This window comes from Duganella caerulea (assembly GCF_040362985.1).
Classification (GTDB): Bacteria; Pseudomonadota; Gammaproteobacteria; order Burkholderiales; family Burkholderiaceae_D; genus Rugamonas; species Rugamonas vulcania.
Window position 1 is genome coordinate 1 of record NZ_BPWJ01000003.1, and the last position, 55,824, is coordinate 55,824.

51 protein-coding genes and 2 rRNA genes (1 of these 53 only partly in view) are annotated in these 55,824 nt (G+C 64.3%); 34 read left to right on the forward strand and 19 right to left on the reverse strand.

The genetic code is table 11. The features are described 5' to 3' along the window. From ACUJB0_RS09185 to ACUJB0_RS09195, 3 genes are all read left to right on the forward strand, one after another. Window positions 1-78, forward strand: a 23S ribosomal RNA gene (locus ACUJB0_RS09185); the annotation flags it as partial. Window positions 79-206: 128 nt separating this feature from the next. Next, window positions 207-319: ribosomal RNA gene (gene rrf / locus ACUJB0_RS09190) — 5S ribosomal RNA — on the forward strand. A gap of 188 nt (window positions 320-507) precedes the next feature. Beyond that, on the forward strand, window positions 508-4,410 hold the full coding sequence (locus tag ACUJB0_RS09195) for a two-component regulator propeller domain-containing protein (protein WP_444844967.1): 3,903 nt from the start codon (window positions 508-510) through the stop codon (window positions 4,408-4,410). Between the two features lie 9 nt (window positions 4,411-4,419). On the opposite strand, the gene ACUJB0_RS09200 is transcribed toward ACUJB0_RS09195, so the two are convergent. From ACUJB0_RS09200 to ACUJB0_RS09220, 5 genes are all read right to left on the reverse strand, one after another. Next, window positions 4,420-4,761 (reverse strand): DUF1840 domain-containing protein, encoded by a 342-nt coding sequence (locus tag ACUJB0_RS09200; protein ID WP_161087478.1) that lies wholly within the window; start codon window positions 4,759-4,761, stop codon window positions 4,420-4,422. Window positions 4,762-4,932: 171 nt separating this feature from the next. Beyond that, window positions 4,933-5,439 (reverse strand): hypothetical protein, encoded by a 507-nt coding sequence (locus ACUJB0_RS09205; RefSeq protein ID WP_444844968.1) that lies wholly within the window; start codon window positions 5,437-5,439, stop codon window positions 4,933-4,935. Then, window positions 5,439-7,145 (reverse strand): M1 family metallopeptidase, encoded by a 1,707-nt coding sequence (locus ACUJB0_RS09210; RefSeq protein ID WP_444844969.1) that lies wholly within the window; start codon window positions 7,143-7,145, stop codon window positions 5,439-5,441. Before ACUJB0_RS09210 ends, ACUJB0_RS09205 begins: the two co-directional genes overlap by 1 nt. Window positions 7,146-7,221: 76 nt before the next feature. Continuing rightward, window positions 7,222-7,527: an SDR family NAD(P)-dependent oxidoreductase gene (locus tag ACUJB0_RS09215; protein WP_444844970.1), complete on the reverse strand. Its 306-nt coding sequence runs from the start codon at window positions 7,525-7,527 to the stop codon at window positions 7,222-7,224. 78 nt (window positions 7,528-7,605) lie between these two features. Continuing rightward, window positions 7,606-9,117: a YifB family Mg chelatase-like AAA ATPase gene (locus ACUJB0_RS09220; RefSeq protein ID WP_444844971.1), complete on the reverse strand. Its 1,512-nt coding sequence runs from the start codon at window positions 9,115-9,117 to the stop codon at window positions 7,606-7,608. Window positions 9,118-9,337: 220 nt separating this feature from the next. Here ACUJB0_RS09220 and ACUJB0_RS09225 point away from each other — a divergent pair, with 220 nt between their 5' ends. Continuing rightward, a complete protein-coding gene (locus ACUJB0_RS09225) occupies window positions 9,338-10,564 on the forward strand; it encodes a hypothetical protein (RefSeq protein WP_444844972.1) in 1,227 nt (408 codons plus the stop codon). Between the two features lie 15 nt (window positions 10,565-10,579). On the opposite strand, the gene ACUJB0_RS09230 is transcribed toward ACUJB0_RS09225, so the two are convergent. Then, window positions 10,580-11,446 carry a MurR/RpiR family transcriptional regulator gene (locus ACUJB0_RS09230; protein WP_444844973.1) on the reverse strand — a complete coding sequence of 289 codons (867 nt, stop codon included), beginning with the start codon at window positions 11,444-11,446 and terminating at the stop codon, window positions 10,580-10,582. 154 nt (window positions 11,447-11,600) lie between these two features. On the opposite strand from ACUJB0_RS09230, the gene ACUJB0_RS09235 reads away from it, so the two are divergent. From ACUJB0_RS09235 to ACUJB0_RS09250, 4 genes are read left to right on the forward strand one after another with little or no spacing between them, the layout of a single operon-like run. After that, window positions 11,601-12,893: an allantoate amidohydrolase gene (locus tag ACUJB0_RS09235; protein ID WP_444844974.1), complete on the forward strand. Its 1,293-nt coding sequence runs from the start codon at window positions 11,601-11,603 to the stop codon at window positions 12,891-12,893. Beyond that, complete coding sequence (locus tag ACUJB0_RS09240) at window positions 12,890-14,140, forward strand: M20/M25/M40 family metallo-hydrolase (RefSeq protein WP_444844975.1); 1,251 nt, start codon at window positions 12,890-12,892, stop codon at window positions 14,138-14,140. The genes ACUJB0_RS09235 and ACUJB0_RS09240 overlap by 4 nt, the downstream gene beginning before the upstream one ends. A gap of 58 nt (window positions 14,141-14,198) precedes the next feature. Further along, the gene (locus ACUJB0_RS09245) at window positions 14,199-15,521 is read left to right on the forward strand and encodes a C4-dicarboxylate transporter DctA (protein WP_444844976.1); all 1,323 of its coding nucleotides are present in this window, start codon (window positions 14,199-14,201) and stop codon (window positions 15,519-15,521) included. 43 nt (window positions 15,522-15,564) lie between these two features. Next, the gene (locus ACUJB0_RS09250) at window positions 15,565-16,599 is read left to right on the forward strand and encodes a porin (RefSeq protein WP_444844977.1); all 1,035 of its coding nucleotides are present in this window, start codon (window positions 15,565-15,567) and stop codon (window positions 16,597-16,599) included. Between the two features lie 55 nt (window positions 16,600-16,654). Here the strand turns inward: ACUJB0_RS09250 and ACUJB0_RS09255 are convergent, their stop codons facing one another. After that, window positions 16,655-16,897: an accessory factor UbiK family protein gene (locus ACUJB0_RS09255; RefSeq protein ID WP_161088022.1), complete on the reverse strand. Its 243-nt coding sequence runs from the start codon at window positions 16,895-16,897 to the stop codon at window positions 16,655-16,657. A gap of 278 nt (window positions 16,898-17,175) precedes the next feature. Here ACUJB0_RS09255 and ACUJB0_RS09260 point away from each other — a divergent pair, with 278 nt between their 5' ends. From ACUJB0_RS09260 to ACUJB0_RS09320, 13 genes are all read left to right on the forward strand, one after another. Continuing rightward, window positions 17,176-17,940, forward strand: a complete 765-nt coding sequence (locus tag ACUJB0_RS09260; RefSeq protein WP_161088023.1) for a TorF family putative porin — start codon at window positions 17,176-17,178, stop codon at window positions 17,938-17,940. Window positions 17,941-17,951: 11 nt separating this feature from the next. Then, window positions 17,952-18,290 (forward strand): P-II family nitrogen regulator, encoded by a 339-nt coding sequence (locus ACUJB0_RS09265; protein ID WP_092279474.1) that lies wholly within the window; start codon window positions 17,952-17,954, stop codon window positions 18,288-18,290. 11 nt (window positions 18,291-18,301) lie between these two features. Beyond that, the gene (locus ACUJB0_RS09270) at window positions 18,302-19,837 is read left to right on the forward strand and encodes an ammonium transporter (RefSeq protein ID WP_444844978.1); all 1,536 of its coding nucleotides are present in this window, start codon (window positions 18,302-18,304) and stop codon (window positions 19,835-19,837) included. A 192-nt stretch (window positions 19,838-20,029) separates the two neighbouring features. Then, a complete protein-coding gene (gene gshA / locus ACUJB0_RS09275) occupies window positions 20,030-21,331 on the forward strand; it encodes a glutamate--cysteine ligase (protein ID WP_444844979.1) in 1,302 nt (433 codons plus the stop codon). A gap of 85 nt (window positions 21,332-21,416) precedes the next feature. After that, on the forward strand, window positions 21,417-22,379 hold the full coding sequence (gene gshB / locus ACUJB0_RS09280) for a glutathione synthase (RefSeq protein WP_444844980.1): 963 nt from the start codon (window positions 21,417-21,419) through the stop codon (window positions 22,377-22,379). A 54-nt stretch (window positions 22,380-22,433) separates the two neighbouring features. Then, entirely contained in the window at window positions 22,434-22,841 is a 408-nt protein-coding gene (locus tag ACUJB0_RS09285; RefSeq protein ID WP_444844981.1) for a PTS sugar transporter subunit IIA, read from the forward strand. Between the two features lie 80 nt (window positions 22,842-22,921). After that, window positions 22,922-23,191 (forward strand): HPr family phosphocarrier protein, encoded by a 270-nt coding sequence (locus ACUJB0_RS09290; RefSeq protein ID WP_117012806.1) that lies wholly within the window; start codon window positions 22,922-22,924, stop codon window positions 23,189-23,191. A 44-nt stretch (window positions 23,192-23,235) separates the two neighbouring features. Next, window positions 23,236-24,978: a phosphoenolpyruvate--protein phosphotransferase gene (gene ptsP / locus ACUJB0_RS09295; protein ID WP_444844982.1), complete on the forward strand. Its 1,743-nt coding sequence runs from the start codon at window positions 23,236-23,238 to the stop codon at window positions 24,976-24,978. A gap of 77 nt (window positions 24,979-25,055) precedes the next feature. Continuing rightward, complete coding sequence (gene metX, locus ACUJB0_RS09300) at window positions 25,056-26,210, forward strand: homoserine O-succinyltransferase MetX (RefSeq protein ID WP_444844983.1); 1,155 nt, start codon at window positions 25,056-25,058, stop codon at window positions 26,208-26,210. After that, on the forward strand, window positions 26,207-26,818 hold the full coding sequence (gene metW / locus ACUJB0_RS09305) for a methionine biosynthesis protein MetW (RefSeq protein WP_161098331.1): 612 nt from the start codon (window positions 26,207-26,209) through the stop codon (window positions 26,816-26,818). The genes metX and metW overlap by 4 nt, the downstream gene beginning before the upstream one ends. A gap of 2 nt (window positions 26,819-26,820) precedes the next feature. Then, complete coding sequence (locus ACUJB0_RS09310; RefSeq protein ID WP_444845553.1) at window positions 26,821-28,074, forward strand: AmpG family muropeptide MFS transporter; 1,254 nt, start codon at window positions 26,821-26,823, stop codon at window positions 28,072-28,074. Beyond that, window positions 28,061-28,951, forward strand: coding sequence for a M48 family metallopeptidase (locus tag ACUJB0_RS09315; RefSeq protein ID WP_444844984.1), 891 nt, complete (start codon window positions 28,061-28,063; stop codon window positions 28,949-28,951). The genes ACUJB0_RS09310 and ACUJB0_RS09315 overlap by 14 nt, the downstream gene beginning before the upstream one ends. After that, window positions 28,951-29,838, forward strand: a complete 888-nt coding sequence (locus ACUJB0_RS09320) for a pseudouridine synthase (protein WP_444844985.1) — start codon at window positions 28,951-28,953, stop codon at window positions 29,836-29,838. The genes ACUJB0_RS09315 and ACUJB0_RS09320 overlap by 1 nt, the downstream gene beginning before the upstream one ends. A 106-nt stretch (window positions 29,839-29,944) precedes the next feature. Here the strand turns inward: ACUJB0_RS09320 and ACUJB0_RS09325 are convergent, their stop codons facing one another. Continuing rightward, window positions 29,945-30,712: an exodeoxyribonuclease III gene (locus tag ACUJB0_RS09325; RefSeq protein ID WP_117012813.1), complete on the reverse strand. Its 768-nt coding sequence runs from the start codon at window positions 30,710-30,712 to the stop codon at window positions 29,945-29,947. 76 nt (window positions 30,713-30,788) lie between these two features. Between ACUJB0_RS09325 and pyrE the strand changes: the two genes are divergently transcribed. The 3 genes from pyrE to ACUJB0_RS09340 all read left to right on the forward strand — a co-directional run bounded on the left by pyrE (window position 30,789) and on the right by ACUJB0_RS09340 (window position 32,765). Further along, window positions 30,789-31,454: an orotate phosphoribosyltransferase gene (gene pyrE / locus ACUJB0_RS09330; protein WP_444844986.1), complete on the forward strand. Its 666-nt coding sequence runs from the start codon at window positions 30,789-30,791 to the stop codon at window positions 31,452-31,454. 76 nt (window positions 31,455-31,530) lie between these two features. Further along, window positions 31,531-31,902 carry a DUF4279 domain-containing protein gene (locus ACUJB0_RS09335; protein WP_444844987.1) on the forward strand — a complete coding sequence of 124 codons (372 nt, stop codon included), beginning with the start codon at window positions 31,531-31,533 and terminating at the stop codon, window positions 31,900-31,902. Beyond that, window positions 31,902-32,765 carry an alpha/beta fold hydrolase gene (locus ACUJB0_RS09340; RefSeq protein WP_444844988.1) on the forward strand — a complete coding sequence of 288 codons (864 nt, stop codon included), beginning with the start codon at window positions 31,902-31,904 and terminating at the stop codon, window positions 32,763-32,765. Before ACUJB0_RS09335 ends, ACUJB0_RS09340 begins: the two co-directional genes overlap by 1 nt. A 3-nt stretch (window positions 32,766-32,768) precedes the next feature. On the opposite strand, the gene ACUJB0_RS09345 is transcribed toward ACUJB0_RS09340, so the two are convergent. The 4 genes from ACUJB0_RS09345 to ACUJB0_RS09360 all read right to left on the reverse strand — a co-directional run bounded on the left by ACUJB0_RS09345 (window position 32,769) and on the right by ACUJB0_RS09360 (window position 36,492). Continuing rightward, window positions 32,769-34,037: a TonB family protein gene (locus tag ACUJB0_RS09345; protein WP_444844989.1), complete on the reverse strand. Its 1,269-nt coding sequence runs from the start codon at window positions 34,035-34,037 to the stop codon at window positions 32,769-32,771. Then, window positions 34,034-34,405, reverse strand: a complete 372-nt coding sequence (locus ACUJB0_RS09350) for a BlaI/MecI/CopY family transcriptional regulator (protein ID WP_117012818.1) — start codon at window positions 34,403-34,405, stop codon at window positions 34,034-34,036. The genes ACUJB0_RS09345 and ACUJB0_RS09350 overlap by 4 nt, the downstream gene beginning before the upstream one ends. A 114-nt stretch (window positions 34,406-34,519) precedes the next feature. Beyond that, window positions 34,520-35,818, reverse strand: coding sequence for an ATP-binding protein (locus ACUJB0_RS09355; protein ID WP_444844990.1), 1,299 nt, complete (start codon window positions 35,816-35,818; stop codon window positions 34,520-34,522). Continuing rightward, window positions 35,815-36,492 (reverse strand): response regulator, encoded by a 678-nt coding sequence (locus ACUJB0_RS09360; RefSeq protein ID WP_444845554.1) that lies wholly within the window; start codon window positions 36,490-36,492, stop codon window positions 35,815-35,817. The genes ACUJB0_RS09355 and ACUJB0_RS09360 overlap by 4 nt, the downstream gene beginning before the upstream one ends. Before the next feature lie 195 nt (window positions 36,493-36,687). Here ACUJB0_RS09360 and ACUJB0_RS09365 point away from each other — a divergent pair, with 195 nt between their 5' ends. From ACUJB0_RS09365 to ACUJB0_RS09375, 3 genes are read left to right on the forward strand one after another with little or no spacing between them, the layout of a single operon-like run. Further along, complete coding sequence (locus ACUJB0_RS09365) at window positions 36,688-37,266, forward strand: porin family protein (RefSeq protein WP_444844991.1); 579 nt, start codon at window positions 36,688-36,690, stop codon at window positions 37,264-37,266. A gap of 7 nt (window positions 37,267-37,273) precedes the next feature. Beyond that, window positions 37,274-38,038 carry a MipA/OmpV family protein gene (locus tag ACUJB0_RS09370; protein ID WP_444844992.1) on the forward strand — a complete coding sequence of 255 codons (765 nt, stop codon included), beginning with the start codon at window positions 37,274-37,276 and terminating at the stop codon, window positions 38,036-38,038. A 5-nt stretch (window positions 38,039-38,043) separates the two neighbouring features. After that, entirely contained in the window at window positions 38,044-38,724 is a 681-nt protein-coding gene (locus ACUJB0_RS09375) for a hypothetical protein (RefSeq protein WP_444844993.1), read from the forward strand. Here ACUJB0_RS09375 and ACUJB0_RS09380 read toward each other — a convergent pair. The 7 genes from ACUJB0_RS09380 to gatC all read right to left on the reverse strand — a co-directional run bounded on the left by ACUJB0_RS09380 (window position 38,713) and on the right by gatC (window position 47,036). Then, window positions 38,713-39,303, reverse strand: a complete 591-nt coding sequence (locus tag ACUJB0_RS09380) for a nucleotidyltransferase family protein (protein ID WP_444844994.1) — start codon at window positions 39,301-39,303, stop codon at window positions 38,713-38,715. The genes ACUJB0_RS09375 and ACUJB0_RS09380 overlap by 12 nt on opposite strands. A gap of 7 nt (window positions 39,304-39,310) precedes the next feature. Continuing rightward, the gene (locus ACUJB0_RS09385) at window positions 39,311-42,241 is read right to left on the reverse strand and encodes a sensor histidine kinase (protein WP_444844995.1); all 2,931 of its coding nucleotides are present in this window, start codon (window positions 42,239-42,241) and stop codon (window positions 39,311-39,313) included. A 24-nt stretch (window positions 42,242-42,265) separates the two neighbouring features. Next, window positions 42,266-43,066 (reverse strand): lysozyme inhibitor LprI family protein, encoded by an 801-nt coding sequence (locus ACUJB0_RS09390; protein ID WP_444844996.1) that lies wholly within the window; start codon window positions 43,064-43,066, stop codon window positions 42,266-42,268. Further along, complete coding sequence (locus tag ACUJB0_RS09395) at window positions 43,063-43,548, reverse strand: GNAT family N-acetyltransferase (protein WP_444844997.1); 486 nt, start codon at window positions 43,546-43,548, stop codon at window positions 43,063-43,065. The genes ACUJB0_RS09390 and ACUJB0_RS09395 overlap by 4 nt, the downstream gene beginning before the upstream one ends. A 159-nt stretch (window positions 43,549-43,707) precedes the next feature. Further along, window positions 43,708-45,168, reverse strand: coding sequence for an Asp-tRNA(Asn)/Glu-tRNA(Gln) amidotransferase subunit GatB (gatB, locus tag ACUJB0_RS09400; protein WP_444844998.1), 1,461 nt, complete (start codon window positions 45,166-45,168; stop codon window positions 43,708-43,710). 24 nt (window positions 45,169-45,192) lie between these two features. Further along, window positions 45,193-46,665, reverse strand: a complete 1,473-nt coding sequence (gene gatA, locus ACUJB0_RS09405) for an Asp-tRNA(Asn)/Glu-tRNA(Gln) amidotransferase subunit GatA (RefSeq protein WP_152805480.1) — start codon at window positions 46,663-46,665, stop codon at window positions 45,193-45,195. A gap of 68 nt (window positions 46,666-46,733) precedes the next feature. Next, window positions 46,734-47,036, reverse strand: a complete 303-nt coding sequence (gene gatC, locus ACUJB0_RS09410; RefSeq protein WP_117013317.1) for an Asp-tRNA(Asn)/Glu-tRNA(Gln) amidotransferase subunit GatC — start codon at window positions 47,034-47,036, stop codon at window positions 46,734-46,736. A gap of 274 nt (window positions 47,037-47,310) precedes the next feature. Here gatC and ACUJB0_RS09415 point away from each other — a divergent pair, with 274 nt between their 5' ends. The 7 genes from ACUJB0_RS09415 to ACUJB0_RS09445 form a co-directional block, all read left to right on the forward strand. Next, window positions 47,311-48,354 carry a rod shape-determining protein gene (locus ACUJB0_RS09415; protein WP_008445008.1) on the forward strand — a complete coding sequence of 348 codons (1,044 nt, stop codon included), beginning with the start codon at window positions 47,311-47,313 and terminating at the stop codon, window positions 48,352-48,354. Window positions 48,355-48,447: 93 nt separating this feature from the next. Then, window positions 48,448-49,665, forward strand: a complete 1,218-nt coding sequence (mreC, locus tag ACUJB0_RS09420; protein WP_444844999.1) for a rod shape-determining protein MreC — start codon at window positions 48,448-48,450, stop codon at window positions 49,663-49,665. Further along, the gene (gene mreD, locus ACUJB0_RS09425) at window positions 49,662-50,174 is read left to right on the forward strand and encodes a rod shape-determining protein MreD (protein WP_008445012.1); all 513 of its coding nucleotides are present in this window, start codon (window positions 49,662-49,664) and stop codon (window positions 50,172-50,174) included. Before mreC ends, mreD begins: the two co-directional genes overlap by 4 nt. 41 nt (window positions 50,175-50,215) lie before the next feature. Then, complete coding sequence (mrdA, locus tag ACUJB0_RS09430; RefSeq protein WP_444845000.1) at window positions 50,216-52,198, forward strand: penicillin-binding protein 2; 1,983 nt, start codon at window positions 50,216-50,218, stop codon at window positions 52,196-52,198. Window positions 52,199-52,207: 9 nt separating this feature from the next. Then, on the forward strand, window positions 52,208-53,323 hold the full coding sequence (gene rodA, locus ACUJB0_RS09435; RefSeq protein WP_444845001.1) for a rod shape-determining protein RodA: 1,116 nt from the start codon (window positions 52,208-52,210) through the stop codon (window positions 53,321-53,323). Between the two features lie 49 nt (window positions 53,324-53,372). Further along, window positions 53,373-55,454 carry a penicillin-binding protein 2 gene (gene mrdA / locus ACUJB0_RS09440; protein ID WP_444845002.1) on the forward strand — a complete coding sequence of 694 codons (2,082 nt, stop codon included), beginning with the start codon at window positions 53,373-53,375 and terminating at the stop codon, window positions 55,452-55,454. 10 nt (window positions 55,455-55,464) lie between these two features. After that, window positions 55,465-55,824 carry the 5' end (the start) of a septal ring lytic transglycosylase RlpA family protein gene (locus ACUJB0_RS09445; protein WP_444845003.1) on the forward strand. It continues 792 nt past the right edge of the window, so the window shows 360 of its 1,152 coding nt (coding positions 1-360); its start codon is at window positions 55,465-55,467; the stop codon falls past the right edge of the window.

Here is a 55,824-nt window from a genome sequence, read left to right on the forward strand (position 1 = left end):
GGACGTTGATAGGTCAGGTGTGGAAGTGCAGTAATGCATTAAGCTAACTGATACTAATTGCCCGTACGGCTTGTCCCTATAACCTTAGCAGGTTATGGTGAATGAGAAGTACGTTGAAACGTTCGTTGATACAACTTCATTACCCCATTTACTTACTGATTCCAGATTCGGAGCGCCGCTGAAAGCGTCGCTCGTACAAGTCAATGCCTGATGACCATAGCAAGTTGGTCCCACCCCTTCCCATCCCGAACAGGACCGTGAAACAACTCTGCGCCGATGATAGTGCTGCAACCAGTGTGAAAGTAGGTTATCGTCAGGCTAGTTATATAGAAGAGCCCCACCAAGTGATCTTGGTGGGGCTTTTCGCATTCCGTGGCCATTTGTTCAGCGCGGCACCGCCGCGCTTCACTATTAAAAAAGCCCCTTCTGGTGATCCAGTCGGGGCTTTTTTTCGTGCGGATTTATCTTTGTGCATTAGAATGGCTTGCATCACGGAGACGCAGCCCTATGCCAGGTTACGCAATACGGTTTATCTTTTTATGCGGCTTGCTCTTGCAGGCGCTTGCGCACGCTGCGCCGCTCAGCCTGCGGTTTGAACATCTCGGCATCGAACAGGGACTGACCCAGGAATCCGTGACCGCCGTCCTGCAGGACCGGCACGGCTACATGTGGCTGGGCACGCAGGCGGGCCTGAACCGCTACGATGGCTACCGCACGACAGCGTTCAAGAACGATCCAGCCAATCCCCACAGTCTGCTCGACAACTACATTCATGCCCTGTACGAAGACGGCAACGGCACGATCTGGATCGGCAGCAAGGGCGGCCTGGACCGCTACGATCCCGCGACCCAATCGTTCGTTCACCAGTCCAGCAAGAACGGCAACCTGACCGTATTCAGCATCGCCGGCGATGGCCAGCAGGGATTATGGCTGTCCACCAGCGACGGCTTGCAGCATCTGGATATCGCCAGCGGCCAGGTGCGGACGTTGCGCCATGCGGCGGCCGATGCCAACAGCATCGCCGACGACCGCGTCGGCGCGCTGGCGCGCGACCAGCATGGCAATCTGCTGGTGGGGACGGCCAGCGGCGTGGAAATGCTGGTGGCCGGTGGCAGCAAGTTCCGCCACCTGTCGTCGCAGGACGGCGCCGCGCCATCCAACAACATTCAGGCGCTGTCGATCGGTGCCGACGGCGTGCTGTGGGCCGGCACGCTGCAAGGCTTGCAGGCCTGGCGCCTCGGCACCGACAACGCCGAGCGCATCCCGCTTGCGCCGGCCGATGCCTTGCACGATCAGCGCATCACCGCGCTGCTGCATGACAGCGATGGCGTACTCTGGGCGGGCAGCTATGCCGACGGCCTGAAGCGGCGCGATCCGGCGACGCGGCATTTCTACACCTATCGGCACAACAGCCAGGACCGGCATGGCGTCGGCGACAACCAGATCAGCGCGCTTTACCAGGACCGCACCGGAACGCTGTGGGTCGGCACCTGGTACACCGGCCTGGACTGGGTGGACCTGACCAGCGGCGGCTTCGAGCGCTATACCGAGTATCCGGGCGTGATGCCCAGCATCAGCAACAACAAGGTGCGCGTGGTCATCGGCGCGGGGCCCAACAAGTTCTGGCTGGGCACCGGCAACGGCTTGACCTTGCTCGACATCGTCAAGGGCGATACCGAGGTCTGGCGTCACAACGAACGCGACCCGGCCAGCCTGCCGGGCGACCAGATTCAGGCTCTCCAGATCGATCAGCGCGGCCGCTTGTGGGTCGGCAGTTCAACCGGGCTTGGCCGGCGCGACGCGGCAGGCGGCCCGTTCACGCGCGTGGTGCTGGATGCCGATCCCACCTCGGCAACGATACAGCGCATCCTGCTCGACCACGCCGGCGTGATCTGGGTCGCATCGCGCGTGGGCCTGCACCGCGTCGATCCGCAAACCGGCGCGATCAGCACGTGGCGCCACGACTCCGCCGACCCAAACAGCCTGGACGGCCGCATCTATTCGCTGATGGAGGACAGCCACGGCGTGCTGTGGCTCGGCACGGAGAACGGTCTCGACCGCTTCGACCGAAGCACCGGAAAATTCCGCCACTATCACCACGAGCCCGGCAAGGCGGACAGCATCAGCCACAAGCGCGTGCATTACACCTACGAGGACGACAAGGGACGCCTGTGGATAGGCACGGCCGCCGGCTTGTGCCGCGCCGAGCAGGGCGCCGACGGCGAACTGCATTTCCGCTTTTATCCGACCAGCAGCGGCCGCGCGCCGGATCCGGTCGGCGCCATCCTCGCCGACGAGCACGGCCATCTGTGGATCAGCAGCACGGCCGGCCTGACGATGCTCGATCCCGCCACCGGCGCGTTCAAGGAGTACACCTCGCGCGACGGCCTGATCGACGGTTCCTACTTCATCGGCTCCGGCTACAAGGCTGCCGATGGCATGCTGTTCTTCGGCGGCCTGTCCGGCCTGACGGCCTTCCACCCATCGCGCATCCGCGACAACCCGCATGCGCCGCCGGTATCGATCACGGATTTTTCCATCTTCAACCAGTCCATCCTGACCGGCCAGCCGCGCGTCGATGTGCTGGAGAAGGGACCGATCTACGAGGCGCGCACGCTCAGGCTGGGCTATCGCGACGCCGTGTTTTCATTCGAGTTCGCCGGCCTGCATTACGCCGATCCGCAGCGCAACCGCTTCGCCTACCAGCTGGAAGGCTTCGATCCGCAATGGGTGACGGCCGACGCCGGCAAGCGCTTCGCCACCTACACCAATCTCGACGCCGGCCGTTACGTGTTCCGCGTCAAGGCCGCCAACAAGGACGGCGTCTGGAGCCGCGAGCCGGTGGCGGTGGAGGTGATCATCGCGCCGCCGCTATGGAAGACCTGGTGGTTCCGCCTGCTGATGCTGACGCTGGCGTTGGGCAGCGTGTACCTGCTGTTCCGCATCCGCATCCGCATGCTGGTGCGCCAGAAGCACGCGCTGGAGGCGGAGGTGGGCAACCGCACGCGCGAGCTGGTGCAGCAGAAGGAATCGATCGAGCGGCAGAAGCGCGAAGTCGAGCACCAGAAGGAAAGCGTGGAGCTGGCGCACCGTAACATCTCCCTGCTGTCCGACATCGGCCGCCGCATCACGGCCAACCTCGACAGCGAGGCCATCATGTCGATGCTGTATCAACAGGTGCATGCGCTGATGGACGCCAGCGTGTTCGGCATCGGCATCTACCGGCCCAAGGAAGAGCTGATCGAGTATCCGTTCGCGATGGAAAAGGGCAAGCGCTACGCGCCATACACGCGCAGCATGCGCGAGCCCAACCAGTTGGCGGTCTGGTGCATCAATCATGCGCAGGAAGTGTTCATCAACGACCTCGAGCACGAGTACCCGCGCTACATCAGCCATCTCGCGCTGGTCTCCGGCGCCGACGACATGGGCACGCTGGAGGACGGCTCGCTGCCGACCGAGCCGCGCTCGCTGATCTACGTGCCGATCTCGGTGGCTGGCCAGGTGCGCGGCGTGATCACCGTGCACAGCTACCGCAAGCACGCCTACCAGCGCATCGATCTCGACATGCTGACCACGCTGGCGTCCTACGTGGCGGTGGCGTTCGCCAACGCGGATTCCTACCGGCAGTTGCGCGACACGCAGCAGCAACTGGTGGAGCGCGAAAAGCTGGCGGCGCTGGGTTCGCTGGTGGCCGGCGTTGCGCACGAGCTGAACACGCCGATCGGCAACAGCCTGGTGATCGCCAGCACGCTGGAGGACAAGACCCAGGAGATCGAGCAGCGCCAGGCCGGCAACACGCTGCGCCGTTCCGACCTGAGCAACTTCATCGAGGCGTCGCGCGAGGCGTCGACGCTGCTGATGCGCAGCCTGCACAACGCGGCGGAACTGGTGAATAGTTTCAAGCAGGTGGCGGTGGACCAGGCCAGCGCCAAGCGGCGCCATTTCAACCTGCACCAAGCCAGCCAGGAAATCGTGACGACGATGAAGAACCAGATCCGCAAGGCCGGCCATCAGGTGGAACTGGAAATGCCGGACGATATCCAGATGGACAGCTTCCCCGGCCCCTACGGCCAGGTCATCATCAACCTGATCAACAACGCGCTGTTGCACGCGTTTGAAGGACGCAGCGGCGGCGTCATCAAGATATGGGCGGTGCGGCTGGGACCGGACCAGGTGCGGATTGTGTTCCAGGACGATGGCAAGGGCATTCCGCTGGAACACCAGGCGCGCATCTTCGATCCGTTCTTCACCACCAAGCTGGGACAGGGCGGCAACGGCCTGGGCTTGAGCATCACCTACAACATCGTCACCTCGCTGCTGGACGGCAGCATCCGGGTGGACAGCGCGCTCGACGTGGGCACGCGTTTTACGCTGGATCTCCCGCTGACGGCGACGCTGGCGGGAGACTGAAGGACGGGCTTAGACGCCCCAGATGATGCTCTCGTTTTCCTGTTTGGCCGAGCGCAGCATTTCCAGCAGCGGGAAGGCGCGGGCGGCAAAGCCAACCCGTTGCATCACGGCATGTTCTACCGTTTCGCCGTCTTCCTGCTCGTGGGCGTGCACATCGTGCTCGACGTCGGTCTCCGGATGCAATTTACTGGCTGCAACTTCGTTTTCCAGCACCGACAAAGCCTCTGCCGCTTCCTGCGCCGTGATGACACCACGCGTAGGATTTTTGTGGAGCAAGTCCAAGATGCGCTGAGCATGTTCCTGGTACATCAGCACTTCCGGGCTGGACTTCGATTTGAAGGAAATTAACATAGTGTGCTTTCTTAATCTTGTGGTGGAACGATAGCACGGTGCACCGTTTCTTGCCGTAGCGGTAGCCGTAATCGAAACATTAGGCCTTGGGCATTACTATACAAGAGGTCGACCCGTCCGTATGAGCGGTAGCGCACATCGTTAAGCCATTCCTAAGTCCCGCGCCGCGTTTCAGTTCAGTTTGAAGGAACTGAGATAGGTTTCGACCGTATCCTGCACGATATTCTTGTCGCGGCCCATGACGATGACCTGGTAGATCCGCTTGTCCCTGGCGACGAAGTGGCCGATCAGGCGCATCGCCTCGCCGTTCTGGCTGCCCTTGGCCTCGACATCGAGCGTGGCCTGCTTGCCGTCGGCCGATGATTTGTTGCTGGTGACGGTGGCGCCGATATTGCTGACCAGCGCGGTCTTCATCGCCTCGATCGCGGCCGGGCCTTGGGCCGCGTCCGGCAGCTGGGCGCTGCCGACCGCGAAGATCACGCCGTTGACCTCGGCCGCGGTCATCGTCATGTTCACCGCCAGCGTATCGAGCTGGATGCTGCGGGTCTGGCTGGCGGGCTTGCCGGGGAACAGCACGGCGTAGGGCGCGTCGCTGCTGCGGTAGTCGCGCCAATCGTATTGCGGGCTGCAGGCCGACAAGGCGGCCGCCAGCATCAGCGCCAGGGAGATTTTTTTCATCAGGACTTTGCTTTCTTTTTGCGTTGTTCTTCCTGGCGCCGCCAGTCGTCGATCTGGGCTTGCTGGCGCAGCACGCGCGAGTTCGGATCAATGGTGTACAGCGCCTGCGGCGGCAGCGTCAGTTCGCCGGTGCCGTCGGCCATGGCCAGCTTCTCGATGCGGCCGTTGACGCGCACTTCCAGCGGCATCGGGAAGGCGCCGCCATCCTTCAGCTTCCAGCTCAGCTTGAGCTGCTGGCCGTGGCGCTCCTCGACCAGCTCCGGCAATGCGGCGTGGTACAGATAGGCATCGAAGAACCAGCCCAGGTCGCGACCGCTGGCCTCGTTGGCGAAGGTGATGAATTCCTTGGTGCTGCCGTAGCGCGGCGCGAAGTTGCCAGGCTTGGGCGCGTCGGTGCCGTAGACCAGGCGGCGCGTGGCGCGGAAGAAGGCGTCGTCGCCGATCAGGTTGCGCAGCGTATGCAGGATCAGCGAGCCCTTGGTGTAGATGTCGTTGCCGGGGCCGCCGCGTTCGTCCTCGTAGACGTCCTCCACGCGCTTGCTCTTGTCGCTGACCACGGGCACCTTGTTGAGCAGGGACTTGCGCTGCGTGAACAGCTCGGCCTGGAACTCGCGCTCGCCACGGAGATGCTCCAGGTACAGCGGCTGCATATAGCTGCCGAAGCCTTCATGCAGCCACATGTCGTCCCAGTCGGCGTTGGTCATCTGGTTGCCGAACCACTCGTGCGACAGTTCGTGATGCAGCAGCCAGTCGTAGCCCATCGGCGACTTGGCGTAGCCGTTGCCGTAGGCGTTGATGGTCTGGTGTTCCATGCCCAGGTGCGGCGTCTCGACCACGCCCATTTTCTCGTCGCCGAACGGGTAGGGGCCGATGCGGGCCTCGAAGAAATCGAGCATCGGCGCGAATTCCGCGAACAGGCCCTGGGCTTGTTTGTCGTGCCCCTTCAGGTACCACATGCGCAGCGGGATCTTGTTGCCGTAGCGGCTGTCGTATTCGCCGGACAGCAGCTCGTACGGGCCGATGTTCAGCGCGACGCCGTAGGTGCTGGGGTTCTTGGCGCGCCAGTGGTAGGTGCGCCAGCCGTTCTTCTCATCCATGCCGAGCGCGACGCCATTGCCCGCCACCACCAGCGGAGACGGCACGCTGATGTGCAGGTCGATCAGCTTGGGCTTGCCTTGCGGGTGGTCGATGCAGGGCCAGAACAGATCGCAGCCTTCGCCCTCGACGGTGGTGGCGATCCATGGCTGGCCGTCCTCGGTTTTACTCCACGTGAAAGCGGCGTCCCATGGTGCGTGCGAGGCCACATGCGGCACGCCGTGGTAGCGGATGCGCACGGTCGTGCGGGCGCCGGCCGCCAGCGGCGTGGGCAAGGTCAGGTAGAGGCGGCCTTCCGGATTGCTGATCGCCGACGGCGCCAGCTGCACGCCGTCCACGCTGGCGAAATCGATGGGCAGGTTGCGGTCCAGCTCGACCGCGATGCGGGTCAGCGGAGCGCTCGCCAGGAAAGTCAACGCGGCGTCGCCGCTGATGCCGCGGGTGGCGGGATCGACGCGCAGCGCCAGGTCGGCCTGCTCGAACGTGACGGCCAGTTGTTCAGGCGCGCGCGGATTGCCGGAGTTGGCGGTGAAGTCGGTCAGCGGCGGCTGGGTGCTGGCGCAGCCGGCCAGCAGCGCGCCGGCGGCAAGGTAGAAGGGCAGGCGTGTCATCGATTTCCCGTCGGGTTGTAAGGGTAGCAAGCAATATAGCAGCAAGCCCGGCGAAGAGGTGACGCTTAGCGCTGGCCTAGGCAGAATTTAGCATGGGCTCGGCTTCGCGCGCGGGGTCATGGATGCTGCCGTCGTTATAGACGTCGTCGATGCGGCCGAACATGCCCAGGGTGGCGCGCACCACGCCGAGCCATCCGGCGGCCGATGACACGTCGGCATCGAGCGTGGCCGCGCGCTGGCCTAGCATGAGCGCGGCGCGCCGGCAGGCGGCGTAGTCGGCGCCGACCAGCATGACGCGGGCGCCGTTGGCGATATAGAACTCGGCGCGCGCCCGGCCGTCGGGGCGGTCGGCGCCGGTGACGATGAATGCTTGGTTTTGCATGTGTCCTCCCGGATTGATGAGCGCACTGTAGGCTGTCTGCACGAGGGAGGAAATCCGTTCCTTGCTTTGGAATTGGGTTCAGCGGTCGCGCAGTGCGCGCCGGTACTGGATCGCTTCGAAGACATGGTTTGCAAGGATGCGCTCGCTGCCGGCCAGGTCGGCGATGGTGCGCGCCACGCGCAGGATGCGGTGGTAGGCGCGGCCCGACCAGTGGAAGTGTTCCATGCCTTGTTTCAGGTTGGCCTTGCCGTGGCGGTCGAGCCTGCAGTATTGGTCGATTTCGCGCGTGGTCAGGTACTGGTTGCGCTTGCCCTGGCGTTGCAACTGGAAATTGGCCGCCGCCTGCACGCGGGCGGCGATCACCTGCGATGGTTCGCCGTCGGCGTCGGCCGCCAGGATCTCGGGATCGACCGGGCCGACTTCGATCTGGATATCGATACGGTCCAGCAGCGGGCCGGAGATGCGGCCCTTGTAGCGCTGGATGATGTCCGGCGAGCAGCGGCAGACACCGCTGATGTGGCCGTCGTAGCCGCAGGGGCAGGGGTTCATCGCCGCGATCAGCTGGAAATGCGCGGGGAAGTCGGCTTGCCGGGCGGCGCGTGAGATGGTGATGCGGCCCGACTCCAGCGGCTCGCGCAGCACGTCCAGCACGTTGCGAGCGAACTCGGGGAGCTCATCGAGAAACAGCACGCCCCGGTGCGCCAGCGAAATCTCGCCCGGCCTCGGCACGCTGCCGCCGCCGACCAGCGCCGCGCCGGACGAGGTGTGATGTGGCGAGCGGAACGGGCGGCGCTTCCAGTGCTCGATGCGGAAGCCACCCGTCAGCGATTGCACGGCGGCCGCCTCCAGCGCTTCCTCGTCGGTCATCTCCGGCAGCAGTCCGGCGAAGCGCACCGCCAGCATGGTCTTGCCCGCGCCCGGCGGACCGACCAGCAGAACCGAGTGATTGCCGGCCGCCGCAACCTCCAGCGCCCGCTTGACGAACAGCTGTCCCTTGACGTCGGCGAAGTCGGGATACTCCTGCTGCGTCACCAGCGGCGCCGATTCGTGGCGCGACAGCATCGACTCGACCGACTTGGCGGCAAAGTGGCTGCACACCTGCAGCAGCGATTGCGCCGGGTAGATGGCGGCGTTGCCGACCAGCGCAGCCTCGTCGGCGTTGGCCAGCGGCAGGATGAAGGCCAGGGTGCCGCCGTAGCGGCGCGTGGCCAGCGACATCGCCAGCGCGCCGCGTATCGGCCGCAATTCGCCGGACAGGGACAGCTCGCCGGCAAACTCGTACTGATGCAGGCGGTTGGAGGGGATCTGTTTGGAGGCGGCCAGAATGCCCAGCGCGATCGGCAGGTCGAAGCGGCCGGACTCCTTCGGCAAATCGGCTGGCGCCAGATTGACGGTGATGCGTTGAGCGGGAAACTCGAACCCGCCATTCTGGATGGCGGCGCGGACGCGATCCTTGGCTTCCTTGACCTCGGTGTCGGCGAGCCCGACGATGGTGAACGCGGGCAGCCCATTGGCCAGATGCACTTCGACGCTGACCTCCTGCGCCTCCATGCCCGCCAGGGCGCGGCTTTTGAGTACGGCTAGGCTCATGGGTTAGCGGACACCAGTGGGATACCAGCCGCCAGCGTAGCCCAGGCCCGCCACCGTGCTTTGCGCTAGCCCAAACGGGCGGAGCGTAGGGCGGAATTTTTTTGGAGGGCGGCATCAATAGCCTTGAGATTGCGCAAAAATATTTCAATTTCACTTGCGGCCATCGTCAGATCCAATACAGTGTTTGCGTGCGGTAACGTCGCGCTCCCTTGGACATCGTATGGAGTTCCCTTTGGCAAAACGAAATAAGCATATAGAGGCGCTCTTTGATCGGCTGTTCCAGCTTCTCGGCGTAAGCGATCCGGGCTCTGGGCACGAGTTTTTAAAGTCGTTGAGAGGCGATGCGCGATCCAATAAACGAAATTGGCAAGAGCGCCTGAATGAGTATTTAAATTCGCTTCAGGATCAGGGAAAACTGAGTGAATCCGAAATCGATGAACTGCTCGCGCTGGCCAGCGAGTGTCCGGTGCCTCCGCCCAGAAAATGGGTGGCGTGGTCTCCGTTAATCTGGCTGATTTTTGGGGCATTCGCGGTGCTTGGGATCACTACCTATAATCGTACCAGCGTGCAGTCGACGGTATTTATTGCGGCAGTCGCCGCCGCTGGCGCATATACGGGGTGGTTACGAAATGGACGCCCCAAGCGCCAAAAACCGCCTGGAATAACGGCGTGGGAGCGGCCCGCGTGCGCTGCGTTGTATGCGGTGGCCAGCGTCGCGATCGCGGTCCTGATACCGTTGTTGTCACAAGTTAGCTATTTCGAATACCTGCGGCATGGGCATGCCGCCAGGTCTAACGAGTTCAGGAAAGATCCAGACGGCATGGTCGCATTCCAGAACCTCGCGAAGGTCCATTATGGAATCGATGTCGTGCTAAACGACCCTGATGACGATTGGGTGGGCACCACGCTCGCTTTGAAGGGCGCGTCGCCGGCATTCATCGATACCAACGCAGGGTACTGTGTGCTGAGCTTTGACAGTTCTTCGCTGCGCTTGGACTTCGGCATTGAGAACCCGCGGTTAATGAAGGCGTGGACCAAGGGTATCCTCATGCATGAGATGGGACATTGCCTCGATATTTCGCGGGACCAGCGCGGTTTTGGGGAAAAGAGCAGTCTCGGCTCCCGTTCCATTGCACCGTCCATTTCGCAATACGTGTATGACGTCCAAAGTTATGCGGATGCTGCGAATAAGGACTCGTCCAAACTCTGGCGGGAAGCTTACGCGGATATCGTCGCCATCGGCTACTGGAAAATCGCGGAGCCGGACAGCCACACGATTCTTACCGCAAATCTCCGGGCTGAGCGTGTCAAAAACGTGCGCGATACGATACACCGGACGATGTGCTGGATCGATGCGGCCAAATCGAAGGCGGCGCCGGCGTCGATGGAGAATCTTCCCGCCTGGGCGGATGACATCCGTTCAAAGACGCGCTGCCCGGGTGTTTGACGAGCCCAAGCGCGTCTACAACTCCTTGAGCTCCGTGTGGAGTTCCTCGATCCGTATCAGGCGCTGCCGCCCGGCGACGCCGGCCTTGTCGATCACCTGTGACGCCAGCACGTGGCATAGCGCCATCACGGCCGCGTGGTTGTCCAGCGGCGTGGTGCTGGTGGTGTCGCATTTCAGCACCCAGGTCGCGCCCAGGTCGCTGCGGTTGGCCGAATCGGTGATCAGCAGGGTACGCACGCCGGCCCGGCTGACCGCCGTGATCAGCGCCGCCAGGCCCGGCGTGCGGCGGCGCAGGCCGAACACGATGAACAGGTCGTCCGGCTGCAGGCCCACCAGGTATTCGCCCATGGTCTCGCCCGAGACCGGCAGCAGGTAGACGTTGTTGCGGAACTGGATGAACTGCCAGCGCAGATACGCCGCAAAGAAATAATTGTTGCGCTGGCCGAATACCCGCACCTGCCGCGCCTCGGCGATGGCGCCGCCGATCACGTCGATGTCGGCGGCCGACATGCCGGCGAAGGTGCCCTGGATATTTTGCACGCTGGCCGCGACGTGCTGTTCAAACGGCCCCTGCGCCTCGGCTGACTCGTCATCCGCTCCCTTGCGGTCCAGCAGGTACAGCGGCGATCCCCAGTCCATGTTCTGCCGCGACAGCCGGCGCATCTGGTCGTAGTTCTCGTAGCCCAGGCGCTGCACCAGCCGCGTCATGGTCGCGTTCGAGACGCCGGCCATCCTCGTCACCTCGGAAGCGGAATAGCTGGCCAGTTGACCCGGCGCTTCCAGGATGACAATCGCCAGCCGCCGTTCCGCCTGCGGTAGCTGGTCCAGATGTTGCTGTATCCAGCTCGACAGGTCGGCGGCGGAGGAAGTTTCTTTTGTCATGGCAGGCATTTTAAAGCCATCCAGACCCGGCGTGTGGACGTCACGCGACTATCCGACCCCTATTTCCATGACCGGCGTGTGAAATGGTTGACTCGACATGAAAAAAGATTTTCAATGGACATAAATCAAAGAAAATAATTTACCGGAGATTCCCATGGACATGTCGGACTGCACCACAAGTACTGGATATGCCGAGCTGGGCGCCAGCATCATGGCACGCGCGCAGGCGCTGGCCGCCCACACCGAAGCGCCGGGCATGATGACGCGCAGCTTCCTCACGCCGGCCCATCACGCGGCCGCGGCCCAGCTGGCCGAGTGGATGGTCGAGGCCGGCATGAGCGTGCGCCGCGACGCCGTTGGCAACGTCATCGGCCGCTACGAGGGCATCGAGCCGGATGCGCCCGCGCTGCTGACCGGCTCGCATTTCGACACCGTCCCCAACGGCGGCATCTACGACGGCAACCTGGGCATTCTGCTGCCGATCGCCTGCGTCGCCCGCTGGCATGCGCAGGGCCGGCGCTTCGCCCACGCCATCGAGGTGATCGGTTTCGCCGAGGAGGAGGGCGTGCGCTTCAAGGCCACGCTGCTGGGCAGCCGGGCGATCGCCGGCGCCTTCGACCTGCGCGTGCTCGACAATACCGACGCCGCCGGCGTCACCATGCGCCAGGCCATCGACACCGCCGGCCTGGGCTACAGCTGCGCCGACCTGGCCGCCGCCGCGATGGACCCGGCGCGGATGCTGGGCTTCCTGGAAGTGCACATCGAGCAGGGCCCGGTGTTGCTGGACGCCGGCCTGGCGCTGGGCGTGGTTACCGGCATCGCCGGCGCCACGCGCATGCAGGTGGAGGTGACGGGTGTGGCCGGCCACGCCGGCACGGTGCCGATGGCCGGGCGCCGCGATGCCGCGATGGCGGCGGTGGAAATCGCGCTGGCGATCGAGCAGCGTTGCGGCGGCATCGCCGGCCTGGTGGGCACGGTCGGCCAGTTCGACGTGCCGGGCGGCGCCGCCAATGTGGTGCCGGGCCGCGCGCTGTTCTCCATCGACGTGCGCGCCGAACAGGATGCGCAGCGCGAGGCGGCGGTGGCGGACATCCTTGCCGCCATCGAGCGCATCGCCGCGCGCCGTGGCGTGGCCACGCAGGTACGCCAGACGCACGAGGCGCGCAGCGTGCCATGCGCGCCCGCGCTGCGCGGTCAACTGGAAGCCGCGCTGCAACGCGCCGGCCTGCCCGCGCGCCAACTGCCATCCGGCGCCGGCCACGACGCCATGGTGATGGCCGCCCGCACCGACATGGGGATGCTGTTTGTCCGCTGCGGCAACGGCGGCATCTCCCACAACCCGCTGGAAACCATGACGGCCGAAGACGCCGCGCTGGCCGCCCGCGTGGTGAGCGACTTCATCGAACACTTCCAGCCATCCTCCGACCGCAAGGAACACACAGCATGACACTCACTCCCATCCAGGCCCGCCTGGCCAGCTGGATCGACGACCATTTCGACGCCGAGGTGGCCTTCCTGCAAGACGTGGTCCGCATCCCGACCGACACGCCTCCCGGCAACAACGCGCCGCACGCGCACGCGGTGGCCGCAATGCTGGATGAACTGGGCTGGACGGTCGAGCGGCATGCGGTGCCGGAGGAGGCGGTGCGCGCCTACGGCATGGAGACCGTCACCAACCTGATCGTGCGCCGCCGCTATGCCGCGCCGGGTCCGACGCTGGCGCTGACCGCCCACGGTGACGTGGTGCCGCCGGGCGAGGGCTGGACTCGTCCGCCCTACGGCGCGGTGATCGAGGACGGCCTCCTGTACGGCCGCGCCGCCGCCGTCTCGAAAAGCGATTTCGCCACCTACGTGTTCGCGGTGCGCGCACTGGAGACGCTCGGCATCGCATTGCATGGCGGCGTGGAGCTGCACTTCACCTACGACGAGGAATTCGGCGGATTGCTCGGCCCCGGCTGGCTGCTGGAGCAGGGGCTCAGCCATCCTGATTTCGTCATCGCGGCCGGCTTCAGCTACCAGATCGTCACCGCCCACAACGCTTGCCTGCAACTGGAGGTCACCGTGCACGGCAAGTCCGGCCACGGCGCGATGCCCGAGACCGGCCACGACGCGCTGCAGGCCGCCACGCGCATTCTCAACGCCGTGTACGCCCAGCTGCCTGTGCTGCGCGACATTAAGTCGCAAGTGCCGGGCATCGGTTCGCCGACCATGCTGGTGGGCCGCATCGACGGCGGCACCAACACCAACGTCGTGCCCGGCAAGGTGGTGATGAAGCTCGACCGCCGCATGATCCCCGAGGAGGACACGGCCGAGGTCGAGGCGCAGCTGCGCGCGTTGATAGCGGCCGCCGTCGAAGGCGTGCCAGGCATACGGATCGAGATCAGGCGGCTGCTGTTGTCGGAGGCGCTGCGGCCGCTGCCGGCAGTGCAGCCGCTGCTGGCCAGCCTGCAGCGCAACGCGCTCGAGGTCATCGGCGAGACCATCCCGGCGGTGGGCACGCCGCTGTACGCCGACGCCCGCCTGTACGGCGCGCAGGGTATTCCCGCCGTGCTGTACGGCGCCGGCCCGCGCACGGTGCCGGAGTCGAACGCCAAGCGCGGCGACGAGCATCTGGTGCTGGAGGATCTGCGGCGCGCCACCAAGGTGGTCGCCATGACCCTGCTCGATTTCCTGCAAGCCGACGCGCCGCGCTGAGCGGCCGCCCCGGACAAAAACTTTCGCAGTTCAACGTGGTCAACAAGGGGTAACAGCAATGCGATTTTTCAAATCACTATTTGGCCAGATCGTGCTGGCGATGTGCATCGGTGTGGTGGTGGGAATGATGTATCCGGCGTTCGCCCAGAGCCTCAAGCCGCTGGGCGACGGCTTCATCAAGTTGATCAAGATGCTGATACCGTGCATTGTGTTCTGCGTGGTGGTGCAGGGCATCCACGGCGCGGGAGAACTGAAGAAGGTGGGCCGGGTCGGGCTCAAGGCGCTGATCTATTTCGAGGCTGTCACCACGGTGGCGCTGGCGCTGGGCCTGGTGCTGGCGTATGTGTTCCATCCAGGCGCCGGCATGAACATCGACGCCGCCACGCTCGATGCTTCGGCGATGAGCAACTACGTCAACACCGCCAACACCGTCAGGAACACCGGCTTCAGCGAGTTCCTCATGAAGCTGATCCCGTCCACGGCGGTGAGCGCATTCACCTCGGGCGATGTGCTGCAGGTGCTGCTGTTCTCGGTGCTGTTCGGTTGCGCGCTGTCGCTGGTCGGTGAGCGGGCCGCGCCGGTGGCCACGCTGATCGACGGCCTGGCCGCCGCCTTCTTCAAGTGCATGTCCTTCATCATCAAGCTGGCGCCGCTGGGCGTGTTCGGCGCGATCGCCTTCACCGTCGGCAAATACGGCATCGGCTCGCTCAAGCAGCTGGGCATGCTGGTGCTGCTGTTCTACGGCGCGGTCGCCATCTTGGTGTTCGGCATCCTCGGCACGATCTTGCGGCTGGCCGGCTTCAACATCCTCAAGCTGATCGGCTACCTGCGCGAGGAATTGCTGATCGTGCTGGGCACCGCCTCGTCCGACAGCGTGCTGCCGCAGGTGATGCGCAAGCTGAAGTACCTCGGCATCAAGGACGCCACCGTCGGCCTGGTGATCCCGACCGGCTACTCCTTCAACCTCGACGCCTTCTCGATCTACCTGACGCTGGCGGCGGTGTTCATCGCCCAGGCCACCAACACGCCGCTGGCGGGCGGCGACTTGCTGGCAATCCTGGCCATCGCGCTGATCACCTCCAAGGGCGCGCACGGCGTGCCCGGCTCGGCGATCGTGATCCTGGCGGCCACGCTGACGGCGATCCCGGCGATTCCCGTGGTCGGCCTGGTGCTGGTGCTGTCGGTGGACTGGTTCATGGGCATCGCCCGCGCCGCCGGCAACCTGCTGGGCAACTGCGTGGCCACCGTGGTGGTGGCCGCCTGGGAGAAGGACATCGACCGCGAACGCGCCCACGCGGTCTTGAACGATAACCGCGCCGCAATCGAGCGCTACGACGCCGAGCAGATCAAGCTCGACGCGGCGGCGGGCCAGCCGGGCTGATTCATCCATCGCACCACCACCTCCAGAAAAAGAAAAAGGATCTATGAACAAATCGTATAAATCGTTTACCGCGCTGGCCGTCCTGGCGGCCACCGCCGGTGTGGCGCAGGCCCAGTCGGCTGTCACGGTGTATGGCAACATCGACCTTGGCGTGTTCAAGAAGACCGGCTCCACGCTCAGCGAAGGGCGCCGCGATAACAACCGGTTGGGTTTCAAGGGTGTCGAGGACTTGGGCGATGGCTTGAAGGCGCTGTTTCAGCTGGAGATACGCTACGACCCGGATGTCGGCACCATCGAGGGCACCAGCCGTCCATTGTTCCAGGGGCAGAGCAGGGTGGGGCTGCAGGGTAGCTTCGGCACGGTGCGCATCGGACGCGGCCTGACGGCGCTGCAGGACTCGAACGTGGCGTTCGAACCGTTTCGCGGCACGCCTAGCACGGCGGGCTTCATCACCGACCTGATGGTGGCCGGCTACACCAGCCAGCCGCTCGATCCGGCCGGCTCGTCGGCCAACCGGTTTTCCAACGCGGTGTTCTACAACTCGCCGGAGGTAGCAGGCCTGCAGCTCAACGTCACGGTCGCCACGCGCGAGGCCAACGGCAATCCGGCGCTGATCGGCCGTGGCACGCAGGCGGCGCCGCAGTATGCGGCCAACACCACGCTGAACAGCAACCCGTACTCGGTCTCGGCCACCTACCGCGCCGGCATCTTCGCGGCGATGCTGGCGGCCGAGCGTAACGCGGCCGAGACAAAACTGTGGTCGGTGGCCGGCTCGGTGCAGGCGCGGCCGGACCTGAAACTGGTGGCTTCGTATCAAAGCCAGGATCAGGAGCATACGGTGGCCGTGAATCCGGTCACCAAGGCGTGGGTGGTTGGCGCCAACCTGGATATCGGTCCGGGGACCCTGTTGGCGGGCTATGGCCGCAAGACGCCGGACGGCGCCGTGCCGACCAAGCAGATAGGACTGGGCTACGAATACGGACTGTCGAAGCGCACTTTCCTGTACGTGGACGCCTCCAACCGCAAGGCTGTCACGTCGGTCAATTTCTACGGCGTGGGCATCCACCACAACTTCTGAGGCAGCCCGCCGTCGTGTTTTGGCGCCTGCCCGCAGGGGCGGGCGCCAGCGTGGGTCACTGCTGACCGGCCTTGGCTTCCAGTTCCGCCAGGCGCGCTTCCAGCGCTTCGAGCTTGGCGCGGGTCTTGGCCAGCACTTGCGCCTGCACGTCAAATTCCTCGCGCGTCACCAGATCCAGCTTGGCGAAACCCTGGGTCATCATCGACTTGACGTTCTTCTCGATGTCCTTTGCTGGTGAGTTTTCGATGGCCTGATTGATCTTGCTTTGCAAGTCATTGAAAAAAGTATTCATATCCATAATATTCCTTGATCTAACCGGCCTGACACTGCACCATTGCAGTGCGCTTCGGCCTTATTGTGGTGCGAAATTCGAAAAAATCACCGCCGCACCCATCCCATTCTCACATTTCTTTCAAATGCGGTCCCGTTGCCGATGTCCTTACGGCAGCTATCACCTCGACAAGATTAGCTGGCACGCATTCTGCTAAAGAAGTCATGAACGCTTTATCGCTTCGCTTCAAACAGGATTTTAAACCGCAACTGCTAAATAAGTTCAACTACACAAGGAAAACAACTATGAAAAGCTTGAGCAAGAACTTCACCCTGATCGCAGCGTTGACTTTAGCATTCGCCTCCATGAGCGCCGGCCTGGCGCACGCCGAAGACGCGACACCCGCGCCGGAAGCGAAACCAGACAACGAAGTCAGCTTCAACGCTGCCGTTGTCAGCGACTACCGCTACCGCGGCGTATCGCAAAGCCGCCTGAAACCTGCACTGCAGGGCGGCGCGGACTACACGCACAATCCAACCGGCTTCTACGCCGGTACCTGGCTGTCCACCATCAAATGGACCAAGGATGCGGGCGGCGATGGCAATGTCGAATGGGATCTGTACGCCGGCAAGCGCGGCGAGATCGTCAAGGACGTCAGCTACGACGTCGGCGGCCTGTACTACTACTATCCGTCCAACGGCCTGCATCCAAACGCCAACACCTTCGAATTGTACGGCCAAGTCGGCTACGGCCCGGTCACGCTGAAATACTCGCAGTCGACCACCAACCTGTTCGGCTTTGCCGACAGCAAGAACAGCGGCTACCTCGACGCTTCCGGCAACTTCGAACTGACCGACGGCTACGTGCTGAACGCGCACGCCGGCCACCAGAACGTAAAACACAACGGCGCCTCCAGCTATACCGACTACAAGCTGGGCGTGACCAAAGATTTCGGCGTAGTGACGGTGGCATTGGCGGCGGTCTATGCCGACACGAAAGCCTACGTCGGACCGGACGGGAAGAACCTGGCCAAAACCGGGGCTGTCCTGACCATTTCCAAAACCTTCTAAGCGAGGCCTGTATGAAACTGATTACCGCCATTATCAAGCCGTTCAAGCTCGATGAGGTCCGCGAGGCCCTCTCGGCGATCAACGTGCAAGGCATCACCGTGACCGAGGTCAAGGGCTTCGGTCGCCAGAAAGGCCACACCGAGCTGTACCGCGGTGCGGAATACGTGGTGGACTTCCTGCCGAAGACCAAGATCGAAGCGGCGGTGGATGACGCCGTCGTTGAACAGGCGATCGAAGCCATCGAAGGCGCTGCCCGCACCGGCAAGATCGGCGACGGCAAGATCTTCGTGTACAACCTGGAACAAGTCATACGTATTCGTACCGGCGAAACCGGCAACGAAGCTCTTTAAGGGGAAGATTGATGAAAAAAACTATAACAACGTTGCTGGCTGGGGTTGCCGTCCTGTTCGCGCTGTCCGCGCCGGTGCACGCCGAGGACGCCAAGCCGGCGGCTTCGGCGCCGGTCGCTTCCGCGCCGGCTCCGGCTGCGCCTGAAGCTGCCGCGCCTGCCGCCGCCGCTGCGCCTGCCGCGGCACCGGCCGCCGCTGCAGCCGCAGCGCCAGCACCTGTCCCGAACAAGGGCGACACCGCCTGGATGATGGTGTCGACCATCCTGGTCATCATGATGTCGATTCCCGGCCTGGCGCTGTTCTACGGCGGCCTGGTCCGTTCCAAGAACATGCTGTCCATCCTGCTGCAGGTGTTCACCATCTTCGCGCTGATCATCGTACTGTGGTGCGTGTACGGCTACTCGCTGGCCTTCACCGAAGGCAATTCCATCATCGGTAAATTCGACCGTCTGTTCCTGAACGGCATCTGGGATCCGGCCAAGGCCACGTTCTCGACCGCCGCCACCTTCAGCAAAGGCGTCGTCATTCCCGAATTCGTGTACGTGGTGTTCCAGGCAACCTTCGCCGCCATCACTTGCGGCCTGATCGTCGGCTCCTTCGCCGAACGCGCCAAGTTCACCGCCGTGCTGGCTTTCGTGGTGCTGTGGTTCACCTTCGCCTACCTGCCGATCGCCCACATGGTCTGGTTCTGGACCGGTCCTGACGCGATCAAGGATGCGGCAACCCTGGCGACCGAAACCGCCAAGGCCGGCTTCCTTTGGCAAAAAGGCGCGCTGGACTTCGCCGGCGGCACCGTGGTGCACATCAACGCCGCAGTCGCCGGCCTGGTGGGCGCCTACATGATGGGCAAACGCGTCGGCTACGGCCGCGAATCCATGGCGCCGCATTCGCTGACCATGACCATGATTGGCGCTTCGCTGCTGTGGGTGGGCTGGTTCGGTTTCAATGCCGGCTCGGCACTGGAAGCGGGCGACGTCGCCGCGCTGGCCTTCGTCAACACGCTGCTGGCCACCGCCGCCGCCACCATGTCGTGGCTGCTGGGCGAGTGGATCGTCAAGGGCAAGCCTTCGATGCTGGGTGCCGCTTCGGGCGCCGTTGCCGGCCTGGTGGCCATCACCCCGGCCTGCGGTTACGTCGGTCCGATGGGCGCGCTGATCATCGGCCTGCTGGCTGGTGTGGTCTGCCTGTGGGGCGTGAACGGCCTGAAACGCCTGCTGGGCGCGGATGACTCACTGGATGTGTTCGGTGTGCACGGCGTCGGCGGCATCATGGGCGCGCTGCTGACCGGCGTGTTCGCTTCGCCATCGCTGGGCGGCCAGGGCGTGTTCGACTACGTCACCAACAAGATGTCGGCCGATCCGTACTCGATCGTCAGCCAGGTCACCATCCAGGCGACCGCCGTCGGCACCACCATCCTGTGGTCGGCCATCGTCTCGCTGATCGCCTACAAGCTGGTCGACATCGTCATCGGCCTGCGTGTACCGGAAGAAGAGGAACGCGAAGGCCTGGACATCACCAGCCATGGCGAGTCCGCGTATCACGCTTAAACCTATGCCTGATTGATAACGTTGCACAGGCCCGCCACGGCGGGCCCCTCGAAAGCGCCTCTTTGTAGGCGCTTTTTTTATTTCCCGCCTTTAAAATAGGGTTTTCGCCCCGATTTGGGCTATCTGCACGGTAATATCCGATGTTCTGCGTGCCTGGAGGGTCGTCCTCCCGCATCATTTAAGGAAGTAATCATGGTTCCCCATCTCGCCACGGCCCTGACCGGACCGCTGCTCGACCTCGAAGAAAAAATCCTGGCCGCGACGCCGGCCATTGAGCGCTGGTTCCGCCTGGAGTGGCAGGAACACACGCCGCCGTTCTATTGCTCGGTCGATATGCGCAACGCCGGCTACAAGCTGGCGCCGGTCGACACCAACCTGTTCCCCGGCGGCTTCAACCACCTGGCGACCGAAATGCTGCCGCTGTCGGTGCAGGCCGCCATGGCCGCGATCGACAAGTACTGCCCCGACGCCCGCAACCTGCTGCTGATTCCGGAAGTGCACGAGCGTCATCCGACCTATTGGCAGAACGTGGCCCGGCTGATGCAGATCTTCCGCCAGACCGGCCTGCACGTGCGCCTGGGCTCGCTGTCGCCGGAAATCACCCAGCCGACCCCGCTGCCTCTGCCGGACGGCAACATGCTGGTGGTCGAGCCGCTGGTGCGCTCGGCCAACGGCCGCCGCCTGGGCCTGAAGGACTTCGACCCGTGCACGATCCTGCTGAACAACGACCTGTCGGCCGGCATTCCTGACATTTTGCAGAACATCCACGAGCAAAGCCTGCTGCCACCGCTGCACGCCGGCTGGGCCCTGCGCCGCAAGAGCAACCACATGAACGCCTACGACGAGGTGGTCAAGAAGTTCGGCAAGCTGATCGGCGTCGATCCGTGGATGCTCAACCCGTTCCACGCCAAGTGCGACGCGGTCAACTTCCGCACCGGCGAGGGCTACGATTGCCTGGCCGCCAATGTCGACACGCTGCTGTCCAAGATCAAGAAGAAGTACAAGGAATACGGCATGAAGGACCAGAAGCCGTTCGTGATCGTCAAGCCGGACGCCGGGACCTACGGCACCAGCATCCTGACGATCAAGGATTCCAGCGAAATCAAGGACTTGAGCCAGGCCCAGCGCGACAAAATGATCGTCATCAAGGATGGCAAGGAAGTGACCGACTTCATCATCCAGGAAGGCGTGCCGACCTTCGAGAGCATCAAGGACGCGGTGGCCGAGCCGGTGGTCTACATGATCGACCGCTACGTGGTGGGCGGCTTCTACCGCGTGCACGCCGAGAAGGGCATCGACCAGAACCTCAACGCGCCCGGCTCGCAGTACGTGCCGCTGGCGTTCGCCCAGCAGCACGCGGTGCCGGACCTGAAGGCCAAGCCGGGCACGGCCGCGCCCAACCGTTTCTACGTGTACGGCGTGGTGGCGCGGCTGGCCTTGCTGGCGGCGTCGCTGGAAATGGAACGCACCGATCCGAACCCGGAAGTGTACTAAGCGCCCGGGGAGCGGACTGGTCCGCTCCCCGGTGCCGCCGGCGAATCTCGGCTAAAATCAGGCATTACCCAGAATGGATGCGCCCATGAAAATAGCTTTCCTCGCCGATCCCTTGGCCAGCTTCAAGACCTACAAGGACTCGACCTACGCCATGATGGTGGAGGCGGCCAAGCGCGGCCACACCGTCTACGCCTTCGAGCAAAACGACATGGCGCTGGACGGCGGCGTGGTCTACGCCAACGCGGCCGTGATCACCATCACCGGCGACAGCCACGACTGGTACCGCGCGGCGCCGGCCCACGAAACCAACCTGGGCGATTTCGACGCCATCATCCAGCGCAAGGATCCGCCGTTCGACATGGAGTACATCTACGGCACCTACCTGCTGGAGCTGGCTGAAAAGCAGGGCGCGCAGGTGTTTAACAAGCCGTCCGCGATCCGCGACCACAACGAAAAGCTGTCGATCGCCCAGTTCAGCCAGTACACGTCGCCGACCCTGGTGACCTCCGACGAAGCCCGCATCCGCGCCTTCCAGAAACACCACGGCGACATCATCCTCAAGCCGCTGGACGGCATGGGCGGCGCCGGCGTGTTCCGCGTGACGGCCGACGGCATGAACCTCGGCTCCATCATCGAAACGCTGACCGACAACGGCGCCCGCACCATCATGGTGCAGCGCTACATCCCCGAAATTGTGCAAGGCGACAAGCGCATCCTGGTCATCGGCGGCAAGCCGGTGCCGTATTGCCTGGCGCGCATCCCGCAGAACGGCGAAGTGCGCGGCAACCTGGCGGCCGGCGGCATGGGCGTGGCCCAGCCGCTGACCGAGCGCGACGCCGAAATCGCCAACGCCCTGGGCCCGATACTGGCCGCCCGTGGCCTGTTGCTGGTAGGATTAGATGTTATCGGTGATTGCCTCACGGAAGTGAACGTCACCAGTCCAACCTGCTTCCAGGAAATCACCCAGCAAACGGGCTTCCAGGTGGCGGCGATGTTCCTCGACGCCGTCGAAGCGGCCGTGGCGCAGGGCAAACAACTTAAAAATTAACAATAATGCCGGACGCCGTCAAAAAACGTCCGCGCTCACTGGCGGTTTAAGAATATGGTTGGCATACTGCTTATGACGCACGCTCCACTGGGCCAGGCTTTTATTGCCGCCTGCGCCCATGTGTTCCGTGGTCCGACCGAGCGCCTGGAGGCGATCGACGTGGTCGCCGACCAGGACCTCGCTGAAGTCCAGGCACTGGCCTCGGCGGCGATCAAGCGTCTCGACGATGGCGACGGGGTGCTGGTCATCACCGACGTCAAAGGCGGCACGCCCGCCAATTGCTGTAACCGTCTGGCGGACGCCGGCCGGGTGGAGGTCATCGCGGGCATCAGTTTGCCGATGCTGCTGCGCGCCATCACCTACCGCCGCGACACGCTGGACGTGGTGGTCGAGATGGCCTTGGCCGGCGCGCAGAGCGGAGCAGTGCGCGTCGACAACCGGATCAGGGTCGGGCAGCCCTGAGGCCGGATTTATGTGGCCGCCGCTTGCATGCATGGCGGCGGTTTTTTGCAGTGCGCATTTCTGATTGAGACAAAAGAAAAATGATTCAACAAGAACTTGAGATTATCAACAAGCTTGGTTTGCATGCGCGTGCCTCCGCCAAATTCACCCAACTGGCAGCTAAATTCCAGAGCGACGTCTGGCTGACCCGCAACGCGCGCCGCATCAACGCCAAGTCCATCATGGGCGTGATGATGCTGGCCGCCGGCAAGGGCGCCAAGGTCATGCTGGAAGCGGACGGCGCCGACGAGGGCGATTGCATCGCCGCGCTGACGGCGCTGGTCAACGACAAGTTCGGCGAAGGCGAGTAATGCCGGCGGAACGCAGCCGTCCCCGTACCCCCACAGGTCCGCCTATGGCTTCCTTCACCCTGCATGGCATCCCGGTTTCGCGCGGCATTGCCATCGGCCGCGCGCACAAGCTCGCGCCGGCGGCGCTGGACGTCAAGCACTACCTGGTGGCGGAAGAGCATCTGGAGGCCGAGGTATCGCGCCTGCAGCAGGCGCTGGCGCAGGTGCACAAGGAACTGCAGACGCTGTGGAACGAGCTGCCGAAGGATGCGCCGACCGAACTGGGCGCCTTCATCGATGTCCACGCGCTGATCCTGTCCGACCCGATGATCTCGGAAGCGCCGCTCGACATCATCCGCACCCGCCACTACAACGCCGAGTGGGCGCTGCTGACCCAGATCGACGAGCTGTCGGCGCAGTTCGACGAAATCGAAGACCCCTACCTGCGCGAGCGCAAGGCCGACATCCAGCAGGTCGCCGAGCGCGTGCTGAAGGTGTTGATGGGCACCGCGCAGATCCTGCCCGCCACCACCGGCGAGGACGGCTTCCAGGCGCAGATGATCATCGTCGCGCACGACATCTCGCCGGCCGACATGCTGCAGTTCCGCGACCGTTCCTTCATCGGCTTCGTCACGGATGTCGGCGGGCAGAACTCGCACACCGCCATCGTCGCCCGCAGCCTGGATATTCCGGCGGCGGTCGGCATGTCCGGCGCTTCGACCTTGATCGAGCAGGACGACTGGCTGATCATCGACGGCGACGCCGGCGTGGTGATCGCCAATCCGAGCGCGCTGGTGCTGGAGCAGTACCGCGAACGCCAGGGCGCCGCCGCCCGCGCGCGCAAGAAGCTCAATAAACTCAAGAAGACCCCGGCCGTCACCAGGGACGGCGTCGAGATCCAGCTGATGGCCAACATCGAGCTGCCCGACGATTGCCCGGCCGCGATGGAGGCGGGCGCCAACGGCGTGGGCCTGTTCCGCTCCGAGTTCCTGTTCATGGGCCGCAACAGCCGCATCCCGTCCGAGGACGAGCAGTTCGAACAATACAAGCGCGCGGTGGTGGCGATGAAGGGCCGGCCGGTGACCATCCGCACGCTCGACATCGGAGCCGACAAGCCGCTCGACCAGACCGAGCACACGGCGCTCAATCCGGCGCTGGGTTTGCGGGCGATCCGCTACTGCCTGGCCGAGCCGCAGATCTTCCTGACGCAGCTGCGCGCCATTTTGCGCGCGTCGGCGTTCGGCAAGGTGCGCATCCTGATCCCGATGCTGGCGCACGCGTTCGAGATCGACCAGTCGCTGGCGATGATCGCCCAAGCCAAGGCCGAGCTGCGCGAGCACAACGTCAAGTTCGACGACGACGTCGACGTCGGCGCCATGATCGAAATCCCTGCCGCCGCGCTGGCGCTGCCGATGTTCGTCAAGCGGATGGACTTCCTGTCCATCGGCACCAATGACCTGATCCAGTACACGCTGGCGATCGACCGGGTTGATTATGAGGTCGCGCACCTTTACAATCCGCTGCATCCGGCTGTGCTGCAATTGATCTCGATGACGATTGCGGCCGGGCATAAAGCCGGGATCGACGTGGCCGTATGCGGCGAGATGGCGGGCGATGTCAAGCTCACGCGCCTGTTGCTGGGCATGGGCTTGCGCGAATTCTCGATGCACCCTGCGCAGCTGCTGTCGGTCAAGCAGGAAATCCTGAACAGCGACCTTGCGCTCATTACGCCGCAAACCCGCAAGATCATGCGCTCGATGGAACCCAACGTGATTGCAGACGCGGTCGAACAATTACAGTTGATGTAGCAAGTGGTGGGACCCATCCTCGCGGTCCCACCTTGATAGATGGCCCGCGGGGCCGACCCCTATAAAAACTAAACCACATGCCATCCTTAGGATACGTTACTCCGCAAACCATGCATTTTGCGCAGCCGCTGGCGCTGCAGAGCGGCGCCTCGCTGCGCGACTACATGCTGATGTATGAAACCTACGGCACCCTCAATGCCGACAAATCGAACGCGGTGCTGGTCTGCCACGCGCTCAACGCCTCGCACCACGTGGCCGGCGAATACGAAGGCCAGCCGAAAAGCCAGGGCTGGTGGGACAATATGGTCGGCCCGGGCAAATCGCTCGACACCGACAAGTTCTTCGTCATCGGCATCAACAACCTGGGCTCGTGCTTCGGCTCGACCGGGCCTATGCACGTCAATCCCGCGACCGGCAAGCCATACGGCGCGGCCTTCCCGGTGGTGACGGTGGAAGACTGGGTCAACGCCCAGGCGCGCCTGGCCGATGCGCTGGGCATCACGCAGTTCGCCGCCGTCATGGGTGGATCGCTGGGCGGCATGCAGGCGCTGGCCTGGTCCATCATGTACCCGGACCGCCTGCGACATTGCGTGGTGATCGCGTCCACCGCCAAGCTGTCGGCGCAGAACATCGCCTTCAACGACGTCGCCCGCCAGGCCATCCTGTCGGATCCCGACTACCACGGCGGCGATTTCTACGAACACGGCGTGGTGCCGAAGAACGGCCTGCGCGTGGCGCGCATGGTCGGCCACATCACCTATCTGTCCGACGACGACATGGCGGAGAAGTTCGGCCGCAAGCTCAGGGACGCTGCCGAGGCGGGCGACTACAAGTTCGGCTTCGGCGTCGATTTCGAAATCGAATCCTACCTGCGCTACCAGGGCGACAAGTTCAGCGAATACTTCGACGCCAACACCTACCTGCTGATCACCAAGGCGCTCGACTATTTCGACCCGGCGCGCGCGCACGGCGGCGACCTGGCCAAGACGCTCAGCGGCACCAAGGCCAGGTTCTTCCTGGCCTCGTTCACCACCGACTGGCGCTTCTCGCCGGAGCGCAGCCAGGAGATCGTGCAGGCGCTGATCAGCAACCGCCGCCAGGTCACCTACGCGGAGATCGACGCGCCGCACGGCCACGACGCCTTCCTGCTGGAGGACCCGCGCTACATGAAGCTGGTGCGCGCCTACTACGACCAGGTGTGGAACGACATTAACGAGAAAGCGGCAGCATGAACTTCAACGATTTAAGCAGCGCCCGGCCGGACCTGGCCTTCATCGCCCACTGGGTACCCAAGAACGCCCACGTGCTTGACGTGGGCTGCGGCGACGGCGTGATGATGGACTATCTGCAGAGCGACAAGCAGTGCAGCGGCTACGGCATCGAGATCGCCGACGACAAGGTATTGGACAGCACCAAACGCGGCGTGCGCGTGATCCAGCAGGACATGGAGAAGGGACTGGCCCTGTTTGGCGACGACAGCTTCGACACGGTCTTGTGCCTGTCGTCGCTGCAGATGATGAAGCATGTGGAGCCGCTGCTGCGCGACATCGTCCGCGTCGGCAAGGAGGCCATCGTCTCCTTCCCCAACTTCGCCTACTGGCCGCACCGCGTGGCCTTGCTGAAGGGCCGCATGCCGGTGTCGGAATCGCTGCCGTACGAGTGGTACGACACGCCCAACGTGCGCTGCGCCACCATCAACGACTTCCGCGACCTGGCGGAGGAGTGCGGGCTGGAAGTGATCGAATGCGTGGCGCTGGCCGAAGGGCACCGCGTGTCGTTCCTGCCCAACCTGCGCGGCGACCTTGCCGTGTTCCGCCTGCGTAAAAAGGCCAGCCACTGATGATGCAGCCAACGAGCGCGCCCGGCTGGCGCACCTACCTGAATGGCCGCACCGTTTCCATCCTGTTCCTGGGCTTCAGCTCCGGGCTGCCGCTGTACACGCTGATCTACCTGATGCAGGCGTGGCTGGCCAAGTCCGGGCTGAACGTGAAGGCGCTCGGCCTGTTCGCGCTGGTGACATTCCCGTACACGTTCAAGTTCCTGTGGGCGCCGTTCATGGACCGCTACGCCATCGGCTCGCTGGGCCGGCGGCGCGGCTGGATGGCGCTCACGCAGCTGGCGCTGTTCCTGGTGATCGGCGGCCTGGGCATGCTGGATCCGAAGCAGGAGCTGACGCTGATCGCCGGCTGGGTGTTCCTGATCGCCTTCCTGTCGGCCAGCCAGGACGTGGTGATCGACGCCTACCGCCGCGAGATCCTGGCCGAGAACGAGCAGGGCCTGGGCGCGGCCATCATCGTCAACGCCTACAAGGCCGCCAGCCTGATACCGAGCGCGCTGGGGCTGGTGCTGGCGGACAGCATGTCGTGGCAGGCCGTGTTCTGGATCGTGGCCGCCTTCATGCTGCCAGGCTTTGTCTGCACGCTGCTGGCCAAGGAGCCCGCCGTGTATGGCGCGCCGCCGAAGAACCTGCAGGAGGCCGTGGTGCTGCCGTTCCGCGAATTCGTGCAGCGCGACGGCTGGAACCAGGCCTTGCTGATCATCGCCTTCGTGCTGCTGTATAAAATCGGCGACAGCATGGCCACCGCGCTGTCGACCAAGTTCTTCCTCGATATCGGCTTTACCACCAAGCAGATCGGCCTGGCGGCCAACGCCACCGGCTGGTGGGCGGCGCTGGCCGGCGGCGCCGTCGCCGGCATCTGGATGATCAAGCTGGGCATCAACCGCGCCTTGTGGGTGTTCGGCGTGATGCAGGCGCTGGCCATCCTGGGCTTCGCCTGGCTGGCCCGCACCGGCCCCGATCCGCTGTTGTTGAGCGCCGTCTTCGGCTTCGAAGCCTTCGCCAGTCCGGGCCTGGGCGCGGCGGCGCTGGTGGCGTTCATGTCGCGTGCCACCGATCCGCGCTACACTGCCACCCAGTACGCATTGTTTTCCAGTCTGGCCGCCGTACCGCGCACATTCATCAACTCCTCGGTCGGGTATATAGTGGCGGAAACCGGCTGGTTCTGGTTCTTTATTGTGTGCTTCATCCTGGCTTTTCCTGCCATGATGATGCTACCGAAAATCGCACCATGGAATACCAGGAATGAAAAAGCTTAAATTCAACGCCGCCTTGCTGGCGCTGGTCTGCTGCGCCGGCGCCGTTGCGCCCGTGGCCGTCCACGCGCAGGACGACGGCATTCCCGTGACCAGCATGTCGCGCCTGCGCGGCATCGGCGGCGACGCCCGCCAGTTCGACCAGCAATCCAAGCTGCAGTACGACCAGATGCTGGCCCAGGCCCACCAGAAGGACGCCGTCGCCACCGAGCGCAACCCGCAGCTGATACGGCTGCGCGCCATCGCCAAGCGGCTGATCCCGTTCACCTCGCGCTGGAACCCGGACGCCGCCAACTGGAAGTGGGAAGTCAACCTGCTCAATTCGCCGACGGTGAACGCCTTCTGCATGCCGGGCGGGCGCATCGCGTTCTACAACGGCATCCTGGTCAAGCTGAACCTGACCGACGACGAAGTGGCAATGGTCATGGGCCACGAGATCGCCCACGCGCTGCGGGAGCACGCGCGCGAGCAGGCCGGCAAGAACACCATCACTTCGGTCGGCGCGCGCATCGCAGGCGCGCTGGGTTCGGCCTACTTCGGCGTCGACCCGCGCCTGGGCGACGCGGCGGCCGGCATGGTGGCGCAGGGCGCGGCGCTGAGCTTCTCGCGCGGCGACGAGAGCGAGGCCGACCTGGTCGGCCTGGACCTGGCGGCGCGGGCAGGTTTCGATCCGCGCGCTGGCATCGCGCTGTGGCAGAAAATGAGCGCGGTGAACAAGAGTCAGCCGCTGCCCTTCCTGTCCACGCACCCGAGCGGCAGCAAGCGCATCGAGGACATGGAGAAGAATATGTACCTGGTGTTGCCGGTGTACGCGCGCGCCAAGGGGCTGGACCCGAACGCGCTGCCGCCGTATCACTCGCTGGCGCTGCCACGCTCGTAATGTCGCGCGCACCACTGCCGATGCGCGACGGTGTCGCGCCGAGTTACCTGTGGCTGCCGGAAGGGCAATGGCCGGACCTGCTGACCTTCCTGGTGGCGCGCTATCCCGATGTGACGGAAGCGTCGTGGCGCGACCGTATGGTGCGGCGCGAGGTGGTGGATGGCGACGGCAACGCGCTGACGCCGCACAGCGCCTACCGGCGCGGCATGCGCATCTTCTACTACCGCGAGCTGGATGCCGAGACGCCGATTCCGTTCGAGGAAGAGGTGCTGTTCATGGACGAGCATCTGGTGATAGTGGACAAGCCGCATTTCCTGCCGATGATACCGACCGGGCGCTTCCTGCACGAGACGCTGCTGGTGCGGTTGAAGAAAAAGCTGGGCGAACAGGATTTGACGCCGATTCACCGGCTGGACCGCGAGACGGCCGGCGTGGTGATCTTCTCGCGCCGGCAGGACAGCCGGGGCGCGTACCAGTCGATGTTCCAGAAGCGGGTGATCGAGAAGGAATACGAAGCGCTGGCGCCGCGCCTGCATGGCCGCGAGTTCCCCTTCACGTATCGCAGCCGCATGGTGGACGGCGACAAGTTCTTCATCATGAAGGAAGAGGCGGGCGAGCCGAATTCGGAAACGCTGATCGACGTCATCGAGCACCGCGCCGACTGCACGCTGTACCGGCTGCACCCGCACACCGGGCGCAAGCACCAGCTGCGCTTGCACCTGTCATCGCTGGGCATCCCCATCATCAACGACGCGTTCTACCCGGTAGCCTTGCCCTGCAAGCAGGACGACGTCTCGCAACCGCTGAAGCTGCTAGCCCGCCGCATCGCCTTCACCGACCCGCTGAGCGGCGAACGCCGCGAATTCAGCAGCCGCCGCAACTTATAAAATGGGGTCAAGTCTGACATTCGGACACGAGCTCTGCCGTAGACGCGCGTCTACGGCAGAGCTCGTGTCCGAATGTCAGACTTGACCCCAATGGGTTTGCAACGGTTTAGGCGTAGGTAATGGTCAGCGGCGCGTGGTCGGAGAACTTTTCTTCCTTGTAGATCGCGACCGTGGTGGCCTTGGCGGCGATGCCCGGGGTGGCGACATGGTAGTCGATGCGCCAGCCGACGTTCTTGGCGTAGGCCTGGCCGCGGTTGCTCCACCAGGTGTACTGCTCTTCGCGCGGATCGAGCCCGCGGTGCACGTCCACAAAGCCCACCTCGTCGAAGATGCGCGTCATCCATTCGCGCTCTTCCGGCAGGAAGCCGGAGTTCTTCTTGTTGCCTTTCCAGTTCTTCAGGTCGATTTCTTTATGGGCGATGTTCCAGTCGCCGCAGATCACCACTTCGCGCCCTTCGGCGTGCAGCGACTGCAGGTGTGGCAGGAACAGGTCCATGAAGCGGAACTTGGCTTCCTGGCGCTCAGGTCCCGACGAGCCGGACGGGCAGTACACCGAAATCACCGTCAGGTTGCCGAAATCGCAACGCACGTAGCGGCCCTCGGCGTCGAATTCCGGCGAGCCGAAGCCGATCACCACGCGGTCCGGCTCGATCTTGCTGTAGACGCCGGTGCCGGAATAGCCTTTTTTCTCGGCATAGTGGAAGTGGCCGTGGTAGCCGCCCGGGTTGAGGAATTCGGGCGTCATGTCCGGCGCCTGGGCCTTCAATTCCTGCACACAGACGAAATCGGCGTCCTGCGTGGCCATCCATTTGAAGAAGCCCTTGCTCGAGGCGGAACGGATGCCGTTCAGATTGGCGGAGATGATTTTTGGCATGGTCGATTCAATGCGTAAATTTTGGAATGCGCTAGTGTAGCGGTAAAATACAGGCACTTTACAGAAATGAGGCAGTATGGACAGCTTACGTCAGCAATTTATCGAATTTTCGGTCAAGACCGGTGTGTTGCGCTTCGGCGAGTTCACCACCAAGGCCGGGCGCCAGTCGCCGTACTTCTTCAACGCCGGCCTGTTCCACGACGGCGCCACGCTGGCCCAGCTGGCCCAGTTCTACGCGCAAACGCTGCTGGATTCCGGCGTCGAGTTCGACATGCTGTTCGGCCCCGCCTACAAGGGCATCACGCTGGCCTCGGCCACCGCGGTGGCGCTGGCCGGCAAGGGCCGCAACACCTCGTTCGCCTTCAACCGCAAGGAAGCCAAGGACCACGGCGAGGGCGGCACCATCGTCGGCGCCAAGCTGCAGGGCAAGGTCGTCATCATCGACGACGTGATCTCGGCCGGCACCTCGGTGCGCGAGTCGGTGGACATGATACGCGCCGCCGGCGCCGAACCGTGCGCCGTGCTGATCGCGCTGGACCGCATGGAGCGCTCGGGCAAGGACGGCCAGCTGTCGCCCAACTCGGCGGTGCAGGAAGTGGCCAAGACCTACAATATCCCGGTGATTTCAATCGGCAACCTGGACGACCTGTTCAGCTACCTGAACGGCGCCGGCGCCGATCCGCAGCTGGTGCAATACAAGGACGCGGTGGCCGCCTACCGCACCCGCTACGGTATTGTCTAACAAGCCATATTGCTAGACTTTGAAATTTCTTTGGTGTAACCTAATTCGGTATCCCGGAGACGATAAAGGCTAATTCATGAACATCGCAACCCTGAAGGTGCATGGCGACGACGAAGGTTTGATCGACGTCCGCGACGGCCTGCCGACCGAGCCGGACAGTGACTGGCAAAAAGGCGACGTCAAGCCCGACGGCCGGGTTCGCCTGGACTCCGGCTTCTACGTCGCGGTCGGTACCGACATGAATCCGGACGAACTGCTCAAGCAGATCCGCCACTACCTGGCCGAGTGCCAGGCGCGCGGCATCCACTTCGAGCGTTCCGACGTCGCGGCCGAGCTGCGCATCTCCTTCACCACCGAACGCGGCGAAGCCACCCCCAGCCTGGACTTCTCGCTGGCCGACCTGAAGCTGCTGGTCGAAATGGGCATCAATCTGAGCATCACCGCCTGATGCGGTTTGCCGAAGACCGCCTGGCCAGCTTCCGCGCCGGTCCGCAGGCCGAGCGCCGCGTCCACATCTGGGAGCCTGCCGGCGCCGCGCCGCGCGCGGTGATCCTGGCCATCCACGGCGGCATGGCGCACGCCGGCGACTACGTCACGCCGGCGCTGTACTTCCGCCAGCACGGCATCGCCACCGTGGCCTACGACCTGTGCGGCCACCAGGACGCGCGCCGCGTCGACATCCCCGGCTTCCATGTCTTCCTGGAGGACAGCGTGGTCTTCCTGCGATGGGTTAAGCAGCAATATCCGGACGTGCCGGTCTACGTGATGGGCCATTCGATGGGCGCGCTGATCGCCACCCACTTGGGCCTGGGCCACTTTGCCGGCGACGCCGCCATCAAGGGCTTCATCCTGTCGTCGCCGTACTACGTGAACGCGATCAAGGTGTCGCCGGTGCTGCAGGCGATGGCCGGCGTGCTGGGCGCGCTGGTGCCGCGCATGAAGGTGCCGCTGGCGCCGTTGACCGACCTGCTGACCCACGACAGCGCCATCACCGCCCGCCATCATGACGATGAGCGCGACGGCATTCGCGCCACCGAGATCACGGTCCGTTTCGCCAACGCGCTGACAAATGCGCAGCAGGGACTGGCGGCGCGCATGCCCGCATGGTCGCACCGGCTGTTCGCGGTGGTGGCCGGCGACGACAAGCTGGCCGACGCCGACGCGGCGGAGCGCATGCTGAAATCGGTGCCGCCGGCGCTGTTGACCTACCAGCGGCATCCGCAGAACTACCACGAGAACTTCAACGAACTCAATCGCGAGCAGGTCTTCGCCGACATCCTGGAATGGATGGCGTTAGGCCCTGCCCACTGAGGCTTACTCCAACACCCAGACGTACTGCAACTGCATCCAGGACTCCACTGGTTTGCCGGCCTTGAGGGCGGGCTTGAAGCCGCACTTCTCGATGCCGGCGCGCGCAGCTTCGTCCAGGTCCGGGTGGCCGCTGGATTTCTGCACCTGCGATTTCTTGAACTTGCCATCGGCGCCGATCAGGAACTTCAGCGTAACGGTGCCGCTTTCCTTGCGGGCCATCGCGCCTTCCGGCCATTTTGGCTTGTCGCAGGTGCTGAAGTCGGCCAGGGCGTGCACCGTCTGCTCGGCGACCTTGTCGGCGGCCACGGCCTCCGCGTAGATCGACATGCAGGCCAGCGCGAGTCCCAGCATCGGCACGGCGGCTTTCCAGTTCAAGGCCTTCGGGGCAGGGCGGCACAAACGTTGAATACGATCCATCAAATTTCCTCCATTGGCCGCTTGGGCCAGGTGGTGAGTTGAGAACTGGAGACGCTCCAGCTCCGAAAGTGCAAGGGCCAGACGCCGCGGTTCGCCGAGCTGCCTTGCTGCGAAATCATCCGCGATCAGTTCGCGCTCGACACGGATGCGGTTCGAAATCCACCAGACGGCAGGGTGGTAGAACAGCAGCGTTTCGATCACGTTCTGCAGCAGGTTGACCAGGTAATCGTGGCGCTGGATGTGCGCCATTTCGTGCGCCAGCAGCGCCTCCAGCAAATCGGGCGGCATGCCCGCCACCAGCGCGGCCGGCAGCAGCACCACCGGACGCCACCAGCCGGCGGTGATCGGACTGGCGATCGTGTCGACGATGCGCAGCCGCACCGCGCGTCCGACACCGAAGCGCGCCGCCAGCCGTTGCAGTTGCGCCTCCCAGCGCAGCTGGTCCTGGCGGTGGGCGCAGTCGCATTGTCTAGCGGCGCGGTCTATCCACAGCAGGCCGAGGATCATGCGCAGCGACAGCAGCATGGCGCACAAGGCCCACAGGCTGACGATGCCGCGCATTGAGTCGCGCAGGTCGAATGGCTCTCCGCCGCCGACCATGCTTTGCGCGGCGTGGCGCAGCAGGCCGGCGCCGATGACGGTGGCGCCGTCCGTGGCGCCGTACAGGCGCTGATACAGCTCGACCGCCGGCCAGCACAGGCAAGCCATCAGCGCCGAGCAGGCCACCAGGTAGCGGTATTCGGCGCGGCTGTTGCGCAGCAGCGTGAGGGCGATGGCGGTGGCGCAGCCCAGCAGCAGGCCTTGCCACAGGAAGTGCATCAATGTGAGGCCGAGGGCGAAAATGAAGGCGTTCATTTTTTTTCATCCTTGAGGATTTTCTCGATCTCTTCGCGCTCCTTCTTCGAGATCCCGGAGCGCAGCGCCGCCAGCACCAGCGCCTTGGCCGAGCCGGCGAAGGCCTTCTGCATCAAGTCCTTCAGCAGGTTGGTTTGCAGAGCGTCCTGCGCCTGCGCCGGCGCGTACACGTGCGAGCGCTGGCTCTCGTCGCGAATCAGGATGCCCTTGGTGTGCATGATCTGCATCAGGCGCAGCACGGTGCCGTAGGCCAGGTCCGGCTTCTCTTCCAGCATAGCTTCGTGGACCTGCTTGGCGGTGGCCGAGCCGAGTGGCCACAATGCCTGCAGCAGATCGAGTTCGGCGGCGGTTGGTTTGGGTATGCTCATGGTGTGTCTCTTGTCGGCTTGCTAAAGTATTTGTAGATTAGTCTGTCTAGACAAAAATGTATACTTTAGTTTTTAACGGTGCGGCAGCGTGTTGCTTTGCGTAGACAGAGTTGTCTACAAAGTGATGGTGAAGCGCGCGCCGCCCAGTGGGGAATCGTCGATGGCGATGGCGCCGCCGTGCAGCTCGACGGCTTTGGCGGTGATGGACAGTCCCAGGCCGTAGCCAGAGGTGGCGTAGTCCTGCTCGCGTTCCAGCCGGCAGAATGGCTCAAACACGCGCTCGCGCGCTTCGGGCGGGATGCCGGGGCCGTCGTCCTCCACCGCGATGCGCAGGGCGCCGCCATCGCGCGCGGCCGACAGCACGATGCGACCCTCCGCGTACTTGGCTGCGTTCCCCAGCAGGTTGTTGACGGCACGCGCCAGCAGGCGGGCGTCTCCTTGCAGCTCGCCCAGGTCGCCGGCGATGCTGGCGCTGAACCGCTGGCGCAACTGGGCGGGCGGCGTGCATTCCCGCAGCAGCGGCGCCAGCGCGAACGGCTGGCGTGGCATGGATTGCGCCTGGTCGAGCTGCGTCAGGCCAAGCAGCTCGTTGACCAGCGTTTTCAATTCCTCGACATCGATCTCCATCGCCGCGATGCGCTTTTGCAGCGCCGGATCGTCGGCCGCGTGGCGCTCGCGCAGCAGCTCCAGGCCGAACTCCAGCCGCGCGATCGGCGTGCGCAGTTCGTGCGACACCGAATGCAGCAGGTGTTTGCGGGCCTCCATCAGCGAGCCGATACGCTCGGCCATGTCGTTGATGCGGCCGGCCAGCGGCGCGATGCTGGACGCCGGCCGCACCTCGGCCCGCGCCGCCAGGTCGCCCTGGCCGAAATCGTCGGCCACCTTCGACAGCGCCAGCAAACCGCGCCAGTGCCGGCGCGACCACCAGCCTATCGGCACCAGCAGGAACAGCGCGATCACGGCGAAACGGATGGCCTCCATGCCCAGCGCCTGGCCGATGTCGATGGGCAGGCGCTGGGCGTGGATCACGTCGTCGTCGCTGCCGATGTAGCGCGCTCCGGTCGTGTCGACGCGGCGGTAGAAGCCTTTGCCGCCGACATCGATCACCACCGCGCCTTGCAGCAGCTGGCCGCGTTTGGAGGAGGGCAGCGCCGCCAGCACCTCCTTCAGCGGCTGCAGTTCAAGCGTGGCTTCGGATACCTCGCGCACCTTGTTCAGGCGCGGCAGCCATTCGTCGGCGGGCGCCTTGTCGATGTACTGCTCCAGCAGGAAGATCTGGCCGGCGGCCTGGCGGCGCGCGATCTCCTCCAGCGGATCGCCGAACAGGCGGCTGAAGGTGAAGTAGATCGCGCAGGTGGCCAGCGTGATGGCCAGCACCACCAGCAATGCGAAGCGCCAGAAAAGCCGGTTCATTCCCAGGCCGAGGGGCTGAACAGATAACCTTCGCCCCAGACAGTCTTGATGCGCTCGGAACCGCCGTCGCCGAATTTGCGGCGCAGGCGGGAGATGCAGTTGTCGATGCTGCGATCGAGACCGTCGAATTCGATGCCGCGCATCTTGACCAGGATGTCGTTGCGTGACATGACCTTGCCGGAGGCGCCGGCCAGGATCGCGAACAGTTTGAACTCCGCGCTGTTCATCGCCACTTCCGCGCCGCGCCAGTGGACCGTGCGGTTCTCGCGCGAGATGCGCAACTGGCCGATGACGATGTCGCTGCTGGCGGCGCCGCTGCCGCGCCGCTGCAATGCGCGCAGGCGGGCCAGCAGCACGCGGGGCTGCACCGGTTTGTTGACGTAGTCGTCGGCGCCCTGTTCGAGGCCGGAGACTTCGTCGAAGCTGTCCTCGCGCGCGGTCAGGATCAGGATCGGCACGGCGCTGAGCTGGCGCAGCTGGCGGCACACCACCAAGCCGTCGACGCCGGGCAGCGTCAGGTCGAGTATCACCAGGTCCGGCTGGGTATCGCGGAAATGGTCGAGCGCGCGGTCGCCGCGTGTCACCACGTCGACCGCGTAATCGTATTCGTCCAGGTATTCCTTGACCAGCGCGGCCAGCCGCGCATCGTCCTCCACCAGCATTACACGCTGCATCGCGCCTCCATTTTCGTGGGTATTGTAGTGGAGCGCGGCGCTCATGTGGCATTTTCGACAATCGGGTACACATTCGTACACTTTCTATACAAATGGCGCCTACAAATTGAGGACAATTCAAGGACAGACCGAAGCGGATTCCGCGGCGATGGGTGCCTAACATTGGAGGCTCCTACTTCAACCTGGATTCTGAATATGAAAAAAATCATCTGCACCGCATTCGTCGCCCTCGCCGCAAGCTCGCTGGCCCATGCCGAAGGAGTGTACGTCGGCGCGAATATCAGCCCCCAGACCAATGGCCATATCAAGTACACGGAGAACGGCGTGACGACCGAGCGCAGTGAGGTCAAGAAGGCGACGCCATTTGGTCTGTTTGCAGGTTACGACCTGTCGCCGGTGTGGGCGCTGGAAGCCGGCTACCGCACCGATAGCGGCTCGACCAGCTTCGATCTCAATCCCGGCTACCAGCTCAAGGCCCGCCTCAACACCGCCTATCTGGCGGCGCGCGGCGCGTGGAAGCTGAGCGAGGACTGGTCCCTGTTCGGCAAGGCAGGCGTTGGACAGGGGCGCCTGAAGATGGATATCAGCGGCAAAAACTCTCCGGCGGGGGCATCGGTGAACAAGACCGGCTTGTACCTGAGCGTGGGCGCCTCCTATCTGGTGGCCAAGGACGTGGCGCTGCAGCTGGAACTGGAACACACCAATAAACTCGAACATGACGGCTTCACCGCCAAGACTGATCGTTTCGCCCTGGGTGTGCGTTTCGATTTTTAAGGAATACATGAATAAGCTATCCCCGCTACTTTTGCTGTTGGCCGCATGCGTTCCGGCGCTGGCCGAAAACACCGCCGGATTGATGATGCCCGATGGGAGCAAGGACATGTACGCGGGGCTGGCCTTCACCACCAGGACGGCTGCGGCGGAGGGCGAGACGCGCCCCGTGATCCTGCGGCCGCTGTTCCAGGTCCAGTGGAGCAACGGGATCTTTGTGTCGGCCAACGGCGTGCTCGGGATGCACCTGTCCGAAACGGCTGGCGTGGAATATGGGCCGCTGATCCTCGCCAGCGATGCGCGCAATCCCGGTGACAGCCGGCGCCTGCATGGTACGCATCCGGTCCGGGGTTCGCTGGATGCCGGCGGTTTTTTCAACTACTACCTCGGCGACGAGACGCGGGTGACGTCGAACCTCGTGTATGACACCAGCGCCCATGGCTTCCGTGGCCAGGTGGGCATGCAGAAAACCTTGCCGCCGCCGGCGCCCCATCATACGGTGACGCTGTCGGCCGGCGTGTCGCTGGCCAGCGATCCGGTGATGCGCGAGTTGTATGAAGTCCGCACCGCCACCGGTGGCGTGCGCGATTACCGTCCTTCCGCCGGCGTGATGTCGGTGAGCGTGGGCGTCAACTGGAACTGGGCCTTGAGCAGCAAGTGGCTGGTCAACAGCTCGATCACCGGCGCGCGGTTGGGCAACGGACCTGCCGAAGCGCCCTTCGTCGACCGCCGCAATTTCATCACGTGGTCCAGCGGACTGGCTTACCGGTTTTAAGCGGCATGTTCAAACTCCTCCTGCTCTGTCTTGCCTTGCTGCCGGCGTTCGCCGGCGCGCAGGAGGACTCCGACTGGATCGAGTATCGCGACGCCTATCGCCAGATGATCTGGTTTGAGAAGTATGGCAAGCCCAAACAGTTTTTGCAGAACCACTTCCGGATACGTCCGCGCGACAAGAGCGTGCCGATGGACGGCCTGCGGCTGACGCTCAACGGCAAGACCGCCCATGTGGCGCTGCCGCTCGATGCGCTGGGACGCGCGGTGTTCCCGTTCTCCAAGGCGGCCTATGACGACAACGCGGAGCTGACAGTGAATCGCAAGGCGGGGCAGCTCAAGTCCGGCGCCTGGGTGTCCATCGTGACGCGGCCGGACGGCGTCTACGCCGCCGCCGACCTGCGCACCGCCTGCGACCAGCTGCTGGCGTATCTGCGCTACTCCGGCGAGGCCACAGGAAAGAGCTGCGCCGGCGTGCAGTTCTCGTATCCGAAGAGCGACACGTCGCAGGTGCGGTTCCATGCGGCCGGTGGCGCCGTCACCATGCTGGCGCCGAAGGAGGGACCGGCCTTCAGCGGCGATGTCGTCACTACGTTCAGGGTGTTCGTCTATCGCTTTGCCGCGCTGCCGGAGGCGGGGCAGGTGGTCACCAGCAGCACGCCGCTGGCGATTGCCGCGCTACTGGAGTGATTCGATAACCAGCAGCGGCCAGCGCTGCGCAAAGCGCTTGGAGACGACGCGGTGGCGGAAGGTGTGGACATCGGCGCGTGCCGGGTTGTGGCGTACGCGCAGTTCGAACAGGTCTTCCAGGCCGTGTGGAGCGATAACGCTGATGGTATCGTTCGCGTCGAGTGCGACGCCGATGCAGGTCGCATACTCCGGCCAAGTCGCCACGCCATCCTCCAGCGACAGCAGCGGCGCGACCTCGCGGCCGAATTCGCGCATGAACCATGTGTGAACGTGCGCCTGGTTGGTCACCTCCCATTCCAGCGCCGGCATCAGTTGGCGCAGCCGCGCCTCCAGTTCCGCGTCGCGCTGCGGTGGCGCGTCCGGGGCGAAGTGGACCAGGTCGACGTCGGCCAGCGGCATGGTGCTTGCGTGGCCGTGCAGCGCATCCCACACCAGCGTGCGCACGGCACCCGCGCCTATGCACCAGCTTTCCAGCCCGAGGCTGCGGGCGGCCAACAGCGCGGCCATCAGCTCCGCCGAGGAGCGGACCATGTCGATCAGGCGTTGCGTCAGCGGTGAGGGTAGGGGGCTAATGGTCATGGGGAGCTCAGTAAGCCGTCTTGCCGGGAACCGTCACCGTGATTTGTGTGCCGGCGCTTGGCTTGCTGTCGATTTCCAGGCTGGCGCCGATGGCTTGGGCGCGCTCGCGCATTCCCGTCAGTCCCCAGTGGCCGGGCCGGTGGCCGGTTGCGGCGACCGATTCGTCCATCCCGCGGCCGTCGTCGCGCACGCGCATGACGAAGGCGCCAGTGCCGAATTCCAGCGCAAGTTCGATCCGGCCAGCGTCCGCGTAGCGCGAGGCGTTGAACAGGGCCTCGCGGCCGATGGCGTAGATCTCTTCGTGCACCTTGGGGCGCAATGGTCTCGGCGTGCCGCTGATCGTCATGTCGAAGGCATGCGAGCGATGTTCGGCCAATCCTTTGCCGAAGTGCTCAAGCGTCAGTTCCAGCGCATCCGGCGAGGCCGATGCCCGCAGGTCCATGATCTGATCGCGTCCTTCCACCAGCAATTGTTCCGCAAGATTGAGCGTCTGGTCCAGGCGCGTGCGCTCCTGCGTGCCTTCCTTCAGATGGCGGCTGTGCGTGTCGAAAGACATGAGCAGCGCCTGTATGCTTTGCAGCAGCGTGTCGTGCAAGGCGCGCGCGATGCGTGTGCGCTCCGCCAGGCGTTCCTGCAAGCGCTCCTGCATACGTTGCGTGAGGAAGCGTATCCGCAGCGCGTAGGCGGAGCACAGCAGCAGCAGGCCAAGCGCCACCAGCAGCAGTTTGAACCAGCCGCTTTGCACAAACGTTGGCGGGATCTCTATCTCCAGCGTGGCGCCCTTGGCGTTCCAGAGATTGTCCTCGTTCGACGCGATGACTTCAAACCGGTATTTGCCCGGCGCCAGATTGGTGTAATACGCTTGCCTGCGGCCCACCGGCTCCTGCCACGCGGGATCGAGGCCGGACAGCCGGTAGCGCAGCCGCACCCGCTCCGGTATCGACAGGCTCAGTGCCGTGAAGTCGACCTGCAGATTCTGTGTGCCCGCCGGCAGGGTGAGTGCGCGCATCTGGGGGATGGCGTAGCGTGCGTTGTCGGCCACCACGCTGGTCACTTCCACCGGCGGCGCCAGCGGATTGCGCAGGATGCGGGCCGGGTCGATGGTGCCGATCGAAGCCGTCGTCGCGAACCACAGCACGCCGTCGCGTGAGCGCATCAGCGAGGGCACCGGCCGCAGTTGCGGCGCGTGGCCCTGCATGCCGTCCTGCGCGTCGAAGCGTTCGAAAGCCACGGCGGCGTGGCCGTTCTTCAACCACGCGGCGATATCGGCGGCGGCGATGCGATAAAGGCCGTCGGCGCCGTGCAGCCACAGGTCGCCGCCGGGCAGCCGCACGATGCCGGAGACGCCGCGAAAATCTTCACCTCGCTCGCCGTGCAGGGCGGCGAAGCGGCCGTCGCGATACAGCGCGACGCCCTGTTCTCCGCCCACCCACATGGCGCTTCCGTCGAAGTACAGATCCATGACCGTGCCGAGTTGCAGGCCATCCGTCGGGCCCAATGTGTGCACCTTGGCGCCGTCGATGACCGTGACCAGGTTGCGCAGATGGCCCATCCACAGGCTGCCCTTGCCATCGCGGGCCATGGAGGTTGCCAGCAGATCGGAGATGCCCTGCAGGCCACCCGACTTGGTCCATTGGCCCGCTACGAGTTTGTACACGCCTTTGCCCGACGCGAACGAGGCCCACAACGCGCCATCGCGGTCCTGCTGCAGGGCGTGGACGCGCAGGCCTTTCAGTTCGGCGGGATAGGGAATCGAAGTCAGCGCGCCGTCGCGATCGCGCCGTTGCAGGGACTCCGTTCCGCCCACCCACAGGACGCCGTCCGGCGCCGTGTAGCTGGCCGTTAGCGGACCTGCGACCTCGCGGCTGACGCGCCCTTCGAGGTTGTAGCGCCAAAGGTCGGCGGCGTAGTCCCCCACCCAGACATCGCCTGAAGGGCCGGCCACCAGCGCGGGGTATTCCAGCTGTTTGACGACGGGCATGGTTCGCAAGCGATTGGGCCGTAGCCGGTCTATCCCGCGCGATGTGCCGATCCACAGATTGCCTTCGCGGTCCAGGAACTTCGTGCTGAGCATAGGACCGCTGAGGCCATTTTCCTTCGACAGCCGCTGGTCCGGCGGACTGGATTCGGCCGGCGCGACCCTACGCTCCAGGTTATCGGTATGCAGCATCCACATCGTTCCCTGACGGTCGAAGATCATGCCGTATCCATCGAGTTCTGGTTTGGGCGGCTCGATGGCGGCGGGCGGCGACATGCGCACCTTGTAGTAGCCGTCCTTGAAATCGTTGCCCCATATGGTGCCATCCGGCGCCTCGCAGAGCCAGACCAGCGTCACGTGCGGCCACGCCTGCGTGAAGCGGGTCTCGCCCGGCTTGCGATAGTAGGCGCCCGAATTCGTTCCGATCCATGTGGTGCCGTCGCGGGCGAACATAATCTGGAACACGCCCTGGCTTGGCAGTCCCGCCTCTGCGCTCAGGTAGCGGAAACGGCTGGCGCCCGCCGCCAACACTGCCACGCCGTCGCGCATCGCCGCCCAGATCGTGCCATCCGGCGCGGCCTCGATATGCATGACGCCGACCGGCTGCAAGCCGTCGCGTTCCGCGTAGGTGTGGGCGCCATCATGCCTGAACACGGACACGCCGCCGACGCGATAGCCGACCCACAGCGCGCCATCGGGCGCGGTGGTCAGCGCCATGATGTTGCTGGAATCGAGCGGGTGGCCGTAGACCTTATCGGAGCGCTCGAAACGCACCCCGTCAAAGCGAAACAGGCCGGTAGGCGTGGCGATCCACAGCCAGCCGTCGGCGCCCTGGGCGAACTTGGTCACGCTCGTCGGCGCGCCATTCAGTTCGGTCCATGCTGTGTGGGTGTACTCGGTGAGCAGCGGCGCCGACGCGCAGGCGAGGCGAGACCCGGCAACCAGGAGCAGACAAAGCAAAGGCTTGAGTAAGGAACCCAATGGTTATTGCGCCGGTTTCCAGTTCATCAGGCGCTCGTGCTGGGACTGGTATTGATTGCCCAGACAGATGTTGATGTTGGCGGCGGTTTTGCAGGCGGCGTCGCGCTCCTTCAACCATTTGCGCTGGAAGTCGCGCAGCTCGTTGCGGGCGGCGATGGTGGCATGTCCTTGGCGGATTTCCTTGAGCAGCTTGGCCAGCGCCATGTCCTGCTCGGCCAGTTCGGAGTCGGCGCAGATGGTTTTTTCCACGCGCGTGGCGGCGGCTTTGCAGTCGTAGGATGGTCCGCCGGCCGCCGGCTCGAAGTGCGGTGCAGGCTTGAATAGCGCGGCGTCGATGCTGGCGCTGGCGCCGGTACGGTCGATGAATTCGACACTGGTCACCTTGATGTCGTTGGCGCTCGTCCAGTCGATCAGCGCGCGCCGGGCCGCAACCGGGATCTGCGCCGAGGACAGGCTGTTGGAACCCAGCCGCAGCTCACCATCGTAAATGACCGCGCCCAGGCCCTGTCCGGTCTGGGTGTCGATCCAGAAGAAGCCCTTTTCCGGACAGGCGTGCGCCTCGCATGCCGAGGCGCTGACGTAGCGCTTATCCACCACGAACACCGGATCCGGCGGACCGCCCAATCCAGCGATGACGTCCCTGGACAACTTGGACGGCACGCGCGTCTGGATCAGCGGCTTGGCGCGCTTGTCCCAGATGAAGGTATTGGTGGACTGGCCGTCGTAGCTCAGCGGCCAGTCGACGACATCGGCGTGGGCCAGCGTGGACAACGTTAGCGCCAGCAGTGCAATCAGTTTTTTCATTGGGCTTCCGCGAAAAGACGCTTCATCTTGCGGCCGCCGGTGACTTCGAAGCCATGACGCTCATAGAACGCCAGGCTGCGGTCGAATTCCGGCAGCGGCGGCGTGCACACTTCCAGGCGGTTCCAGCGCCGCTTGCGCGCCAGTTCGGCGGCGGCGTTGAGCAGCAGGCCGCCGACGCCGTTGGCGCGGAAGGGCGGGGAGACGAAGAATTCCTGCATGGTCGCCAGCGCGCCTTCCGCGTACAGCGCGCGGCCTTCGGAGATGCCGACGAAGCCGATCGCCTCACCTTCCGCGATGGCGATCAGCGCCAGGTATTTTTCCTCGCGCAGCAAGGCATGGCACAAGCTGGCGGTCTTTTGCAGCTCCAGGTTGAAAGTCTTGGCGCCCAGGCGCAGGGAGATTTCTTCGGTCAGCGCCACGGCCATCGCGGCGATGGCTGCCGCGTCTTCAGGAACCGCCAGGCGTATTCTCGTATCTGTCATTGAATTTGGTTTTCAGTCGTAAGGTTGAACAGGATAGCAGTTTGCGATCCCTGAATACTCGCGCATTCTCACGGACGTGCGGGGGGCGAAAAAAAACCGTCGGCACCGAACGCGATCTTGTACGCGTTCAGGCGGACGGTTTTTTTAGAAGTGAGGCTATCAGCCGGCCAGTTTGGCCTTCAGCAGCTCGGTCAGCTGCGCCGGGTTGGCTTTGCCGCGCGAGGCTTTCATCGCCTGGCCGATCAGCGAGTTGATCGCCGCTTCCTTGCCGGCACGGTACTGCTCCACCGATTTCTCGTTGGCGGCAATGACGTCGTTGACGATCGCTTCCAGCGCGCCGGTGTCGGAGATCTGCTTCAGGCCTTTGGTGTCGATCAGCACATCGACCAGGTTGTCGTCGGACGACTTGGCTGCCCACATGTCGCCGAACAGTTCTTTCGCGGTCTTGTTGTTGATGGTGCCGTCGGCGATCCGCTTCAACATCAGCGCCAGTTGCGCCGGCGAGACCGGTGCGTCGGCGATGTCCACGCCTTCGCGGTTCAGCGTCGACGACACGTCGCCCATCAGCCAGTTGGCGGCGGCCTTGGCGTTTTCCTTGCCGGCTTTTTCCACCACGGCGACGAAGTAGGTCGCCATCGCTTTCGACGCGGTCAGCACCAGCGAGTCATATTCCGGCAGGGCGTATTCGCTGACGAAGCGTTCGCGCATCGCGCCCGGCAGTTCCGGCATCGAGGCTTTCACCTTGGCGATCCACTCCTCGGAGATCACCAGCGGCGGCAGGTCCGGGTCCGGGAAGTAGCGGTAGTCCTGCGCGTCTTCCTTGCTGCGCATTTCGCGCGTCTCTTTGCGGTCCGGATCGTACAGGCGCGTGGCTTGCACCACCTTGCCGCCGTCTTCGATCAATTCGATCTGGCGGCGCACTTCGACGTGCACCGCTTCCTCGATGAAGCGGAACGAGTTCAGGTTCTTGATTTCGCAGCGGGTGCCGAATTCCTTCTGGCCTTTCGGACGCACGGAGACGTTGACGTCGCAGCGGAACGAGCCTTCCTGCATATTGCCGTCGCAGACGCCCAGCCACATCACCAGCGAGTGCAGCGCCTTGGCGTAGGCCACGGCTTCGGCCGCGCTGCGGATCTCAGGCTCGGAGACGATTTCCAGCAGCGGCGTGCCGGCGCGGTTCAAGTCGATGCCGCTCATGCCGGCGTAGTCTTCGTGCAGCGATTTGCCGGCGTCTTCTTCCAGGTGGGCGCGCGTCAGGTTGACGGTCTTGGTGACGAATTCGCCATCCTTCTCGTAGCCGAAGGTCAGCGCGCCGCCGATGACCACAGGGTCTTCGAATTGGCTGATCTGGTAGCCCTTCGGCAGGTCGGGGTAGAAGTAGTTCTTGCGGGCGAAGATGGACGCCGGCGCGATCTTCGCGCCCACGGCCAGGCCGAAGCGGATCGCGCGGTCCACCGCCTGCTTGTTCATCACCGGCAGCACGCCTGGCAGCGCCAGGTCCACAGGGCTGGCCTGGGTGTTGGGTTCTGCGCCGAACTTGATCGGCGATCCGCTGAAAATTTTAGATTCGGTCGTGAGCTGCACGTGGTTCTCAAGACCGATGACGACTTCCCATTCCATATTGTTCTCGCTGTATTTGGTGTGTTAGATGCCGGCAGGTGCGCGGGTGTGCCAGTCGGTCGCCAGCTGGTACTGGTGGGCGACGTTCAGCAGCTTCGCTTCGCCGAAATGCTTGCCGATGATCTGCAGGCCCACAGGACGGTTCTTTGCGCCGAAGCCGACCGGGATCGACATGCCGGGCAGGCCGGCCAGGCTGGTGGACAGCGTGTAGATGTCGGCCAGGTAGGCGGCCACCGGGTCGTCGGACTTGTCGCCCAGGTCCCAGGCCACGGTCGGCGCGACCGGTCCCATGATGACGTCGCAGACGGCGTTCGGGCCGTTCAGCACCGCTTCGAAATCCTGCGCGATCAGGCGGCGGATCTTTTGCGCCTTCAGGTAGTAGGCGTCGTAGTAGCCGTGGCACAGCACATAGGTGCCGACCATGATGCGGCGTTTGACTTCGGCGCCGAAGCCTTCGGCGCGGGTCTTGCGGTACATGTCCGACAGGTCCTTGTACTCCGATGCACGGTGGCCGTAGCGCACACCGTCAAAGCGCGACAGGTTGGACGAGGCTTCGGCCGGCGCGATCATGTAGTAGGCAGGGATCGACAGCGCGGTGTTCGGCAGCGAGATGTCGACCAGGGTCGCGCCCATCTCGACGTACTTGGCCAGCGCGGCGCGCACGGCGTCTTCCACGTCCTTGGCCAGGCCTTCGCCGAAGTATTCCTTTGGCACGCCGATGCGCAGGCCCGCCAGCGGCTGGCCCAGTTCGCGGGTGTAGTCTTCGTCGATGCCGCCCATTTCAGGCGTGAGCGAGGTCGAGTCGCGTTCGTCGAAGCCGGCCATGGCGTTGAGCAGCAGCGCGCAGTCTTCGGCGGTTTGCGCCATCGGGCCGCCCTGGTCCAGCGACGAGGCGAAGGCAATCATGCCGAAGCGCGATACGCGGCCGTAGGTCGGCTTGATGCCGGTGATGCCGCAGAAGGCGGCCGGCTGGCGGATCGAGCCGCCGGTGTCGGTGCCGGTGACGGCCGGCGCCAGGCGCGCGGCCACGGCGGCGGCGGAACCGCCCGAGGAACCGCCAGGCACGGCGTTCTTGTCCCACGGGTTCTTCACGGCGCCGAAGGCCGAGTTTTCATTGGCCGAGCCCATGGCGAATTCGTCGCAGTTCAATTTGCCCAGCGTGACCATGCCGGCCGCGCGGAACTTCTCCACCACGGTGGCGTCGAACGGGCTGACGTAGTTGGCCAGCATTTTCGAGCCGGCGGTCGAGCGCCAGTCGCGGGTGACGAAGATGTCCTTGTGCGCGATCGGCACGCCGGTCAGCGGCGTGGCGGTGCCGGCGGCGATGCGGGCGTCCGCCTCGGCGGCTTGCGCCAGGGTCAGCGCGCGGTCCACGTGCAGGAAGGCGTTCAAGTCGCTCTTCTCGATGCGGTCGAGGAAGTGCGTGGCCAGTTCGGTGGCGGTAATGGCTTTGCTTTGCAGCAGAGCGGACAGCTCTTTAATGGTTTTGGTGTGCATGGCGTTTCAATTCAGATTCGGTGATCGGGAAGGCGTCGGGACGTCGGCGGCGTTCTTATTCGATCACCTTATTCAATAACCTTAGGCACCAGGTACAGGCCGTCCTGGGTCTTGGGCGCGACGGCCTGGTAGTCCTCGCGGCGATTGGCCTCGGTGGCCACGTCTTCGCGCAGGCGCAGGGCGATGTTGTTCATGTGCGCGGCCAGCGGATGGCTCAGCGGGGCGACGCCTTCGGTGTCGACCGCCTGCATCTGTTCGGCCAGCGCAAAAATGCCATTCAGTTGATCCAGCGCCGTGGCGGTCTGCTGCTCGCTCATCTCAAGTTGTGCCAGTTTGGCAATGCGGGTTACGTCGGATAGGGTCAGGGACATGGCGAATGGCGCGGACGGGCCGCGCTAGGTTTAATTGTAATATTGATAAAAAACTGGAAATTCTGCCTATTCGCTGGCAAAAGCAAAGGATTACCGCTTAATTCGCGGACTCAACCGATACACTTTTGGCGGGATTTTCGGCAAATCGCATTCAAATTATAAGGTAGAATGGCGGGTTGATGCGTTGCCGGCGCCGAATCATTGCAGCCGCCGCCTCACCACAGGATTTCTTTCTAACGGCTTACGCGCACACCAGTAGCGCCACAGGACACACATGTTTGGTTTTTTACGCAGGTATATTTCCACCGATCTGGCCATCGACTTGGGCACGGCCAACACCTTGATCTACGTTCGCGGCCAGGGCATCGTCCTCGATGAGCCTTCGGTAGTCGCGATCCGCCAGGAAGGCGGCCCCAACGGCAAGAAGACGATCCAGGCGGTCGGTAAAGAAGCAAAACAGATGCTGGGCAAGGTCCCAGGCAACATCGAGGCGATCCGCCCGATGAAAGACGGCGTGATCGCCGACTTCACCGTTACCGAGCAAATGCTGAAGCAGTTCATCCGCATGGTGCACGACTCCAAATTCTTCCGTCCTTCGCCGCGCATCATCATCTGCGTGCCGTGCGGCTCGACCCAGGTTGAGCGCCGCGCGATCCGCGAATCGGCGCTGGGCGCCGGCGCCTCGCAGGTCTACCTGATCGAAGAGCCGATGGCTGCGGCGATCGGCGCCGGCCTGCCGGTGTCGGATGCAACCGGCTCGATGGTGGTCGACATCGGCGGCGGCACCACCGAGGTGGGCATCATCTCGCTGGGCGGCATGGTGTACAAGGGCTCCGTGCGCGTGGGCGGCGACAAGTTCGACGAAGCCATCGTCAACTACATCCGCCGCAACTACGGCATGCTGATCGGCGAACAGACCGCGGAAGCGATCAAGAAGGCCATCGGTTCGGCCTTCCCTGGTTCGGAAGTGAAGGAGATGGAAGTCAAGGGCCGCAACCTGTCCGAAGGCATCCCGCGCTCGTTCACGATTTCGTCCAACGAGATCCTGGAAGCGCTGACCGACCCGCTGAACAACATCGTCTCGGCCGTGAAGAACGCGCTGGAACAGACGCCGCCCGAACTGGGCGCCGACATCGCGGAAAAAGGCATGATGCTGACCGGCGGCGGCGCGCTGCTGCGCGACCTGGATCGCCTGCTGATGGAGGAAACCGGCTTGCCGGTGCTGGTGGCGGAAGATCCGCTGACTTGCGTGGTGCGCGGCTCCGGCATGGCGCTGGAGCGGATGGACCAACTGGGCTCGATCTTCTCCTACGAATGATCTGACAAAGACGGGGCCGCGAAACAGCGGCCCCGATGCATTGGGATGAGTTGACAGTCTCGTTGGCGCGCGAGCGCCGGATTATTGGAAGTCATGGAATACAGTCCTCCGCCACTTTTCAAGCAAGGCGCCTCCGCCCGCGTCAAGATGACGGTTTTTGCGTGCATTTCGATTGCACTGCTGCTGGTCGATTCACGCATGCACACGCTGGCCACGGTGCGCAAGGTGGCGGGTACCGTGCTGTATCCGCTGCAAATGGCGGCCCTGATGCCGCGCGACGCCATCTACGGCGTCGGCGATTATTTCTCCAGTTTGTCGTCGATGGAAAAGCAGGTGCGCGAGCTGAAACGCCAGCAGATCGCCGGCGCGCTGGTGCTGCAGCAGGCGCAGCTCCAGACGGCCGAAAACAACCAGCTGCGCCGCCTGATGGACGCGCGCGAGCATTTGCCGGTGAAGTCCATGCTGGCCGAGATCCTGTACGACGCGCGCGATGTCAACAGCCGTAAGGTGATCCTCGACCGTGGCACCCAGCAGGGCGTGGCCCTCGGCCTGCCGGTGATCGACAACCAGGGCGTGGTCGGCCAGGTCACGCGCGTGTTCCCCTTTACCTCCGAAGTGACGCTGCTGACCGATAAGGAGCAGGCGATTCCCGTGCAGCTGCTGCGCAACGGCTTGCGCAGCGTAGCCTATGGCCGCGGCAAGTCCGGCGCGCTGGAGCTGCGCTTCACGGCGCCCAACGCGGACATCCAGGTGGGCGACATCGTCGTCACCTCGGGCCTGGACGGCGTCTATCCGGCCGGCCTGGCGGTGGCGCGCGTGAGCCAGGTGGAAAACAGCGCGGCCGGATCGTTCGGCGGCGTGGTGTGCCAGCCGCTGGCCGGCATCTCCAACCATACGCAGTTGCTGATTTTGATGTCGGCGCCGGAGATGCCTCCGCGTCCGCCGGATGAGGAGGCGCGCGCGCTCAAGAAGCACAACAACAAGATGGCGCCGGTCAAGGAGGCGCCGAAAGAGGGCGTCGATCCGGCCCCCGCCGGCACCGCGCCCGCGGCTGCGCCGGCCGGCCCGCCCGGCCTGATGCCGGTGATGCCGCCGCCCGCGCCGAAACCTGCGCCCGCCGCCGCTGCCACGCTTGGCGCCGCGACGACCGGCACCGGTACGCCGGCCGCCGGAACACCAGGCGCCGCAACGCCAGCCGCGCGAGGCGCCACACCGGCCACCGCAACGCCGACCGCGCAGGGGGCCGCACCGGCCGCCGCGCCAGCCGCAGGCGCGCCTGCAGCCACCAAACCGAAGGAACCGGCACGATGAATCGCCCCCACTATATCCTGCTGCCGGTCAGCCCGCTGTTCATCGCCTTCAGCCTGTTCTGCGCGTTTCTACTGAACCTGCTCCCCTGGGGGAACTTCATCGGCGTGCCGGACTTCGTGGCGCTGGTGCTGGTGTTCTGGGGTGTGCACCAGCCGCGCAAGGTCGGCATCGGCACCGCCTTCTTCCTTGGCCTGCTGATGGACGTGCATGACTCCACGCTGCTGGGCGAGAACGCGCTGGCTTACACGCTGCTGTCCTACTTCGCGATCATGCTGCATCGCCGGGTGCTGTGGTTCCCGTTGCTGACGCAGGCCATGCACGTGTTCCCGCTGCTGCTGATGGCGCAATCGGTGCAGCTGATCGTGCGCTTCTTCGTGTCCGGCAAATTCCCCGGCTGGTTCTACTTTGTCGAAAGCGTGATCGCCGTGGCCCTGTGGCCGCTGGCGACCTGGCTGCTGCTGGCGCCCCAGCGCCGCGCGGTCGACCGCGACCACACCCGCCCGATTTGACGCCCCGGTCGCGCAGTGACCGAGCACCATGACTGAGCATCATGACTGAACTCAAGGACAACCAACGCGAGCTGCACCAGTTCCGCCTGCGCCTGACGGTGCTGGGCGCGCTGGTGTTCTTCTGCTTCGCCGCGCTGCTGGTGCGCTTCGTCTGGCTGCAGGTCTACAAGCATAGCGACTACGTCGCCCAGGCCGAAGGTAACCGTATCGCCCTGGTGCCGATCGAGCCCAATCGCGGGCTGATTTTGGACCGCAACGGCGTGGTCCTGGCGCGCAACTACTCGGCCTTTACGCTGGAGATCACGCCGTCCAAGTTGAGCGCCACGCTGGACGAAACCATCGACGAGCTGTCCAAGCTGATCACGGTGGAGCCCAAGGACCGCAAGCGCTTCAAGAAGCTGCTGGAGGAATCGAAGGGCTTCGAGAGCGTGCCGCTGCGCACCCGCCTGACCGACGAGGAAGTGGCGCGCTTCTCGGCGCAGCGCTTCCGCTTCCCCGGCGTGGAAGTGCAGGCGCGCCTGTTCCGCCAGTACCCGCTGGGCGAGATCGCCTCGCACGTGATCGGCTACATCGGCCGCATCAACACGTCGGAAGCCAAGGCCATCGCCGATGGCGAGGACGCCGCCAACTACAACGGCACCGACCATATCGGCAAGGAAGGCCTGGAGAAGAGCTACGAGAAGCAGCTGCACGGCGTCAGCGGCTACGAGGAAGTGGAGAAATCGGCCGGCGGCCGCGCCGTCCGCACCTTGTCGCGCACGCCCGCCAAGCCAGGCAGCAACCTGATACTGTCGATCGACATCGAGCTGCAGAAGGTGATCGAGGAAGCCTTCGGCGAATGGCGCGGCGCGCTGGTCGCCATCGAACCGGAGACGGGCGACATCCTGGCCTACGTATCGCGCCCCGGCTACGATCCCAACCTGTTCGTCGACGGTATCGACTCGCAAAGCTGGAACGAGCTTAATACTTCGCTGGACAAGCCGATGGTGAACCGCCCTCTGTCGGGCACCTATCCGCCGGGGTCCACCTTCAAGCCCTTCATGGCGCTGGCCGCGCTGGAGCTGGGCAAACGCACACCGGGGCAGACCATCTTCGATCCGGGTTCGTTCACGCTGGGTGGCCACAAGTTCCGCGACGATAAACCGGGCGGCCACGGAACGGTGGACATGTACAAGTCCATCGTCGAATCCTGCGACACCTACTACTACATGCTCGGTAACGATATGGGCATCGACGCCATCACCGACTTCATGAAACCGTTCGGCTTCGGCCAGTTGACCGGCATCGACCTGGAACACGAGAAGCAGGGCGTGCTGCCGTCCAAGGAATGGAAGCGCAACCGTTTCAAGAAGAATCCGGCGGCGCAGAAATGGGTCGGCGGCGACACCATCTCCATCGCCATCGGCAACGGCTTTAACAGCTACACGCCTTTGCAGATGGCGCACGCGGTCTCCAACCTGGCCAACAACGGCATCGTGATGAAGCCGCACCTGGTGAAGATCATCGAGGACAGCGTCACGCGCGCGCGCAAGCTGACGGTGCCCAAGGAAAGCTACCGCATCCCGCTCAAGCAGGAGCATATCGACATCATCAAGAATGCCATGGTGGGCGTGACCACCGGCGGCACGGCGGCGCGCGCGTTCGTCGGCGCCGGCTACACCTCGGGCGGCAAGACCGGTACCGCGCAGCTGGTGGCGATCAAGAAGAACGAGAAGTACAACGCCAACCTGATCGCCGAACGCCTGCGCGACAACGCGCTCTACACCGCCTTCGCCCCGGCCGACAAGCCGCGCATCGCCATCGCGGTGGTGGTGGAGAACGGCGGCTTCGGCGCCGGCGTGGCCGCGCCCATCGTGCGCAAGGCGCTGGACTACTACCTGCTGGGCAAACGCCCGAACGAAAAAGAAACCACCCGCGTGCCGAAGGAGGACGCCGAGCTGCGCTCCGTCCAGGACGTCCAGGCCGAACAGGGCGTCAGCGACGACAACAAGCCGGGCGCCGAAACCCCCGGCAACAAGGAATAAAGGACCAGCATGCGTATCAACGAAAGGCGCTCCCTGGGGCGCCGTCTTCGCCCGTACTTCACCGTGTTCGACCTGCCGCTGATGCTGATCATCTGCGCGCTGCTGTCGGTCGGCCTGGTGACGTTGTACTCGGCCGGCCTGGGCATTCCCGGCAAGGTGGAGGACCAGATGCGCAACATCTTCCTGGCCTTCATGGTGATGTGGTTCGTGGCCAATATCACGCCGCAGATGATGATGCGGATCGCCGTGCCGGCCTATGTGGTCGCGGTGGCGCTGCTGGTCGCCGTGGCGCTGTTCGGCACCGTCAAGCTGGGCGCGCGGCGCTGGCTGCATGTGGGCGTGGACATCCAGCCGTCCGAATTCATGAAGATCGCCATGCCGCTGATGCTGGCGTGGTTCTTCCAGCAGCGCGCCGGCCATTTGCGCTGGCAGGATTACGCCATCGCCGCCGTGCTGCTGGCGATCCCGGTGGCACTGATCGTCAAGCAGCCGGACCTGGGCACCGCCTTGCTGGTGGTGGCCGCCGGCTTTTGCGCGATCTTCCTGGCCGGCCTGGCGTGGCGGGCTTTGATCGCGCTGTTCGTCACAGCCCTCGCCAGCCTGCCGGTGATCTGGACCGTGGGGATGCACGACTACCAGCGCGACCGCGTGCTGACGCTGATCGATCCGTATCTCGAACCGCTGGGCAAGGGCTTCCACATTATCCAGTCGATGATCGCCATCGGCTCGGGCGGCGTGTCCGGCAAGGGCTGGACGCATGGCACGCAGGCCCACCTTGAATTCATCCCCGAACGCACCACCGACTTTATTTTCGCCGTGTTCTCCGAGGAGTTCGGCCTGACCGGCAACCTGGTGCTGATGTTCCTGTACCTGCTGCTGATCGGCCGCGGCCTGATGATCGCCGGGAACGCGCCCAACTTGTTTACCCGCCTGCTAGCCGGCTCCATCACGATGATTTACTTTACCTACGCCTTCGTCAACATGGCCATGGTCAGCGGCATCGTGCCGGTGGTCGGCGTGCCGCTGCCGTTCATGAGCTACGGCGGCACCGCGCTGCTGACGCTGGGCCTGGGCGCGGGCATCCTGATGAGCGTCCAGCGCCACCGCAAATTGGTGCAGACCTGATGCGCGTGCAGGACAGGCGGCTCGCGCCGCAGGCCTGGGGAGCGGCGGTATGACGGAGATTAAGGATACGGAGCGCGAGCTCCAGCAGTTCCGCTTCCGCATCACGGTGCTGGGCGCGCTGGTGTTCTTGTGTTTCGGCCTGCTGCTGGCGCGCTTCATCTGGCTGCAGGTGGTCAAGCACAGCGACTTCGCCGTCAAGGCGGAGGAGAACCGCATCGCCCTCGTGCCCATCGTGCCCAATCGCGGATTGATCATGGACCGCAACGGTGTGGTCCTGGCGCGCAACTACTCGGCCTTCACGCTGGAGATCACGCCGTCCAAGCTGACGGCGACGCTGGACGAAACCATCGACGAGCTGTCCAAGCTGGTCGAGATCGAGGTCAAGGACCGCAAGCGCTTCAAGAAGCTGCTGGAGGAATCCAAGGGCTTCGAGGGCGTGCCGTTGCGCAGCCACCTGACCGACGAGGAAGTGGCGCGCTTCGCGGCGCAGCGTTTCCGCTTCCCCGGCGTGGAGGTGCAGGCGCGCCTGTTCCGTCAATACCCGCTGGGCGAGACGGCGTCGCACGTGATTGGCTTTATCGGCCGCGTCAGCCGCGCCGAGGCCGAGGCCATCGCGGACGCCGATGATGCCGCCAACTACAAGGGCACCGACCATATCGGCAAGGAGGGCCTGGAGAAGAGCTACGAGAAGCAGCTGCACGGCACCACCGGCTACGAGGAAGTGGAAGTGTCGGCGGGCGGCCGCGCCGTCCGCACCTTGTCGCGCACGGCGGCGGTGGCGGGCAGTAACCTGATCCTGTCGATCGACATCGAGCTGCAGAAAGTGGTGGAGGAAGCCTTCGGCGAACGGCGCGGCGCGCTGGTGGCGATCGAGCCGTCCACCGGCGACATCCTGGCCTACGTGTCGCGGCCCGGCTACGATCCGAACCTGTTCGTTGACGGCATCGACGCGCAAAGCTGGAACGACCTCAATACCTCGCTGGACCGGCCGATGGTGAACCGTCCGCTGTCCGGCACCTACGCGCCGGGTTCCACCTTCAAGCCCTTCATGGCGCTGGCCGCGCTGGAGCTGGGCAAGCGCACGCCGAGCCAGGTGACCTACGATCCGGGTTTCTATAACCTCGGCGGCCACCAGTTCCGCGACGACGTGGTCGGCGGCCACGGCTCGGTGGACATGCACAAGTCCATCGTCGTCTCCTGCAATACCTACTACTACGCGCTGGGCCACGACATGGGCATCGACGCCATTACCGACTTCATGAAACCGTTCGGCTTCGGCCAGCAGACCGGCATCGACCTGGAAAACGAAAAGACCGGGGTGCTGCCGTCGCAGGAGTGGAAGCGCAAGCGGTTCAAGGGTGCGGCAGGGAAGTGGGTGGGTGGTGATACCATCTCGGTCAGCAATGGTTCCGGCTACAACGCCTACACGCCTTTGCAGATCGCGCATGCGGTGGCCAACCTGGCCAACAATGGCGTGGTGATGAAGCCGCACCTGGTCAAGATTGTGGAGGACAGCGCGACGCGCAGCCGCAAGCTGACGGTGGCCAAGGAAAGCTATCGGATTCCGCTGAAGCAGGAGAATATCGACTTTGTCAAAAATGCCATGGTCGGAGTGACCACGGAAGCGGGTGGCACCGGGGTGCGCGCCTTCGCCGGCGCCGGCTACACGGTGGGCGGCAAGACCGGCACCGCGCAGGTGATCACTATCCGTTCGGGTGAGAAGTACAACGCCGCCAGGCTGGCCGAGCGCCTGCGCGACAACGCGCTGTTCACGGCGTTCGCGCCGGCGGACAAGCCGCGCATCGTGCTGGCGCTGGTGGTGGAAAACGCCGGCAAGGGCGGCGCGGAAGCGGCGCCGATCGCCCGCAAGGCGCTGGACTATTACCTGCTGGGCAAACGTCCGGCTGAAAAAGACACCACCAAGGTGCCGAAGGAAGACGCTGAGACGGTGCTGCCGGTGGAAGGGCAGACGCTTGAAGAGCAGGCCGCGGCGGCCGAATTCGAACGGCGCGCTCCGGCGGCGCCTGCCGCACCGCCAGCACCAGCGGCACCAACGGCACCAACCGCGCCTGCTCCGGCAGCCGCGCCGCCGACCGTGCAGCCAGTGCCGCCGGCGCGTAAAAAATCGTAAGGATGAAGTGATGCGTATGACCCGTAGCCGTATTTTGAATGTCTGCACCACGCTGGCCATGCTGGCGCTGGTCGGCTGCGGCACAGCGCCGACGGTCACCGATACCGGCACGCTGTCCAAGACGCCCCGTACATCCAAGCCGGTGATCAAGGCGCCGTCCAACGCCAAGCCGGATGGCGGCCTGCCTGCGCTGCCGCCGGCGAATTCGGGACGTGGCGGCTACTACCAGGACGACGGTCCCGGCGACTCGCCGCCCGCCAACCTGGCCGACGTGCCGGACGCCGACGTGCGCAACGATCCGCTGCTGCCTTACTCCAACCGTCCCTACGTCGTCTTCGGCAAGACCTACACGCCGATCACCGGCAACCAA

Excerpts from the sequence above, each read along its gene's own strand:
- ACUJB0_RS09355 (WP_444844990.1), bottom strand. The coding sequence starts at position 35,818 with ATGAACCGGCTTTTCTGGCGCTTCGCATTGCTGGTGGTGCTGGCCATC.
- ACUJB0_RS09390 (WP_444844996.1), bottom strand. The coding sequence starts at position 43,066 with ATGAAAAAACTGATTGCACTGCTGGCGCTAACGTTGTCCACGCTGGCC.
- mreD (WP_008445012.1), top strand. The coding sequence starts at position 49,662 with ATGAATCGCCCCCACTATATCCTGCTGCCGGTCAGCCCGCTGTTCATC.
- ACUJB0_RS09335 (WP_444844987.1), top strand. The coding sequence starts at position 31,531 with ATGAACATCGCAACCCTGAAGGTGCATGGCGACGACGAAGGTTTGATC.
- ACUJB0_RS09215 (WP_444844970.1), bottom strand. The coding sequence starts at position 7,527 with ATGCAAAACCAAGCATTCATCGTCACCGGCGCCGACCGCCCCGACGGC.
- ACUJB0_RS09285 (WP_444844981.1), top strand. The coding sequence starts at position 22,434 with ATGGTTGGCATACTGCTTATGACGCACGCTCCACTGGGCCAGGCTTTT.
- ACUJB0_RS09370 (WP_444844992.1), top strand. The coding sequence starts at position 37,274 with ATGAATAAGCTATCCCCGCTACTTTTGCTGTTGGCCGCATGCGTTCCG.
- ACUJB0_RS09350 (WP_117012818.1), bottom strand. The coding sequence starts at position 34,405 with ATGAGCATACCCAAACCAACCGCCGCCGAACTCGATCTGCTGCAGGCA.
- gshB (WP_444844980.1), top strand. The coding sequence starts at position 21,417 with ATGAAAATAGCTTTCCTCGCCGATCCCTTGGCCAGCTTCAAGACCTAC.
- ACUJB0_RS09240 (WP_444844975.1), top strand. The coding sequence starts at position 12,890 with ATGACACTCACTCCCATCCAGGCCCGCCTGGCCAGCTGGATCGACGAC.
- mrdA (WP_444845002.1), top strand. The coding sequence starts at position 53,373 with ATGACGGAGATTAAGGATACGGAGCGCGAGCTCCAGCAGTTCCGCTTC.
- ACUJB0_RS09260 (WP_161088023.1), top strand. The coding sequence starts at position 17,176 with ATGAAAAGCTTGAGCAAGAACTTCACCCTGATCGCAGCGTTGACTTTA.
- ACUJB0_RS09225 (WP_444844972.1), top strand. The coding sequence starts at position 9,338 with ATGGAGTTCCCTTTGGCAAAACGAAATAAGCATATAGAGGCGCTCTTT.
- ACUJB0_RS09360 (WP_444845554.1), bottom strand. The coding sequence starts at position 36,492 with ATGCAGCGTGTAATGCTGGTGGAGGACGATGCGCGGCTGGCCGCGCTG.
- gatB (WP_444844998.1), bottom strand. The coding sequence starts at position 45,168 with ATGGAATGGGAAGTCGTCATCGGTCTTGAGAACCACGTGCAGCTCACG.
- ACUJB0_RS09380 (WP_444844994.1), bottom strand. The coding sequence starts at position 39,303 with ATGACCATTAGCCCCCTACCCTCACCGCTGACGCAACGCCTGATCGAC.
- rodA (WP_444845001.1), top strand. The coding sequence starts at position 52,208 with ATGCGTATCAACGAAAGGCGCTCCCTGGGGCGCCGTCTTCGCCCGTAC.
- ptsP (WP_444844982.1), top strand. The coding sequence starts at position 23,236 with ATGGCTTCCTTCACCCTGCATGGCATCCCGGTTTCGCGCGGCATTGCC.
- ACUJB0_RS09265 (WP_092279474.1), top strand. The coding sequence starts at position 17,952 with ATGAAACTGATTACCGCCATTATCAAGCCGTTCAAGCTCGATGAGGTC.
- gshA (WP_444844979.1), top strand. The coding sequence starts at position 20,030 with ATGGTTCCCCATCTCGCCACGGCCCTGACCGGACCGCTGCTCGACCTC.
- metW (WP_161098331.1), top strand. The coding sequence starts at position 26,207 with ATGAACTTCAACGATTTAAGCAGCGCCCGGCCGGACCTGGCCTTCATC.
- ACUJB0_RS09290 (WP_117012806.1), top strand. The coding sequence starts at position 22,922 with ATGATTCAACAAGAACTTGAGATTATCAACAAGCTTGGTTTGCATGCG.
- mreC (WP_444844999.1), top strand. The coding sequence starts at position 48,448 with ATGGAATACAGTCCTCCGCCACTTTTCAAGCAAGGCGCCTCCGCCCGC.
- gatC (WP_117013317.1), bottom strand. The coding sequence starts at position 47,036 with ATGTCCCTGACCCTATCCGACGTAACCCGCATTGCCAAACTGGCACAA.
- ACUJB0_RS09255 (WP_161088022.1), bottom strand. The coding sequence starts at position 16,897 with ATGGATATGAATACTTTTTTCAATGACTTGCAAAGCAAGATCAATCAG.
- ACUJB0_RS09220 (WP_444844971.1), bottom strand. The coding sequence starts at position 9,117 with ATGAGCCTAGCCGTACTCAAAAGCCGCGCCCTGGCGGGCATGGAGGCG.
- ACUJB0_RS09365 (WP_444844991.1), top strand. The coding sequence starts at position 36,688 with ATGAAAAAAATCATCTGCACCGCATTCGTCGCCCTCGCCGCAAGCTCG.
- ACUJB0_RS09270 (WP_444844978.1), top strand. The coding sequence starts at position 18,302 with ATGAAAAAAACTATAACAACGTTGCTGGCTGGGGTTGCCGTCCTGTTC.
- ACUJB0_RS09375 (WP_444844993.1), top strand. The coding sequence starts at position 38,044 with ATGTTCAAACTCCTCCTGCTCTGTCTTGCCTTGCTGCCGGCGTTCGCC.
- ACUJB0_RS09315 (WP_444844984.1), top strand. The coding sequence starts at position 28,061 with ATGAAAAAGCTTAAATTCAACGCCGCCTTGCTGGCGCTGGTCTGCTGC.
- ACUJB0_RS09310 (WP_444845553.1), top strand. The coding sequence starts at position 26,821 with ATGCAGCCAACGAGCGCGCCCGGCTGGCGCACCTACCTGAATGGCCGC.
- metX (WP_444844983.1), top strand. The coding sequence starts at position 25,056 with ATGCCATCCTTAGGATACGTTACTCCGCAAACCATGCATTTTGCGCAG.
- ACUJB0_RS09250 (WP_444844977.1), top strand. The coding sequence starts at position 15,565 with ATGAACAAATCGTATAAATCGTTTACCGCGCTGGCCGTCCTGGCGGCC.
- ACUJB0_RS09210 (WP_444844969.1), bottom strand. The coding sequence starts at position 7,145 with ATGACACGCCTGCCCTTCTACCTTGCCGCCGGCGCGCTGCTGGCCGGC.
- ACUJB0_RS09245 (WP_444844976.1), top strand. The coding sequence starts at position 14,199 with ATGCGATTTTTCAAATCACTATTTGGCCAGATCGTGCTGGCGATGTGC.
- ACUJB0_RS09235 (WP_444844974.1), top strand. The coding sequence starts at position 11,601 with ATGGACATGTCGGACTGCACCACAAGTACTGGATATGCCGAGCTGGGC.
- ACUJB0_RS09195 (WP_444844967.1), top strand. The coding sequence starts at position 508 with ATGCCAGGTTACGCAATACGGTTTATCTTTTTATGCGGCTTGCTCTTG.
- pyrE (WP_444844986.1), top strand. The coding sequence starts at position 30,789 with ATGGACAGCTTACGTCAGCAATTTATCGAATTTTCGGTCAAGACCGGT.
- mrdA (WP_444845000.1), top strand. The coding sequence starts at position 50,216 with ATGACTGAACTCAAGGACAACCAACGCGAGCTGCACCAGTTCCGCCTG.
- ACUJB0_RS09205 (WP_444844968.1), bottom strand. The coding sequence starts at position 5,439 with ATGAAAAAAATCTCCCTGGCGCTGATGCTGGCGGCCGCCTTGTCGGCC.
- ACUJB0_RS09200 (WP_161087478.1), bottom strand. The coding sequence starts at position 4,761 with ATGTTAATTTCCTTCAAATCGAAGTCCAGCCCGGAAGTGCTGATGTAC.
- ACUJB0_RS09395 (WP_444844997.1), bottom strand. The coding sequence starts at position 43,548 with ATGACAGATACGAGAATACGCCTGGCGGTTCCTGAAGACGCGGCAGCC.
- ACUJB0_RS09415 (WP_008445008.1), top strand. The coding sequence starts at position 47,311 with ATGTTTGGTTTTTTACGCAGGTATATTTCCACCGATCTGGCCATCGAC.
- ACUJB0_RS09345 (WP_444844989.1), bottom strand. The coding sequence starts at position 34,037 with ATGAACGCCTTCATTTTCGCCCTCGGCCTCACATTGATGCACTTCCTG.
- gatA (WP_152805480.1), bottom strand. The coding sequence starts at position 46,665 with ATGCACACCAAAACCATTAAAGAGCTGTCCGCTCTGCTGCAAAGCAAA.
- ACUJB0_RS09340 (WP_444844988.1), top strand. The coding sequence starts at position 31,902 with ATGCGGTTTGCCGAAGACCGCCTGGCCAGCTTCCGCGCCGGTCCGCAG.
- ACUJB0_RS09230 (WP_444844973.1), bottom strand. The coding sequence starts at position 11,446 with ATGACAAAAGAAACTTCCTCCGCCGCCGACCTGTCGAGCTGGATACAG.
- ACUJB0_RS09325 (WP_117012813.1), bottom strand. The coding sequence starts at position 30,712 with ATGCCAAAAATCATCTCCGCCAATCTGAACGGCATCCGTTCCGCCTCG.
- ACUJB0_RS09320 (WP_444844985.1), top strand. The coding sequence starts at position 28,951 with ATGTCGCGCGCACCACTGCCGATGCGCGACGGTGTCGCGCCGAGTTAC.